This is a genomic window from Stenotrophobium rhamnosiphilum, assembly GCF_003052265.1.
Taxonomy (GTDB): Bacteria; Pseudomonadota; Gammaproteobacteria; order Nevskiales; family Nevskiaceae; genus Stenotrophobium; species Stenotrophobium rhamnosiphilum.
On sequence record NZ_QANS01000004.1, the window covers coordinates 346029 to 402538 of the forward strand.

Consider the following 56510-nt stretch of genomic DNA (forward strand, 5'->3'; position numbering starts at 1 on the left):
GCAGATGAACCGCGTACCGCCTCTGGACTATCCGAAATGGACCGCGTGCTAGGCGGCGGTATTGTCCCTGGTGCAGTAATCCTTATTGGCGGCGATCCCGGTATAGGAAAATCCACATTGTTGCTGCAGGTGCTTGCCGCAGTGGAGGGCAAGCTCAAGACGCTCTACATCACGGGTGAAGAGTCGCTGCAACAGGTTCATATGCGCGCCAAGCGCTTGGATCTGCCGCGGATGGACCTGCCCGTGGTCACGGAAACCAGCGTGGAGCAGATTATTGCGCTGATGGCCGCAGAGAAACCCGGCTTTGTCGTGGTCGACTCCATCCAAACGCTGAACACTGACACGCTGGATTCTGCCCCCGGATCTGTCTCACAGCTGCGTGAATGCGCGGCGCAGCTTGTTCGTTACGCCAAAAGCAGCCAGACCGCGATTGTGCTGGTCGGCCATGTGACCAAAGAAGGCGCCATTGCCGGGCCACGCGTGCTTGAGCACATGGTCGATACGGTTCTGTATTTCGAGCACGACGCAGGCAGCCGTTATCGCATTGTGCGTGCCGTTAAAAACCGCTTTGGCGCGGTCAACGAGCTGGGCGTGTTTGCGATGACGGATGGCGGCCTAAAGGAAGTCAGCAATCCTTCTGCGCTGTTTCTGTCGCGACATGAGCAACCGGTGCCGGGCAGTGTGATCACGGTGACGCGTCAGGGCAGTCGACCACTATTGGTTGAAGTGCAGGCGCTCGTTGATCAGTCTCAACTTGGCAATCCACGTCGCGTGACGCTGGGGTTGGAAGGCAATCGCATGAACATGCTGTTGGCAGTGCTGCATCGCCACGGCGGCATTACCTTTGGAGATCAGGACGTTTTTGCCAACGTGGTCGGCGGCATGCGCATTCAAGAAACCGCTGCGGATCTGCCGCTATTGATGGCAGCGCTGTCCAGCTTGCGTGGACGACCGGTGCCGAACGACATGGTGGTCTTCGGTGAAGTTGGCTTGGCTGGAGAAATCAGGCCGGTGCAGGGCGGGGAAGAGCGCTTAATCGAAGCGGCAAAACACGGCTTTAAGCGCGCCATCATCCCTGAAGGCAATCGCCTACGGAAAAACGTGAAACTAGATATTGAAGTGACGCCAGTCGCGCGTCTGGAACAGGCGCTGCAATTCGTTTAGTACGCTGCTTAGTGAATCGCTCGAACCTTTTTGGCTTTGGGCGCAGAAGCTATTAAGGTCGGCGGACGAATGCGTGCTGACTTCACCGCGTTGGCGCGAGTTTCCGTGATCTCAATGTCATAGCCAGCGATATCCAAGCGTCGTCCCGGCTGCGGGATGTTCTCAAGCTTTTCGAGCACCAATCCATTGAGCGTTTTCGGGCCGTCGACAGGCAGCTTCCAACCCAGCCTGCGATTGAGACTGCGAATGGTGGCAAAGCCAGTGACGCGGAAGCTGCCGTCGGGATCCGCGTAGACATTCTTCATGCTCGTTGCGGGATCAGACGTGAACTCGCCAACCACTTCTTCAAGAATGTCCTCAAGCGTGACCAAGCCCTGGATGTCGCCGTATTCGTCGACGACAAAGCCAATGCGGCGCTTCTGGTTTTGGAAATTCAGCAGCTGTTGATTCAGTGGCGTGCCTTCTGGAATGAAGTAAGGCTCGCGAACCAGCGTCAGTAGTGATTCGGTATCCAGCTTATCTTCAGCAGCGAGGCGAACCACGCGACGCAGATGAACGACGCCTTTAAGGTCGTCAATCGATCCATCAAACACCGGCAAACGCGTGTGCTGGCTGCTGATGATCTCTTCGCGGACAACGTCCCAAGGCTCTGAAATGTCGATGCCAATGATTTCATTGCGCGGCACCATGATGTCTTCGACGGTGGCTTTTTCGAGATCCAGAATCGAAAGCAACATGCGTTGGTGGCGCTGCGGGATCAAGGCGCCAGCTTCGGCAACGACCGAGCGCAACTCCTCTACGCTAAGACTGTGTTCGGCCGCATCTTCTGGCGACACGCCCAGTAGGCGCAGTACGCCATTGCTCATGAGGTTAGTCATCCATACCAGCGGGAACAGAATCCACTGCAGGACGATATAAATGTAAGACGAGGGGATGGCTACGCGCTCAGGATAAAGAGCGCTAAGCGTTTTTGGCGCGATTTCACCGAAGATAAGGATAAATAGCGTCAGAACACCAGTTGTTGCCGCAATCCAGCTCTCGCCCCAAAGGCGCAGAGTGATAAAGGTAGTGATCGCGGAAGACGCTGAGTGAACTGCGATATTGCCCAGCAGGATCATGCCGATCAGGCGATCCGGGCGCTTGAGCAGCTTTTCAGCAAATTGCGCGCCGCGGTGACCATGCTTGGCCAGATGGCGCAAACGGTAGCGGTTGATCGACATCAACGCTGTCTCTGACCCAGCGAAAAACGCCGAGAGCAGAATCAGGACAACCAGTAGGGCTATGAAAAAATTTAGAGGTATTTCGTTCAAGAGAGCGCGGTCTCGCAAGGCCGTGTCGACACATAACTACGGAAAGCAAAGCGGCTCTGTCAAGCCGTCCTACTTTAAGAATGTTTCCTAAGTCCAGTGTTTTCCTAAGAATTCTTCAAGAATTATCTTGGATCCGAAGTAGGCCAAGATCAGCACACCATAACCCGATAGCGCCCAGCGGATTGCTGTGCGGCCGCGCCAGCCATAGCGCCAGCGACCCCAAAGCAGGGTGCCAAAAATCATCCAGGCGGTTAGCGACAGAATCGTTTTGTGTGCGAGATGCTGAGCGAGCCAGTCGCGAATAAACGAAAGTCCGGAGAGCAGCGTAAGGCTCAGCAGGAAGAAGCCCACGCCAATCAGCTGGAACAGTAAGCGTTCCATGGTCTGCAGCGGCGGCAACCCCAGCATGATGCGACCGCGTTTGGGGTCATGTAGCAGTTGATCCTGCAAGGCCAGCGCACCGGCCTGAACTGCTGCCAACGTTAATACGCCAGCACTGAACAAAGACAACACAATATGAGTGCGGATCGTCCAGTCGCTAATCACGACGCCAGTGACATCGGTGGGCCATATCGCAGCCCAAACGGCCCAGAAGCCAGCGAACGGATAAATCACCAAGCCGAGACCACGTAGGGGTTCTTTCCAGCAGAAGGCCCACAGCAAAATGGCGGACTGCCAGGTAAACAGCGAGACCGCCTCGTTGATGCCGATCGTGATCGACCCACCGTGGAAGATCTGATGGGCCAAGGCTGCTGCATGCAGAGTGATGGCGCCGGCGGCAAGCCAGCGGTCTGCACGTGAGTTATCGCTACGCCAGATAACGGCGGCGGCCAAAACGGCCAGAATCGCGGCTAGAACAGCAAGTATTAAGGGCATACGGAATTATGTTGGTTAGCCCCCCGAGCATAGCGTGAAAATAGTTCGGAGAGGGCCTTTGCCGCAGGTTCTCACGGCTATAATGCTTCAATGACTCCTGATCTTGTCTCGCTAGTCCAGAAAATTGCCATCTGGGCTATACCGGTATTGTTCGCCATTACTCTGCACGAAGTCGCTCACGGCTGGGCCGCGCGCGCCTTGGGCGATCGCACGGCAGAAATGCTGGGACGTATGAGCCTCAATCCGATCAAGCATATTGATCCGATGGGCACGCTGCTTGTTCCCGCAATTATGTTGATGCTGGGTGGATTTCTATTTGGATGGGCAAAGCCTGTGCCGATTGGCATTCGCAATCTGCGTAATCCACGCCGAGATTTTGCGCTGGTGGCGCTTGCTGGGCCGATGTCGAATTTGGTCATGGCAATTGGCTGGGGAATACTCGCAAAGATTGCGATCAGCATGAATCCGCAAGAAGGTGTGTGGCTGGGCGTGCTGCTGATGGCCCGCGCAGGCATCATCATTAATCTGGTGTTGATGGTTCTGAACCTGCTGCCTTTCCCGCCGTTGGACGGCGGGCGCGTTCTTGCAGGTTTGCTGCCGGAGCCGCAGGCGCGTGTATTGGATCGCATCGAGCCTTACGGTCTTGTCATTCTGATCGTGCTGATGGTGACCGGAATACTGAGCAAAATCATGATCTGGCCGCTGATGTTGAGCGGCGATGCGCTGTCGACCGTTTTGGGTCTGCAGGGATTACCTCTTTTTAATTAACGAATGACTCTCTCCAATAACAAACCCGTTGTGCTCTCAGGCATTCAGCCGTCTGGTCGTCTTACGATCGGCAACTATCTGGGTGCGCTGAAGAACTGGGTCACGCTCAACGAGCAGTTCGACTGCTACTACATGCTGGTTGATTTGCACGCGATCACTGTGCGTCAAGATCCTGCGGTGTTGCGCGAGCGTTGCTACGAATTTTTGTCGCTCTACATTGCTTGCGGACTTGATCCGCGCAAGAACGTTCTCTTCGTGCAATCACATGTGCCAGCGCACGCGCGTCTGTCGTGGATCCTCAACTGCTACACGCAGATGGGCGAGCTCAATCGCATGACACAGTTCAAGGACAAGAGCGCCAAGCACGTCGATAACATCAACGCAGGCTTGTACGGATACCCCGTGTTGATGGCTGCAGATATCCTGCTTTATCAGGCCAAGAAAGTGCCGGTGGGCGACGACCAGAAACAACATCTGGAACTGACGCGCGATGTCGCGCAGCGCTTCAACAATGTCTACGGCCCAATCTTCACCGTGCCTGAGCCGATGATTCCGCCCGTTGGCGCGCGCATCATGGGTTTGCAGACACCGGAATCGAAGATGAGCAAGTCTGACGATGCCGAAACCAATGCCATCTATCTGCTCGATGATCCTGATGTCATCACGCGCAAAGTTAAACGAGCCGTAACCGACCTCGGCAATGAAGTACGTTTTGATATTGCCGAAAAACCTGGCGTGTCCAACTTGATGTCGATTCTGTCCGCCACTACTGGCGATAGCTTTGACAAGATTGTTGAGCAATACAACGGTCAGGGTTACGGCAAGTTCAAAGGCGCTGTTGCTGAGGCCGTGGTTGAATGTCTCAAGCCTGTACAAGCCAAGTACCGCGATGTGCGTGATGATCGCTCAGGTCTTCAAAGCATTCTTCGCGAAGGTGCACGTAAAGCCGCAGCGCGCGCAGATGCCACGCTGGCGCGCGTGCATGAAGCATTAGGCTTCATCCCCGAGTAAGCCATGACTGAAATCGTCGAAGCAACCGAAAGCAGTGCCGAAGTTGTAGATGCATCGCGTCTGCCGAAAGTGCACGGGCAAACGCTCGATAAAATGCCGGAAGATCTCTATATCCCACCCGATGCCTTGGAAGTTTTCCTCGATGCATTTGAAGGGCCGTTGGATCTTTTGTTGTATTTAATCCGTCGCCAGAATCTCAACATTCTCGACATCCCAGTACTCAAAATTACGCAACAGTACATTCAGTACATTGGCCTGATGCATGAACTGCGTTTGGAGCTGGCCGCTGAATATTTAGTGATGGCTGCGCTGCTAGCAGAAATCAAATCGCGCATGTTGTTGCCGCGTCCGCCGCCAGATGAAGAAGATCAAGGCGATCCGCGCATGGAACTGGTGCGTCGTCTGCAGGAATACGAGCGCTTCAAGACTGCATCAGAATCGATCGAAGTGATGCCACGCGTTGGCCGCGATTTGTTTATTGCGCAAGCGCGACCAGAAGTCATTCCCGTTTCTGCGCAGCTGCCACAGCCTTCGTTGCGCGAACTGGTGATGGCCTTCCGCGATGTGATGCAACGCGCGGAATTGTTTACTCGACACCAAGTGAGTCGCGAGCCCTTGTCGGTGCGCGAACGTATGTCGCACATTCTTTCGAAGCTGAATGGCGGCGCAAAGCAGTTCATGGATCTGATCGATCCTGAAGAAGGCAAGGCAGGCGTGGTGGTTTGCTTGCTCGCAATCTTGGAACTGGCGCGCTCAGCTTTGATTCATATCAAACCGCAAGAAAACGCCTTTGAGCCGCTGTTCATCGAAGTCGGCAAGGCTAAGGCAGAAGAAGTGGAGAACAGCAGTGACTGGGACTGAAATAGAAATGATGGAAGCCGTTGCTGAGTCAGCGCCGGACGAAAGCCGTTACGACAAGCTGATTAAAATCTTGGAAGCACTGCTGCTCGCTTCAGAACAGCCACTGTCGATTGAACAGCTGCATCGCTTGCTGGCCGCTGATCTTGGCGTCGGCAAAAAAGATATCCGTGAAGCGCTCGATAAATTGGGCACATCACTTGAGTCGCGCGCTGCAGAACTGCAGGAAGTTGCCAGCGGTTTCCGCATTCAAGTTCGCCGCGAATACGCCGAGTGGGTCAGCCGTCTGTGGCAGGAAAAACCACCGAAGCTTTCACGCGCATTACTCGAAACGCTGGCGCTGGTTTGCTATCGCCAGCCGATTACGCGTGGCGAGATTGAAGAAGTGCGTGGCGTTGCCATGTCGCCGAACATTATCCGTACATTGTTGGAGCGTGGCTGGATTCGCGAAGTCGGTCAGAAAGAAGTACCGGGGCGTCCGTCGCTCTTTGGCACCACCTCGCAGTTTCTGGATGATTTCAATCTGACAACTTTGGACGACATGCCGTCCTTGCCAGAGATTAAAGACGTTGCTGCTCTGGACGCTGCACTCGTGAAGCTTGGCGAAATTCCAGCGCCCACCGAAGTCGCTGAAGGTTCTGAGTCTGAGCTTGAATCTGAACTGGTCGTCGAAGCCGAAGCAACAGAAGCAGAAGCTGTCACTGAATCAGAAGTTGAAGCAGACGAAGTTGCATCAGAAGTAGAACCTGAAGCCGCCGTTGAAACAGAAGCAACCGAGCCAGCAGCGCCTGCTGATGAATCCAACGAAGTGAAAGTAAATTGAGCGAGCGTATACAAAAAGTATTGGCTACTGCAGGTGTCGCGTCGCGACGCCATATTGAGCAGTGGATTCAGGAAGGCCGCATTACGGTGAATGGCCAGCCTGCAACGGTGGGTCAAAAGATTGACCACACTGATCGCGTTAAAGTCGATGGCAAGCCCGTTCGTCTGGCGAAAAAAGAAGAATCCGTTCGTGTGCTGCTGTATCGCAAGCGAGTGGGCGAGTTGGTTACGCGTGATGATCCAGATGGTCGTCGCACGGTGTTTCGCAAATTGCCAGAACTCGAAAGCGGTCGTTGGATTGCCGTGGGTCGTCTCGATATCAATACCTCTGGCTTGTTGCTGCTCACCAATCATGGTGAGTTGGCGCGTCGCCTGACGCATCCCAGCTTCGAAATCACTCGCGAATATGCGGTGCGCGTTCTGGGCGAAATGAACGAAGAAATTGCTGAACGTCTCGTCAACGGCGTTGAGCTGGAAGATGGCCCTGCGCATTTCGATTCACTCGAAGCGGGCGCTAACGAAGACGGCGAGGGTGCCAATCAGTGGTACCGCGTCGTTCTGCGCGAAGGTCGTAATCGCGAAGTTCGTCGCTTGTTTGAATCGCAAGGTTTGCAAGTGAGCCGTCTGATTCGCGTGAGCTACGGCCCGATTGAATTGGGTCGCGGCATCAAGACTGGTGGCTGTCGCGAAGCTGAGCCGCTTGAGCTCAAAGCATTGCTGGCTGCCGTGGGATTGGAAGAACTATTGCCGAAAAAACCTCAGCGCCGCAGAGAACGCGACGACGACGATTATTAGTCGAAGATAAAAAAGAGCCCGCAAAATGCGGGCTCTTTTTTTAGAACGCGTGGCCTGATTTACCGCGACTATCTGGCCCAAGTAGCCAAAGCAGCGCTGGCACGGCAGTTTCCGGCGCAGGAATTTTATCCATCAGTTCGCCGGGATAACCCTTAACGCGAATCTGCGTGCGGAGTGCGCCAGGATCATAGGTGTTGATACGCAGGCCTGGTTCCAACTCGGTTTCTTGCGCCCACGTTTTCGCCATGGCTTCGACTGCTGTCTTGGCGATGCCATAAATGCCGTGGAAAGCCTTGGCGTTGCGGCCAGAAGAATCTGAAACAAAAACCACCGATGCATCGCTGCTCTTACGCATCAGCGGCAAGCACAAGCGTGTCAGCGTATACGCGGCGGTGAGATTGACCTGCAAGCCTTCAACCCACTCGCGCGGATCCATATCTTCCAGCGCGGCAAATGCTTTGAAGTGAGCAGCGCTATGAACGATGCCATCGAGCTTGCCGAATTCACGCTCAAGCGTCTCAGCCAATTCTTCGTAGTTGGCCCAAGTGGCGCCGACAAGATTCATCGGATAAATGGCTGGTGTCGCGCCACCACCTTTCAAAATCTCGTCATAAACTTTTTCAAGCTTAGGAACCGTGCGGCCTAGCAAAATGACGGTTGCACCCAAGCCAGCGCAAGCCAATGCAGTAGCGCGGCCGAGACCGTCGCCAGCGCCTGTAACGAGGATGATGCGATCTTTCAGCAGGCCAAATTTTGGGGTGTAATCGTGGGGCAGGGCAGCAGACATTTTTAAATAGTTCGTGACAGGTAATTGAGCGCCAGCATGACTGCTCACGTTCGTGTTTAGAGAAAGATGGCGATCAGTATGCCGCGTTGCAGCTGCTATGCCAACGCAGGATGCAACTCATAGACATTGCTTACGGACTCGATTTCATTGCCGCGTGTTGCCAGACCTTCCGCATAGTCCGCGCCAGCGCTGCGGGCCAAATTCAGTAAATCAGGACTATCTACGCCGCAGGCGGTGACTTTGATATTAAGTCCTTCAAACATTTTGACTGTGGAAATCAGAACATGGTGTGCGGTGTCTTGATTGCTCGCTAGCTTGAGTAGAGCGGGGACTAACTGCACTTCATTGACTGGGAAATAAAGCACGCAAGCAGGTGAAGCGCCCGGCCCACCAATGCCGACCAAACAAATTCGTACGCCGTTATTACGCAAAATCTGTAATTGCTCGATGGCAGCAGCATCGGTTTGCAAAGCAGATTCCCGCAGTTCCAACGTCAGCGCTCCGTCGGGAAGGTCGTGCGCGCGCAGGAGTCCGGTGACCGTCTTGGCCAGCGGAAAATCTTTATAAGCCGCATCACCCAAGCGCAGGCTCATCATCATTGATGGACTCACGCTTTGTCGCTCTGCTGCTAGGCGTTCGAAAGCTTCTCGTAATTGCCAGAGCGTCAACGAATGAATCAGGCTCGGGCGACCCGGTAAATTTAAAAATTCATCTTGCTCAATCGAACCACGTCGAGGATGTGTCCAGCGGCAAATCATGCGGAGTCGCGGTGACTCGCCATCACGCAGTGATTTCTGCAAAACATAATCTGCAGATAAGCCATCGCAATCCAAGGCCGCATGTAGTTCAGCAATGAGTCGCGGTATTTCGCTGCGCGCGTTTTCCAGCTCTGGTCTGTAAGCGAGACACTCCAAGCCAGCGGCGCTCGCTGCGTACTTGGCAGTTTCAGCATGACGGATCAGGCTTGCGGAATCGCTGCCATGCTCAGGATAAACGGCGATGCCAATGCTGCTGCGCAGACTCATCGGCTGGCGTCGAATCTGTAAGGGCATATCCAGCGATGATTGGACCCGCGCTGCAATCGCCAAAGCTTCTGCCTCGCTCTCAACGCTACGAATCAATAGCGCAAAATCGTCATAACCGAAATGACCAATTACGCTGCCTTCCGCCAATGTTGTGCTCAAGCGTTGCGCGACTTGATCAATAAACTCGCGTGCTGCGTCGTCACCATGTGCAAGCGCTACTTCGTGATATTGCTGTGTATCAATAACGAGTACTGCGCAACGACCTTGATGTGCGGCGCGTCGTGAAATCACGCGTGACAGCTTTGCGGCAAAGCTCCACTGGTTGGGTAGATCGGTCAGCTGCTTGTGATGACCTTTACGTTCCAGTTCGTATTCGAGTTTGGTGTTCTGTTCGCGCAGCTCGCGAGTTTCATCAGCGAGCATCGCGCCGGCTTGGTAGGACATCACCGTACCGATGTATTGCCCCCAAGCTAAGAATAGAAAAGGCATCACATCCAACAACCAGATTGCAGGGTTGTTTAATTGGATCGCCTGCAAAGTTTCGAGACTGAGCGTCCCGAACTGCATATAGCTGCTGAACACCATGGCAAGACATAAGGCGGCAAGTGCAATGCTCAATCCAGTCCAGGCATGACGATTGGCACGTGCGCGCAAAAATATCGCCGTCTTATTGAGCTGGTTAAAGCTGGTGAATTGCGCTGCCTGATCCATGGCGGAATGACTCGGAAATCGTAGGGCGACTATAGCGCCATGCCGAGTAAGTGAGCGAGTTCAGCCGGCTTACGGGCAATCGCGTCGGCCTGCCAGCCTTCAATGGGGCCGTTCTCGCCCAGATAGCCCCAGTCCGCCGCCACGCTGCGCATGCCTGCCGCTTTGGCCGCATCGATATCGCGCTTATCGTCGCCCACATAAATGCAATCTGAAACGCTCAAGCCCACTTGCGCGCAGGCCAGCAGAATGGAATCCGGTGCTGGCTTGGCCTTAGGTACATCGTCACCGCTGACGGCGCAGGCGGCGCGCGCAGCAAGATTCATTTCAACCATCAAAGGCTGGGTGAGCCAAGCTGGCTTGTTCGTGACCACGCCCCAACGAATGCCATTGCGTTCAAATCCTGCGAGCAGTTCTGCCATGCCATCAAACAGCACAGATAATTTGCTCAGGTTTGCGCGGTAGTACTCGAGAAAATAATCGCGACGAGCAGGAAAGTCTGCATGATCAGGCGCAATGCCCAATGCAACCTTGAGCAAACCACGAGCGCCTGCAGATGCAACGGGACGATAGATCAACAGAGGAAGCGGTTCGAGACCTTGCTGAATACGGACTGCATTGGCGGCGGCACCCAGATCAGGCGCGGTATCTACCAGCGTGCCGTCGAGATCGAACAGCACGCATTTAACTTTTAAGCTCATGCCGGCTTCCGGCAATGCATCAAGTAATTCACATCGACGTCGTCAGCGAGTGATGCAGTTTTTAGTAATGGGTTGTAGCGAATGCCTTTCATGGCGACGACTTCAAGGCCTGCTTCGCGAGCCCATTGCGCGAGCTCTGATGGACGAATGAATTTGGCGTAGTCATGCGTGCCGCGAGGAATTAGATTCATCACATATTCCGCGCCGAGAATTGTCAGTGCGTAGGCTTTCGGATTGCGATTGATCGTCGAGAACACCACGGTGCCGCCGGGCACGGTGAGTTGTGCGCAGGCTTTGATGGTTTGCGCGGGAGCAGGGACGTGCTCGAGCATTTCGAGACAGCACACCAGATCAAAACTTTCAGGCTGCTGACGTGCGAGTTCTTCTGCGGGAATATTTTGGTAATTGGCTTTGATGCCAGATTCCAAGCCATGCAGCTTGGCCACTTCTAGCGACGCTTCAGCCAAGTCGATGCCCGTGGCATCAGCGCCTTTGGCAACGAGTGCTTCGGTGAGAATGCCGCCACCGCAGCCGACGTCCAAAGCCTTTTTGCCTTTGAGTCCACCAGCGCACTGTTCGATGTAGCGAACGCGAGGAGGGTTGATGCTATGCAGCGGGCCCATCTCGCCGCGCGGGTCCCACCAGGTCGCAGCCATTTTTTCGAAGCGAGAAATCTCTCCGGGGTCAACATTCACATTGCTGCTCATTTCTTAATCCTTTGTTGCCACTCACGTGCTTTTTGCACAGCGGCTTTTTCATCAACAGTCAGCAAGAGGCCATCGCGCATCAGTGCTCGGCCTGCGACATAAACATCGGTGACTTGATCGCGATTCGCGGCGTAGACCAAATGCGACAACACGTTGTAAACCGGCTGTGTGCCAGCGCGATCCAGATTTACGGCGATGAAATCTGCCGACTTACCTTTTGCCAGTGAGCCGAATTCCTGTTCCCAGCCGAGCGCCTTGGCGCCTGCGAGCGTTGCCATGTGCAAAGCTTGTGGCGCGGACAAAGCCAGTGGATCGCCTGACACGCCTTTAGCTAGCAACGCGCCGGTACGTAATTCGCCAAACAAATCGAGATCGTTATTGCTGGCCGCGCCGTCGGTGCCGATCGCAACGTTGACGCCAGCCTTCAACAATTTATCGACAGGGCAAAAGCCGCTGGCGAGTTTGAGATTGGATTCTGGGCAGTGTGCAATCGACACGCCGAACTGTGCGGCTTCAGCAATTTCTTCATCGTTCAGCTGCGTCATATGCACAGCGATAAAATCAGGGCCGAGCAGATCCAATTCTTTCAGTCGTTGCCATGGGCGTTTGCCGTTGGCTTCAACCGCGCTAGCAACTTCGAATGCAGTCTCGTGCACATGCATATGAATGCCGATGCCAAGCTCGTTCGCATATTTACGAACGGTGCGCAGCGGCGCATCCGATACGGTGTAAGGCGCGTGCGGTGCGAAGACTGCGCGTAGCAGCGGATTGCCCTTAAATGAATCGTGTACTTCCAGGCCTTTGTGAATGTACTCGTCTGAGTTCTGCGCCCAAGCGGAAGGAAAGTCCAACACCACCATGCCGATGGCCGCGCGTAAGCCAACGCTGTCGGCTACCGCGGCGGAAGCATCGGGGAAGAAATACATATCGTTGACGCAGGTTGTGCCGCCGCGAATCATTTCCGCCGCAGCGAGACGCAGACCGTCTTCGCAAAACTGGCGGCTCATGTGCGCGCCTTCAGTAGGCCAGATGTGGTTCTGCAACCAATCCATCAGCGGCAGATCGTCGGCAATGCCGCGCATCAGCGTCATCGCGCTATGCGCATGCGCATTGACGAGGCCAGGCATCACGGCGTGATCCGCGAGCGTCAGCGTTTCGCGCGCTTCAAAGCTGCGGCGCGCTTCGTCGGCAGGCAGTACGGCAACAATGCGGCCAGCGTCGATCGCCAGCGCGTGCTCTTCGAGCACGACACCTGCGGGTTCAACCGGAACGAGCCAGCGCGGGAAGACAAGCAGATCAATCTGCATAGATTCACAATCGGGAGGTTAGAATTAGCGGAACGATTTTACCTGAGCCTTGAGCCCGACATGAGCAACGCTGTTAATCCGATTATTTGGGATCGCAACCGTCTACGACTTCTAGACCAGCGCCTGCTGCCAGCAGAAGTGGTCTATCTCGATTGCCTGACGGCTAAAGACGTTGCTGAAGCAATTCATGGCATGGCGGTGCGTGGCGCGCCGGCAATCGGCATTGCGGCGGCTTATGGCTTGGTGCTGTCCGTACAGAAAGAGCATGACTCTTTTGCCCGCGCCTCCGAAGTTCTGGCCGCCTCGCGTCCCACGGCCGTCAATCTGCGTTGGGCGCTGGAGCGCATGCGCGGCATTTGGCTGCGTACGCCAACCGTTGAGGCTTTGGAAAAGGAAGCCATCGCCATTCACGACGAAGATCTCGCGCAGAATCTGAAGATGGGTGAACTGGGCGCTGACCTGCTGCCATCGAACGCTTCTGTCATCACCCATTGCAACACTGGCGCGCTGGCTACAGGCGGCCACGGCACCGCGTTGGGCGTGATCCGCAGCGGCTATGCGCGCAATCGCATCACCCGCGTTTACAACACAGAAACCCGTCCCTGGCTGCAAGGGGCGCGTCTGACGGCTTGGGAACTACAGCAGGAGGGCATCCCTGCGCAACTGCTCGCCGACGGCGCTGCCGCGCATTTGATGAGCCGCGAGAAGATCGACTGGGTCATTGTCGGCGCCGACCGTATCGCCGCCAATGGCGACACCGCCAACAAGATCGGCACCTACATGCTGGCTGTAGCCGCCAAGCGTCACGGCGTGAAGTTCATGGTGGTGGCACCGAGTGGCACCTTCGATCTGCGTTGCCGCACGGGCGCTGAAATTCCTATCGAAGAGCGCACAGCCAAGGAGCTCACCGAGTTCCGTGGGCAGATGATTGCGCCTGTTGGCTACGACGCTTTCAATCCGGTTTTTGACGTCACGCCCGCTGAGTTGATTGACGCCATCGTCTGCGAGCGTGGCGTCATCCTCAATCCGGATGCGGACAAGCTCAACGCGCTGTTGGGTTAAGCGCCCAGATTGTCATTCCGAACGCTGTGAGGAATCTTGCTGTTTTGCGCCAGTGCAATAGCAGCAAGATTCCTCGGTTCCCTCGGAATGACAGGTTCTATTTTGGGGCATCAATTTCCCGCCCTTAAAAAACGGTCAAACGTCAAGCTTTTGGCCCTATAAATCGCCCTTGAATCAGGCCCTATTTTTAGGGCTCGATATGTTACAATTTCGCTAATAAAAACAGCCCCATTTCAGACGATGTTCTGAGCTGCTTTTTTGATCGTTTTTCTAACTAGAAATTGGGCGCATAAAATAGGCGCCCTTGGCCGAGCACATGACCGAATTCGCTAAAGAAATTCTCTCCGTCAATCTCGAAGATGAGATGAAGCGTTCATACCTCGATTACGCCATGAGCGTCATCGTCGGTCGTGCACTTCCAGACGCACGCGACGGCTTAAAGCCTGTTCATCGCCGCTCTTTGTTCGCGATGAAAGAGCAGAACAACGATTACAACAAGCCTTACAAAAAATCAGCGCGTATCGTCGGTGACGTGATGGGTAAATACCATCCGCACGGTGACACCGCTATTTACGACACCATCGTTCGTATGGCGCAGCCGTTTTCGCTGCGTTATCTGTTGGTGGATGGTCAAGGTAACTTCGGTTCGGTGGACGGCGATAACCCAGCCGCCATGCGTTACACCGAAATCCGCATGACTCGCATCGCGCATGAATTGATGGCCGATATCGACAAAGAAACCGTCGACTTCATTCCCAACTACGACGGCTCTGAACAAGAACCGTCAGTGCTGCCCACCAAAATTCCGAACCTGCTCGTCAATGGCAGTTCCGGTATCGCCGTCGGTATGGCCACCAACATTCCGCCGCACAATCTTTCTGAAGTGATTGATGGTTGCGTTGCGGTCATCGACAACCCAGAGATTGATCTGGCTGCGTTGATGAAACTGATTCCGGCACCAGATTTCCCAACCGCTGGCTTGATTCTCGACGCGCACGGCATGGTGGATGCCTACGCTACGGGCCGTGGTCGTATCGTGCTGCGCGCACGCACGCACTTCGAAGATGTGGCTGGCTCGCAAGACAAGCAGGCGATCATCGTTACCGAATTGCCTTACCAGGTGAACAAGGCACGCTTGCTTGAAAAGATCGCTGATCTGGTCAAGGAAAAACGCGTTGAAGGCATCACCGAACTGCGCGATGAGTCCGACAAAGACGGCATGCGCATGGTCATCGAAACGCGCCGCGGCGAGAACGTCGATGTCGTGCTGAACAACCTGTTCCAGCAGACGCAGTTGCAGACCGTATTCAGTCTCAATATGGTCGCTATCGATAACGGCCAGCCACGCACCTTGGCGCTGAAAGAACTGCTCGAAATTTTTGTTCGTCACCGTCGCGAAGTCGTTACGCGTCGCACGCGTTACCTGCTGCGCAAAGCACGCGAGCGCGCGCACGTGTTGGAAGGCTTGTCGATTGCACTGGCCAACATTGACGAAGTGATTGCACTGATCAAAGCCAGCCCGAACGCTGCCGAAGCCAAGAAAGGCTTGATGGCGCAGTTGTGGGTTGCTGGCCCGGTTGTCGCAATGCTGGAACGCACAGGCGCGGGTTCATCGCGCCCTGCGGATCTCGGCATTGAGTATGGACTGGTCGAAGGCGGCTACCGTCTCTCGGAAGCTCAAGCTCAAGCCATTCTCGAACTGCGTCTGCATCGCCTCACCGGCCTTGAGCAGGACAAGATTCACGAAGAGTTCAAGGAACTGCTCGAAGCGATTGCCGACTACCTCGACATTCTTGGTTCCGAAGCGCGTTTGCTCTCAGTCATTCGTGGCGAACTGCTCGAAATCAAAGAACAGTACGGCGATGCGCGCCGCACCGAAATCACCGGCGCTGCACTGAACATCGCACGCGAAGATCTGATCCCACCGCAGGATATGGTGGTGACGCTCTCGCACGAAGGTTATGTAAAAGCCGTTGCACTCGACGAATACCAGGCGCAGAAGCGCGGTGGCCGCGGCAAGCTCGCTGCTGCAACCAAGGAAGAAGATTTCGTCGATCGCCTGTGGGTCACGCACTCGCATGACACGCTGCTGTGCTTCTCCAGCCAGGGCAAGGCTTACAAGCTGCGCGTGTTTGAACTGCCGTCCGGTTCACGCGGCTCGCGCGGTCGTCCCTTCGTTAACTTGCTGCCACTCGAAGCCAACGAAAAGATCAACGCGGTATTGCCGATCAAGGGCTTTGCAGAAGCCGACTTTGCTGGCCAGTTCATCTTCATGGCCACGCGCCGCGGTACGGTCAAGAAGACGCCGCTGGAAGCCTTCGCCAATATTCGCAGCAACGGTTTGATTGCGGTTGATCTGCGTATCGATGACGAACTCGTCGACGTCGCGCTGACCAATGGCAGCAACGACATCATCCTGCTCTCCGACGCAGGTCGCGCCATGCGCTTCCCTGAAACCGCCGTTCGCTCGATGGGTCGCGGCGCCACCGGTGTTCGCGGTATGCGTCTGATCAAAACCTTCGCCGCAAGCGAAGAAGAAGGTGCCGAAGAAGTCGTCGAAGTGGTGGACGATGCAGATGATGCAGTCGACACCGCAGGCGAGGGCGCTCGCGTCATCGCGCTGATCATCCCGAGCAAGGGCGATATCCTCACCGTCTCCGAATATGGCTTCGGCAAACGTACGCCAGTCGATCAGTTCCCACGCAAAGGCCGCGGTGGCCAGGGCGTGATTGGTCAGCAGCTCAACGACAAGACCGGCCGCTTGATTGGCGCGCTGGTGGTCGACGACAGCCACGACATCATGCTGATCTCCGAATCCGGCAACCTGATCCGCACCCGTGCTTCAGAAGTCCGCGTTGCCGGCCGTAACACGCAGGGCGTTCGCATCATGCGTCCGATTGATGGTGACCGTTTGGTTGGTCTGGACCGCATTGAGTCTGAAGATGACCCGGTTGTGGTTGGTGATGCTCCGGCGGTAGACGCTGCTGACGCTGGCTCAGAACCCACTGCAGAGTAAGCTTTAAACCAAGGCGCAAGGGCTAAAACCTTGCGCCTTTTGTTTGGATCATGCAAACTAACATAACCTGTTATGTTGTGACTTAAGCCATGAATTTCTCAGTGCATTTTGATGACGCAACGGTGGAGCGCCTGAACAAGGCAGTCGATCGCGTGGATCTGACGCGCAACCGAATCATTGTTAAAGCTGTGCAGGAATGGCTGGAACGCAACGAAGAGAAGGATTGGCCGGAAGCGCTTAAAAACCATTTCCGCAATCCTGCGCCGGATCAGTCGGCGAATGACTCGCTGGAAGCCAAAGCCTGGCGTTCCGAGTCGGCTACTGAAGGCGTTCGCTGGTGAAGTATTTGCTGGACAGCAATATCGTCGTCGCCGCTATTAAAGGACGGCTGCCGGTTGCGGTTCGTTTGTCATCCATGCGGCCGGGCGATATCGCAGTGCCGATCATCGCGAAGATGGAAGCCGAAATGGCTTTGCGCGCTGACACGAGAGCGCAAAATCGTTACGGCAAGCTGTTGAGAGAATTTTTTGCCAATGTCCGAGTTCTGGACTTTGGTGCGGCAGAAGCGCAGCACGCCATCACGCTGGGCGGTTATCAGCGTCAGGGTGGCGGCGCGCCGATGGATAACTACAACCTGCTGGTAGCGGCTACGGCCTTGGCTCATCAACTGGTTTTGGTCACCGACGACACCTTGGCGTTTGCCGATGTGCCGGGTTTGGATGTTGAGAATTGGCTGCGAGCAGCAGTCTGATTATTTACTTTAAGTTAGTCATATAAGGAACTGAAATGTCGAGACTATTCAACTTCAGCGCTGGCCCAGCTACTTTGCCAGAAGCCGTCCTCAAACAGGTTCAAGCCGAGATGCTGGACTGGAACGGCACCGGCATGTCGGTGATGGAAATGTCGCATCGCGACAAGCCATTCATGTCGATTGCTCAGGCAGCTGAGAAGGATCTTCGCGAGCTGTTGAATATCCCAGCGAACTACAAAGTTCTGTTCCTGCAGGGCGGCGCTACCGCGCAGTTCACCTACATTCCGATGAACCTGCTCGGCAGCAAAACCGGCGCGGATTACATCGTGACTGGCGACTGGGGCAAGAAGGCTGCGAAAGAAGCGGCCAAGTACCTCAAGGTCAACATCGCTGCCACCAGCGAAGCAGACAAGTTCACCAAGGTTCCTGATCGCGCGACCTGGAAGCTGGACCCTAACGCCGCTTACGTTCACTACACGCCGAACGAAACCATCCATGGCGTTGAGTTTGCTGACATCCCAGAAACCAACGGCGTTCCGCTGGTTGCCGACTTCTCGTCGACGATCCTGTCGCGCCCAATCGACGTCAGCAAGTTCGGCCTGATTTACGCTGGCGCGCAGAAGAACATTGGTCCTTCGGGCCTCACCATCGTCATCGTTCGCGAAGACCTGATCGGCCACGCTCAGGCGCTGACGCCGGGCATCTTTGATTACAAGCAAATGGCTGAAAACGAGTCGATGCTCAACACGCCGCCATGCTTCGGCTGGTACGTGGCAGGCCTCGTGTTCAAGTATTTGCTCGCTCAGGGCGGCCTCAAGGCTGTTGCCGAGCGCAACGAGCGCAAAGCAAAAGCACTGTACGACTACATCGACAGCGAGCCGTTCTACAGCAACCCAGTCGCCAAGGCTGATCGTTCATGGATGAACGTGCCGTTCGTGCTCAAGAACGCTGAGTTGGATGCTGACTTCCTCAAGGGCGCAGTTGCAGCCAAGCTCTCTGGCCTCAAAGGTCACCGCGCCGTCGGCGGCATGCGCGCCAGCATTTACAACGCGATGTCGGAAGAAGGCGTGCAGGCGCTGATCACCTACATGAAGGAATTCGCCAAAGCACACGGTTAATCCGCGGCTAAGCCCCATCAAAAACGCCACTGCACATGCGGTGGCGGATTTTTAAAAGTTCAGGAGTTTTAAGCATGTTCAAGATTCAGACCCTCAACAATATTTCAGTGTTCGGCCTCGAACGCCTGCCACGTGAGCGCTACGAAGTCGCTACCGAAATCCAGAATCCAGACGCCGTGCTGGTTCGTTCGGCTGACATGCACAAGATCGAAATCAATCCTTCGATCAAGGCCATTGGCCGTGCAGGCGCAGGCACCAACAACATCCCGGTTGCCAAGATGTCGCAGCGCGGCGTGCCGGTTTTCAATGCTCCGGGCGCTAACGCTAACGCCGTGAAGGAACTGGTGCTGTCCGGCATGCTGCTGGCCGCACGTAACATTCCGCAGGCGCTGGATTTCGTGAAGAAGCTGGACGGCGACGACCATGCCATGCATAAGGCGGTTGAAGACGGCAAAAAGAAATTCGTTGGTTTTGAACTGCCACGCCGTTCGTTGGGCGTGATTGGTCTGGGCGCCATCGGCGTCAAGGTTGCCAACGCTGCGGTTGAACTCGGCATGGACGTCCACGGCTTTGATCCGGCGATGACCGTGAACAACGCTTGGCAGTTGGACTCACGCGTGAAGCAGGCGCTGTCGGTTGACGATCTCGTCTCCAAGTCGCAGTTCATCTCGGTTCACGTGCCTTTGCTCGATGCGACCCGCGGCCTTATCAATGCTGACCGCCTCAAGCTGATGAAGAAGCAGGGCGTGATCCTGAACTTTGCCCGCGCTGAAATCGTCGACGAAGCCGCTGTGGTTGAAGCGCTCAACGCTGGCACGCTGCACGCTTACGCCTGCGACTTCCCAAGCAACGCGCTCAAGGGCAACCCGCGCGTCATCGCCACGCCGCATCTCGGCGCGTCGACTGGCGAAGCTGAAGATAACTGCGCTGTGATGGTCGCTGACCAGATTCGTGACTTCCTTGAGGTTGGCAACGTCCGCAACTCGGTCAACTTCCCAGAAGCCGTTCTGGCACTCGCACCAGGCGCAACCCGTCTGTGTATCGTCAACGCCAACGTGCCAAACATGGTCGGTCAGATCACGACCGCTCTGGCCAAGAACAACCTCAACATCTCCGACCTGCTCAACAAGTCACGTGGCGACATCGCTTACACCTTGGTGGACGTCGATGCCGCAATTCCAGAGTCTGTGGCTCAGGAAATTGCTGCGATTCAGGGTGTGTTGGCGGTACGTGTGATCCCAGCCAAGTAAGGCTTTAGACACAGAGGGGCAGGGAGTGCGTAAAATGCGCGCCCTTGCCCCTTTTTTATTGAATCGCCCGGCATGACACCAAACGAACTTGCCAAAGCACGTGAGCAGATCGACGGACTGGATGAACAAATCCAGTCCCTGATCTCGCAGCGCGCGCGCGTCGCGCAGAATGTTGCGCACATCAAACAACGCATGGGCGATACAGGCGATCACTATCGTCCGTCCCGCGAAGTGGAAGTGCTGCGTCGCGCGATGGAGCGCAACAGCGGCCCGCTGACCGACGAATCGATTGCGCGCCTGATGCGCGAAATCATGTCGGCCTGCTTGTCGTTGGAATCGCCGCTGACGATTTCTTATCTCGGCCCCGAAGGCACTTACACGCAAGCTGCTGTGCTCAAGCACTTTGGCGATTCCGTTAAAGCGCGCCCGACGGCAGCCATTGATGAAATTTTCCGTGACGTTGAAAGCGGCGCGGCGGACTACGGCGTTGTGCCGGTCGAGAATTCGATTGGCGGCGTGGTCAGTCACACACTCGATGCGCTGGCTCATACCAAGCTGCGTATTTGCGGTGAAGTGACGCTGCCGATTCATCATCACTTGTTATCGAAAGATGCAGATCTTTCGAAGATCACCAAGGTTTATTCGCATGCGCAGTCATTCGCGCAGTGCCGCAAGTGGCTGGATGCACGTTTGCCAAAGGCTGATCGCGAAACCGTTGCGAGTAACGCGGCCGCCGCACAGCTCGCACAGGATCAAGGTGCAGGCGTTGCTGCAATTGCGAGTCTGCAAGCGGGTCAGTTGTATGAACTGAATATTCTCGCCAGTAACATCGAAGACGATCCAAGCAACACCACACGCTTCCTCGTGATTGGCAAACAGGATCCGACGCCCACGGGCGAAGACATTACTTCGATAGTGCTATCGGCACATCGCAACCAACCGGGTGCGCTGTTCAAACTGCTGCAACCGTTTGCCGATGCCAAGCTCGATCTGACGCGTATTGAATCGCGTCCGATGAAAGGCTCGCCGGTAAATGACTACTTCTTCTTCGTCGATTTTGTTGGACATACCAGCAACGAACTGGTGAAAAAAGCGCTCGATGACGTGCGCTCCAACGCGGCGTTTTTCAAAATTCTGGGTTCATACCCGCTGGCGGTAATGTAATGACTCAAGCAATTCACAAGAAGGCGATTTCTGGCGTCCTCAGCCTCGAGGCCTATACGCCGGGCATGCCGATTGAAGAGCTGCAACGCAAACTCGGCGTTGCGGAAGCAGTGAAACTTTCGTCCAACGAAAACCCGTTGGGCATGAGCCCGATTGCGCGTAAGGCTGTTGCTGACGCGATCATGGGCACTGATCTGGCGCGTTATCCGGATGGCAGCGGTTTTCGCCTGAAGAAAAAACTCGCTGAGATGCACAAGATCGCCGCCGATTGCATCACGCTGGGCAACGGCTCCAACGACATCATTGAACTGCTCGGCCGCGTTTATCTTGGTCCGGGTCGCAAGGCGATGTTCTCGGCGCATGCGTTTGCGGTGTACTCAATCATTGCGCAGTCACAAGACGCAGAAATGATTGTTGTGCCTGCACGTCCGATGACCGATGCGATGCCACTCGGTCACGATCTGAATGCGTTCGCTGCAAAGCTGGCGCCTGATGTCTCATTGATCTTCATCGCTAATCCGAACAACCCGACAGGCACTTGGCTGGAGCCAGGCGAGATCGAAGCGTTCCTGAACAAGGTTCCGGCTGATGTGATCGTTGCGCTTGATGAAGCGTATTACGAGTACATGGATCCGAAGCTGAGCGGTAACTCGCGCGCGCTGTTGGACAAGTTTCCGAATCTCGTTGTGTTCCGCACCTTCTCCAAGGCTTATGGCCTTGCGGGTCTGCGTGCGGGTTATGCGCTGTCCAGTCCAGAAATGGCGGACCTGCTGAATCGTGTGCGTCAGCCTTTCAACAACAACAGCCTTGCATTGCTTGCGGCTGAAGTTGCGATTGAAGATCAGGCGCACGTTGCAAAGTCGGTTGAACTGAACACGCGTGAAGTGGCACGCCTCAGCAAAGAACTGAAAGCGCTTGGTCTGACCGTGCTGCCAACACAAGCCAACTTCATTGCGATTGGTTTTGGCCGCGATGCCAAGCCTGTGCATCAGGGTTTGCTGGAGCGCGGCGTGATTGTTCGTCCAGTGGCTTCATACGAGATGCCAGAGTTTCTGCGCGTGAGCATTGGCACTGAGCGCGAAAATGATCGCTTCCTCGACGCACTGAAAGACATCCTAAAAGCGTGATTCAACAACTCGCCATCGTAGGTCTCGGTTTAATTGGCGGCTCGCTCGCTCGTTCACTGCGCGCGGCTGGTTTTGTTGGAAAGATCAGTGCTTATGATCCAGATCCTGTTCAAGGCGAGACCGCGCTTAAGTTAGGCGTGATTGACCGCGTTGCGACTTCTGCTGTCGATGCCGTGTCGAATGCTGACCTCGTTGTTTTGTCGGTGCCTGTATTGCATACCGAAGAAGCAATGCGCTCGCTGGTACCGGGTTTGAAGCCAGGCACGATTGTTACGGATGTCGGCAGCACCAAGCAGTCTGTATTGCGTGACGTCGCTAATGCTTGCGGGGGAGAAGTGCCTGCATGGTTTGTTGCAGGTCACCCAATTGCAGGCACCGAAAAAAGCGGTGTGGCGAATTCTCAGCCGGCATTGTTTAAAGGACATCGCGTCATTCTGACGCCGCACACCAAGCAAGACCTTGCTGCCAAAGCGCAGGTTCTGGCGATGTGGGAAGCCTGTGGCGCGCGCGTTGTTGAGATGGAGCCTGCGCGTCACGACGCGATCTTCGCAGCGACTTCGCATCTGCCGCACCTCTTGGCATTCAGCTTTGTCGACATGCTGGATCGTCTCGACCACAAGCACGAAATTTTCCCGAACGCTGGCGGCGGCTTCCGTGATTTCACGCGCATCGCTTCCAGCTCGCCACGCATGTGGCACGACATTATTAAAGCCAACAAGGAATGCGTCAGCGAATTGTTGGGCAAGCAAATTGAAGATTTGCAGCAGCTACAGACTTTGATCGCGGCAGATCGCTGGGATGAAGTCAGCCACATTTTTGAACGTGCACGCGCAGCTCGCGAGCACTACCTGACGCAGATTGAATGACAGAGTTTCTTGACCTTGCGCCAATTCGCGCAGCGCGCGGTGAAATGCGTCTGCCGGGTTCAAAGAGCGTATCAATTCGCGCACTCTTGTTGGCCGCGCTTTCTGACGGCGAAACACATCTAACCGGCCTGCTTGATTCCGACGACACGCGTGTAATGCGCGAAGCGCTCAAGGCTTGCGGCGTGTCGCTGGTTGATGAGGGTTCAAACAGTTGGCGAGTGCAGGGTGCGCTGCAGTTTCCGCGTACCGACGCCGAGATTTATGTCGGCAATTCCGGACTGTCCATTCGCACACTAGTCGCTGTGCTGGCGTTTATGAATGGTCGCTATCGTCTATCTGGCGTGCCGCGCATGCATGAGCGGCCGATTGGTGATCTGGTCGATGCACTACGTCCTCTCGGCGCGTCTATTTCTTATGAAGCGCACGAAGGTTTTCCACCGCTATTAGTTGAGCCTGCAAAGTCGCGCTCGCTGCAGCCGGTGCGTGTGCGCGGTGATGCTTCGAGTCAGTTTCTCACCGGCATCCTGCAGTCCGCGCCGCTGCTCGCACGCGAGCGCGAGTTGGTGATTGAGGTTGAAGGCGAGCTGATCTCCAAGCCTTATATCGAATTGAGTCTGACGCTGATGAAGCGCTTTGGCGTTGACGTTCAGCGCTCGACCACTGCAGCAGGTTCGCCGCGTTACACGATTGCTGCAGGTGCGCGTTATCGCGCGCCTGGCAGCTTTGCAGTCGAAGGTGATGCCTCGTCGGCTTCGTATTTCCTTGCGCTGGGCGCGCTAGCAGGCGGACCTATTCGCGTGCATGGCATGGGTAGCAGCAGCCTTCAAGGTGACGTGCGCTTTGCAGAAGTGATGAGCGCAATGGGCGCAACCGTCACGCAGGGTGAGGATTGGACCGAAGTGCAGTCGTCGGGTTTGGCTGCAGGCTTCAAGCCAAAAGCTATTGACGCTGATTTCAATCACATCCCCGATGCAGCGATGACCATTGCAGTCGTCGCTCTGTTCGCTGATGGCCCCAGCGTGCTGCGCAATATCGGCAGCTGGCGCGTGAAAGAAACCGATCGCATCGCTGCGATGGCTGCAGAATTGACTAAGCTCGGCGCGACTGTCGAAGCGGGCGCAGATTTCCTGCGCATCGAGCCGCCAAAAGTATTGCGCTCAGCCGCCATCGATACCTATGACGATCACCGCATGGCGATGAGCTTCTCTCTCGCCAGCTGCGGCAGCGTGCCGGTGCGGATTAACGATCCAGGCTGTGTCGCCAAGACTTTCCCTGACTATTTCACGCAGCTGGCTGCGCTGAGTTCAAATTGAGGGTGTGTTGGCGCTTATTTCACGTCAGCGCTGCCCCCTCAAAAATTGCCAGGCTAGGCGCGACGGAGGAAGTTTAGTGAGCCTAAATGACGGAGGAGCAACGACGCATGGCAATTTTTGAGGCGGCAGCCCGAAGGGGCGGGAGCCATTGGACGCATGGCGGCGTCATCGGTCGCTTACATAGAGTCACTATGCAGCGCTCCCTCTTTCTTGCCCTGCACCCAATGGCTCTCCGCCGCTGGCGCGAAATAAGCGCCAACACACCCTTACCCAAGGTGATGATGTGACTTCTCTGGCCCATGTCGTTGCCGTCGACGGCCCCAGCGGCGTTGGAAAAGGCATGGTCACGCGCGCGCTGACCGCGCGTTTGCCGGGCTGGCATTTGCTGGATAGCGGCGCGCTGTACCGTTTGCTGGCTTTGGCCGCTCACCAAACTGGGATTGAGTTGACCGATGCCAAAGCTTTGGCCGCATTAGCACCTAATCTAGATATTAAGTTCTCAGAAACAGAAGAAAAACAGGAACTTATTATTCTCAATAATCAGGACGTCACCCGTTTGGTGCGCACTGAAACCACCGGCGGTATGGCTTCAAAAATCGCTTCAATTCCAGAGGTGAGGGTGGCTTTGCTGGAACGCCAGCACGCGTTTCGCCAAAACCCGGGATTGATTGCAGATGGCCGTGATATCGGTACCGTGATCTTTCCGGACGCCGTTTTAAAGATATTTCTCGACGCCAGCCCAGATGAGCGAGCACGGCGTCGTCTCAATCAGTTGAGGGAAGCAGGCATCAGTGCTACCCTAGACGACCTTCGTACTGAAATTTTTCAGCGCGATGAGAGGGATCGGAGTCGTGCTGTTGCGCCTCTGGTACCCGCAAGTGACGCTGTGACGATAGATACAACCTCAATGCCGCCGGCTGAAGTATTGGCCAAGGTAGATGAACTGTTGAAATCCCGCGGTTTGATCTGAAGGACTGAAAAGGATTTCGGTCTCTAATTTACTAAACAGGCCCGCCAAAAAGGATTAGGCGGATGTTCAACTTAACGAGTATCAAAATGAGCGAGAGTTTTGCAGAACTATTTGAGGCCAGCCTTAAAGGTGGTCAATCAATGCAGTCGGGCACCATCGTCAACGCGATCGTGCTGGCAGTTAACACCGACGTAGTCATCGTCGATGCTGGCCTGAAGTCAGAAGGCGTCATCGATATTAAAGAATTCATGGTTGACGGCGAACTGAAAATTGCCGTTGGCGACCAGGTTGAAGTGGCTCTCGAAACCGTTGAAGACGGCTTCGGCGAAACCAAATTCAGCAAGGAAAAAGCAGAGCGCATCAAAACTTGGGAACGTCTGGCCAAAGCCACCGAACTCAAAGAAACCGTCATCGGTATCATCACCGGCAAGGTCAAGGGCGGCTTCACCGTCGACATTGGCACCGTGCGTGCGTTCCTCCCCGGTTCGCTGGTCGATGTCCGTCCGGTTCGCGACACCTCATACCTCGAAGGCAAGCCTCTCGAGTTCAAGGTCATCAAGCTCGACAAGCTGCGTAACAACGTCGTTGTTTCGCGTCGCGAAGTGCTCGAAGCCGAATACAGCGCAGAGCGTGACAGCCTCCTCCAGAACCTGCAGGAAGGCGTTGTTCTCCGCGGCGTGGTCAAGAACCTCGTCGAATACGGCGCGTTCGTGGACCTCGGCGGTATCGACGGTCTCTTGCACATCACCGACATGACTTGGAAGCGCGTCAAGGATCCAGCAGAAGTCGTGCAGGTTGGCGCTGAAATCGAAGTTAAAGTTCTCAAGTACGACCGCGAACGCCGCCGCGTTTCGCTCGGCTTGAAGCAGCTCGGTGCCGATCCTTGGATGGACATCGAACGTCGTTACCCTGAGAAGACCCGCCTGTTCGGCAAGGTCACCAACATCACCGACTACGGCTCGTTTGTTGAAATCGAACCAGGCGTTGAAGGTCTGGTGCACGTTTCCGAAATGGATTGGACCAACAAGAACGTTAACCCGGCGAAGGTTGTTTCCGTCGGTGACGAAGTTGAAGTCATGATCCTCGACATCGACGGCGAACGCCGCCGTATCTCGCTGGGCATGAAACAGTGCCGTCCTAATCCGTGGGAAGAGTTCGCTCAGAACCACCAGAAGGGCGACAAGGTTCACGGCGCCATCAAGTCGATCACCGACTTCGGCATCTTCATCGGCCTGGACGGCGGTATCGACGGCCTCGTGCATTTGTCCGACCTCGACTGGAACGACGATGGCAGCAACGCCGTTCGCAAGTACCAGAAGGGCATGGAACTCGATGCAGTAGTTCTCGCTATCGACGGCGCACGCGAGCGCATTTCGCTCGGCGTGAAGCAGGTTCAGCAGGATCCGCTGTCGCAGTTCATCGCTGACAACACCAAGGGCAATATCGTTAAGGGCATCGTCAAGACGGTTGACGTCAAGGGCGCTCAGATCGACCTCGGTAACGGCGTTGAAGGCTACATCAAGGCTAACGACCTCTCACGCGATCGCGTGGAAGACGCTACCAAGGTGTTGAGCGTTGGCGGCGAGCTGGAAGCGCGCTTCATCGGCGTGGACCGCAAGAACCGCATCGTTACCCTCTCGGTACGTGAGAAGGAAATCCAGGAAGAGCAGGAAGTCGTCACGGAATACAGCAACCGTAACGCCTCAACCGGCAAGACCAGCTTGGGTGACATTCTCAAGGATCAGCTCGGAAACTAAGTTTTCCGTCTATCCTCCTGCAAACATTGGGGAAATTAAGAAGGCCGCGCTTGCGCGGCCTTCTTTTTTTCTCTATTGTCTACAGACACCAAGAAGAATGATTTTCCTAGCGTTTTGGAAACCACATGACCAAGTCCGAACTGATTGAACGCCTCGCCAGCAAACAAACCCATCTGATGCAGAAAGATGTCGAGCTCGCGGTAAAGCTCGTGCTGGATCAAATCAGCAACGCATTGGCACGCAAGGATCGCGTCGAAATTCGTGGCTTTGGCAGCTTTGCGCTGCATCACCGTCCGGCACGTGTTGGGCGCAATCCCAAGACCGGTGAACCGGTACATATTCCACCCAAGAGCGTGCCGCACTTTAAGCCTGGCAAAGAGATGCGTGAACGCGTCAATGCCAACGCTCAGGCCCGCGCTGCTGAAGGAAAGGTACTTTAACAAAGTAACCTATGTATAAGACTTTATTGCTTATTGTTCTTGTTGTTGTGCTGTGTCTTGGCGCAACTGTGGGCTTTTTCAATGCCCAAACTGTCGAGTTTTATTATCTATTCGGCTCAGCGCATTTGCCGCTGATCGCACTCGTTATTTTTGTCTTTGGCTTTGCTGTCGTGATAACGCTAGCGCTGACCATGACACGCATTTTTGGACTCAAGCGTGAGATTCGTCGCCTACATCGCCAGCTGCGTGATTCGCAGACTGAGCTGAGAAACCTGCGCGATCTTCCACTCAATCAAGAGCAGAAGTGATCGCTATTTATGGTTGATAGCCTGCTCGCATGGCTGTTACTCCCTTTGGGCGTTGTGCTGGGTTGGGCGCTGGCCAAGCGCATGCCGCAGCCAGAACAGCAGTCTCTGAGCACGGAACAACTGGGCGGTCTGCTTTCACATCTTGCTGGCGATGATCCTGATCAAGCAATTGCAGCGCTGACACAGGCTGTTGAGATTGATCAGTCGACCGCAGAACTCCATCTGACGCTAGGCAATCTGTTCCGCAAACGTGGCGAAATGGATCGCGCGATGCGCGTGCACGAAACGCTACTTGCGCGTCCGGCGCTGAATCCACAACTGCAAAACCAAGTGCGTTTTGAGTTGGCGCAGGATTATCTGAAAGCCGGATTGATGGATCGCGCTGAGCAGATGTTTCAAGATTTAGCAGCGCAAGGTTTATTTGTTACTGCTGCGCTGGAACAGCTTGTTGCCGTCTACGAACAAGGTCGCGACTGGAAACAAGCGATGCAAGCGGCGCGTCAGCTTGAAGCGGCGAAAGGCGAATCCAAACGTGCTGTGATTGCGCAGTACTACTGCGAAATGGCCGATGAAGCACGTCGCGCCAAGAACAATGCAGAAGCGCTGAAGCTGGTTCGTAAAGCTTTGGACACTGATAAAGACTGCGTACGTGGCAGCCTCTTGCTCGGCACGCTGAGCGAAGCAGAAGGCGATTTTGATCTCGCTGCAAAATCTTATCGTCGTGCGTTTGATCAAGATGCGCGCTATTTGCCTGAGATGCTGATCCCGCTACAACGCGTCAGTGAAAAATTAGGCGCAATGGATGATTTCGTTACCTTCCTCGCCGACGCCAAGCAGGTCAGCACGAGCAGTCTGCCGCTGGTGGTGGAAGCGAAGATGATGCGTCAGGAAGGCATCGATTCGATGAGTCATCTATCGACGAGCCTCGAAACCCGTCCGACGCGTGCCGTGCTGGTGGAGTTTCTTGATGTGCTCGAAAAGCGCCCGGAAGTCATCGCCGCAGGCCTCGACAAACCCGCTGCGAGCCTTCGTCAGGCCTTACTAAAACTCATCGAAACCAGCTCACGCTATCAGTGCAGCAACTGCGGCTTTAACCCGCGTCAGCTGTTCTGGCACTGCCCAAGCTGCAAACAATGGGGCCAGATTGCCCCCGTCGACGATGGTTTAGGCCCCAAAGCCTAGGTACCACGCGGGCGCTCATTGCCCACAAGACTTTGCCTTATAGCGACTTTGTGGCACTTTGAGTGCTCCAAGGAGACCTGTCTTGCCAAAGACTGCATTCGTCACCGGCGCAACTGGCTGTGTTGGCCTCAACCTGATCGAGGAACTCCTCGCGCAAGGTTGGCGGGTCACGGCGATGCATCGCGCGGGCTCAGATCTCTCTCAACTGCAACGCCATTCGGTACGCGGCGTTAGGGGAGATGTCACGGATGCCAGCAGCCTGGAAAAGATTATTCCTCGCAATGTTGATTGCGTTTTCCACGTTGCCGGCAATACCAGTCTGTGGTCGCGCTCGCATGCAGAGCAGTTGAGCGTCAATGTTGAAGGCACACGCAACGTTGTGAACGCTTCAGTCGAGGCAGGTGCGCGTCGGTTTGTATTGACCTCCAGCATCGTCGCGTATGGATCGCATGGCGGCACGATTAGTGAAGACACGCCAACGCGCGGCACAGCTGCACGCATCAATTACATTCGTAGCAAAGCATTAGCAGAGCGCGAAGTGCGACACGCGCTGCATAAAGGGTTGCCTGCGGTCATCATCAATCCTTCAAACATTCTCGGTGCCTACGACACTAAGAACTGGGGACGTATGTTCCGTCTCGTTAAAGAAAGACGATTACCGGTTGTGCCTTCAGGTGGTGGTAGTTTTTGTCATGTGCGCGAAGTGGCACGCGCACATATCGCGGCAGCAGAACGAGGACGCATTGGCGCTAACTATCTGCTCGGCGGCGCGGAGACGAGTTATCTCGGACTCGTGAAGGAAATTTCACGCATGCTAGGGGTTAAGCGTTACCCGAAGGTGTTGCCGAAGAGCATGTTGCACAGCTATGCGTTTCTCGAAGAAATGCTGGCGCCGGTTTTTGGCAGAGAGCCCGACGTGACACGCGATGCGGTTGAGTTGCTCTCGCAAAATATTTATTGCGATACGCGTCGCGCAGTACGCGAGCTCGGCTACAAACCGCAGCCGATGGAAACCATGTTGAAAGACAGTATGAACTGGATGCTAGAGCAGGGATTGCTCACGCGAGCATCGCTCAACTAGTTAGTGGAACGCCAAGGTCTTGGCGGGTCTCCACGTTGCAGGCAATGAGTTGCGAATTTCCTGACGCTTCGCCACTAGTCGTGCGCGGTCTTGTGGGTTCAACTTTTCCCAACGCAGTCCTGCATCAATCTGCGCGATGGCATTGCCTGCGTCGCCACGCAGGAACATATACGTCGCCATCTGATACGACGCTTCCGCAATGTTTCCATTCTCACGCGCAGCCTGCGAAAGCAGGTTATAGGTCATCATGCGTTTGCCCAGAGTCTGATCGCGCGAGATCAACAACTGTCTGGCTTGTTCAGGACGCCCGGCAGTAATTAGCGCATCGGCGTAAGCAAAAATTGCAGGCGCGTAATGCGGATACATGCTCAAGGTGTTGGAGAGAGTCGCTAGACCCGTGTCCTGCTTATTCAAGGCCAACTCGAGTCGACCTTTGAGCAAATTAATATTTACCTGCTTAGGTAATTGCTCCAGCGCAGGCTTGAGCGCTGTCAGTGCGTCGGCATTACGGCCGAGCCCAGACAACGACATCGCATAGCCATAGTTGTTAGCAGGCGTATTGCGGCCAGCAGCAAGCTCGCCGGAAAAATAATCCACGGCATCGCTAGGCAAGTCGGCAGCAAATACGCGTGTGCGTGCTTGGATAATCGGAAAGTCTGGAGAATCTTTGTAATTTGATTTGGGCAACGCCGCTGCACGCGAACGCGCTTCGGCCATACGCGAAGTGTTGAGCGGATGTGTCAACAAAAGTTCTGGCACCTGACTGCCGTACAAACGCGTTTGCTGTTCAAGACGACCGAAGAAAGTCGCCATGCCATTCGGATCAAAACCTGCAGCCGCCATGGTTTGAATGCCGACGCGATCAGCTTCTTGCTCGTGTGCGCGGGTGTAGTTGACCGAACGTTGCTGGTTGATGGCCTGTCCTGCGCCAATGCCCGCAATAATCAAATCAGGATTGGCAACCGAACCTGCAAGAATCGCAGCCAGCACGGCGGCCCACGTCAGAATATTCGCGGCCTTGGTGTCTTCTTCTGCGCGAGCGATGTGGCGCTGCGTAACGTGCGCCATTTCGTGGCCCAACACGCCAGCAATTTCGCTCTCGTTCGCAGCAGCCAACAAGATGCCTGCGTTAAAACCAATGAATCCACCAGGCAGCGCAAATGCGTTGATGCGGTCATCCGCAACAATGAAAAACGTTAGCGGTGGCGGTTGTGTCGCGCTATACGCAGCGAGTTTGAAACCAATCGTGTTGACGTAGTCATCCAGCTCAGGATCGTCGACCGTGTAGTTGTAGCTGTACAACTCGGCCATGACTTCTTTGCCGAGAATTCTTTCCTGCGCCGGTGACATTGAGTTGTCAGCAGGCTCGCCCATCTGCGGCAGATCAATATCCCTGATCTGCGCATAAAGCGGCGTCACCGCTAGGGAGACGCAGAGGAAAAGGCAGGTCAGGATTCGAGTCATGGTTCGTGTCGTTAGCTGTCGTTTAGAACGCAAAGACAGCACTAAGTTCTAGCGGCCGATGGCTTGACCCATGCGAACGGTCGCGCCAGGTTGCGCGATGCCGTCCCACTGCACGGCGCCTGGCGCGGTGAGCAGAATCACCGTAGAACCCATATTGAAACGACCCATTTCTTCGCCACGTTCCAGCGAAATCGGCAGATCCGTCATGAAGTTGCCGCCTTCCGTTTCGCGCTTATGCGGTGGGCTGATTTGTCCGGCCCAGACGGTTTCCATGCTACCGACAAACAGAGCGCCGACCAGCACCATGGCCACAGGGCCGATGTCGGTATCAAAGATCGCAACAACACGCTCATTGCGTGCAAACACGCCAGGTAGGGCGCGAGCCGTCGCTGGGTTCACGCTAAACAAACGGCCCGGCACATAACGCCAATGACGCAGACGACCATTCACCGGCATGTGAATGCGGTGATAGTTGTTAGGGGCCAGATAAATCGTATTGAACTGGCCGCCCATGAATTCACGTGCAGTAAGGGCATCGCCGCCCAGCAGTTCCACCACCGAGTAGTCGTGACCCTTGGCTTGGAAGATGCGGCCTTCCTTGATCGTGCCGAGCTGGCTGATGGTGCCATCTACCGGACTCAGAAATGCGGGAGCTTCTGCGAGAGGGCGTGCGCCCGGCTTGAGTGAACGAGTGAAGAAATCATTGAACGAGCGATAGTCTTCCGGACGTCCACGTTCAGCCTCGGTAAGGCTGATGTTGTAGCTGCGCATCAAAATACGGATGAATAAATTCTTGAACCAACGCACCTCGAGGCGCGTCAGCAAAAACATCAGCCATGACAAAAAGCGCGTCGGCAGACGCAACTGCACGGCAGCAAACAGAAGATCGCCACGGCTGGCGTCGGTGTTATTTTCAGGATTCATTTAGATCACTGCACCCATTGCTGCTTCCCCATAAACATTTGAAATCATTGTCATAATCGTTTTTATCAGCTTAATGTGAAAAATCTGTAGCTCAGCAGACGCGCGGCTCGGCGTTTACGGCGCATCTTGGACTAAAAAATCGGCCTTCAGGCGTTTCTTGCCACCGCAGGAGAAGGACAGCTGGAGTGTATCGCCAGCTTTGAGCAAACGCTTTGGCTCAAATAACATCAGGTGCATGCCGCCACGCTCAAAGCGCGCTTCGCCTTTCGGGACCACATCAACCGTCTCAACTAGCTGCATTTTGGAAATGCCGCCTTCGAGCAAGGTCTTGTGAATCTCGATAGCCGCAAAATCCTTGCTGGCTACATCGCGGATGGTGCGTTTCTGCGTGCCGACATTTTTAACCGTGGCGTAGCCGGCCATGACAGTCGCGCCCGGCGGCGCGGTGCGCACCCAAGCGTCACTGATCTGCAAACCGCTACAAGTCGCCCATGCCGGGGTGACGGTCAGCGCCGCGAGAATCAGTAGGAGTCGCTTCATTGCTTACCCTTCATCACCGCAACAAGATCGGCGCTCATCACATCCAACTGATGTGGCGGCGTGAAGTAAGCCGCGATGCGGCCTTGCGGGTCCACCAGAATCAAAGCGGCCGTGTGATCCATCGTGTAGGTCTTGCCATCCTTGCTCGGCACTTTGCTGTAAGCGATGCCTAAAAGCTGCGCAAAACGAGCCAATTCAGGTTCCTTCGCAGTCACGCCGATGAACTCTGGATTGAAATAATGCACGTAGCTGGCAAGGCGCTCAGGCGTGTCGCGCTCGGGGTCGACTGAGACAAACGCCACGTCCAGCTTTTGGCCTTCAGCGCTGAGTTTGGTCGTCAGCGTTTTGAGGAAAGCGAGCGTCGTTGGGCAAACGTCGGGGCAGGTGATAAAGCCAGGGAAGAACAGCGTCCAGTGTCCATGCAGCGAAGCCAGCGTGTAAGGCTGGCCGTTATCGCGAGTCAAAGCGAATTCGGGCAATTGGCGAGGCTGTTGCAGCAAAGTGCCAGATTTAATCTCGATCGTAGGTGGGCGCAGCAAAAAGCTGGCTGCAGCCAGACCCAGAACAGCGGCTGCCACGGCGACCGCGACAGTAAGAATTCTTGAGGACACAGGCACTCCGAAGGTTCGCGTTGCTGCTGGGCTGCGTATAATTGCTGCCCAACGATTATCCCATACTGCATCTGCCCCATGGCCACCCAAAACGATACTTCGGTGCTAAGCACTGTGCGAGATTTTGTTCGTTGGGGCGCCAGCGAGTTCAAGCGTGCTGACCTGCACTTTGGGCACGGTACTGACAACGCCCTAGACGAGGCGTTCCATCTCGTATTGCAGGCACTGCATCTGCCTAACGACGTCCCAGCGATTTATCTGGAAACCACCATCACCGCCTCAGAACGTGCGGCGGTGCTGAAGTTGCTGCGCGCTCGTGTAAAGACGCGTAAACCGGCGGCTTATCTGATTGGCGAGATCGACTTCTGCGGCCTCAGCTTTGAGGTGAACGAAGACGTGTTGATTCCGCGTTCGCCCATTGGCGAGCTGATCGACAAGCAGTTTCAGCCTTGGCTGCAAGGCGAGCCTTCACGCATTTTGGATTTGTGCGCTGGCAGCGGCTGCATTGGCATTGCCTGCGCGTTTGCGTTTCCAGACGCTACGGTCGATCTCGGCGAGATCTCGCCTGGCGCAATGGCGGTCAGCAAACGCAATATTGCGCGCCATCACATCGGCGAGCGCGTCACTGCGATCAAGAGCGATTTGTTCAAGTCGCTCAACGGGCCTTACGACTTGATCGTGAGCAACCCGCCGTACGTGCCGACCAAGGAATGGAAAGCACTGGCTGCAGAGTTCCAGCACGAACCAAAGATGGCTTTAGAAGCGGGCGCCGATGGCATGAACATCGTTGCGCGTATCCTCAAAGAAGCGGCGGCACAACTCATGCCCGGCGGCTTGCTGGTTTGCGAAGTGGGCGGCAGTGTCGAAGAATTTGAAAGTCGCTGGCCTCATTTGCCGGTCACTTGGGTTGATTTCGAACGCGGTGGTGACGGCGTGTTTGTAATCACTCGCGAAGAATTAATTAAGAGTCTCTGAAATGTCAGGTAATACATTCGGAAAATTATTTTGCGTCACCAGCTTCGGCGAAAGCCACGGCGCGGCCATCGGCTGCGTGGTTGATGGCTGTCCGCCAGGTTTAACGCTGAGCGAAGCAGATATTCAGCCTGAGCTGGATCGTCGCAAGCCGGGTACATCGAAGTACGTGACGCAGCGTAAGGAAGCCGATCAGGTTGAGATTCTGTCGGGTGTGTTTGAAGGAAAAACCACCGGCACGCCGATTGCGCTGTTGATTCGCAACACCGATCAACGTTCTTACGACTACGAAAAGATCAAACAAGTGTTTCGCCCCAATCACGCGGATTACGCTTATGTGCAGAAGTACGGCGTGCGCGACCATCGTGGTGGCGGACGCTCCAGCGCACGCGAGACTGCAGTACGTGTTGCAGCTGGCGCGATTGCACGCAAGTTTTTGCATGAGCGTTTAGGCATCGAGATTCGCGGCTGCGTTGAGCAGATCGGCGAGATTCACTGCGAGCGTAAAGATTGGAGCGCGGTGAATAGCAATCCGTTTTTCTGTGCAGATCCAGCCAAGGTTCCAGCGCTTGAAGAAATGATCGACACACTGCGCAGCGACGGCGATTCGGTCGGCGCACTGCTGTACGTCGAAGCACGCAATGTTCCGCCGGGTTTGGGCGAACCAGTATTTGATCGCCTCGATGCGGATCTCGCACACGCACTGATGTCGATCAACGCTGTGAAAGGCGTTGAGATCGGCGACGGTATGGCCGTAGCGAAGATGAAAGGCACAGCGCATCGTGACGAGATGACGCCGCAGGGTTTCCTCGGCAATCACTCAGGTGGTATCGCAGGTGGCATCACCACTGGCCAAACGGTTTATGCGCGTTATGCAATCAAGCCAACGTCCAGCATCACCACACCGGGCAAGAGCATCGACGAAACTGGCGCTGCAACTGACATGCGCACCACAGGTCGTCATGATCCTTGCGTAGGTTTACGCGCAACGCCGATTGGCGAAGCGATGATGGCGCTGGTGTTGATGGATCACTTTCTCCGACAGCGTGCTCAGAACGCTGACGTGAATCCCGCCACTCCGAAAATTCCGGGCGAGCTCCCGTAATGTCCGCGCTGACTGCAGGCGCGATGCGCTTGCAGCCGCGCCTCGCTAGCTTCTACCTCTTCTATTACGCGACTGTCGGCGCGTTCATGCCGTATTGGTCGCCGTATTTGGCTGCGCGTGGCTTTAGTCCAGTGCAGATGGGTATCGCCTACGCACTGATGGGTTTGATGCGCACCGTAGTGCCGCTCGCTTGGGGCTGGTACACCGATCATTACGGCGGCCGCATGAAGCTGATTCGCATCGCAAGCCTTGCTGCGCTGACGCTGTTCCTCATTATTCCGTTCATGCCCAGCGTGCTTTGGATTGGCGCAGTGATGATGGGCTACACCGTTTTCTGGCACGCCTTATTGCCGCAGTTTGAAGCGGTGACGCTCAGCCATTTGTCTGCACGTGGCGGCGATTACAGTCGTGTGCGTTTGTGGGGATCGGTTGGGTTCATCATCACAGTGCTGGGCTTGGGCGTGCTGCTGGATCGCACCGGCATTCTTTGGTTGCCGTGGCTGGTTGGCATCTTCTGGCTAGGCATGGCGCTATCGACGTGGACGGTGCCTGAGCCGCCACCGATTCATCTCGACCAAACTGAGCGTCCATCCATTTGGACAGCGCTAAAAAATCCTGTGGCACTCGCCTTGTTGTTCGCGTGCTTCTGCTCGCAACTCAGCTATGCGCCTTACTACAACTTCTTCACCTTGTTTCTAGAACGGCACAACTACGCACACAGCTACATCGGCTTGCTGTGGGCATTGGGCGTTGTTGCTGAGATCGGTATGTTCATGGTCGCCGCTCGCTTCATCGGTAATTTGGGCGCACGCAAAGTGATGTTGATTGCATTGGCTGCAACGGTGCTGCGTTGGGCGGCAACCGCAGGTGCAGTTGATTCAATCGGGGTATTGCTAATTGCACAGATGGCGCACGCGCTGAGTTTTGGCGCGTATCACGCGGTGGCGATGCATTACGTGCAGCGTCTGTTTCCGGGTGCGCTACAAGGGCGAGGGCAGGCCGTCTACAACGCAGTGGCCTACGGCGCGGGTGGTTCTATCGGCAGCATCGCCTCGGGATATTTGTGGGAAGGCTTGTCGCCAGAAGCTGTGTTCTATTCAGCCGCAGTGGTTGCGCTGTTTGGTTTCTGGGTGGCTTACCGAAAACTGCCTGATCTCTAAAGGTCGATGATGTCGACTTTCGGCATCGCAATCCCGCAGGCGTTCTGCTCAAACCAATGCTCGTAGTTGAGCACTTGGCCGGACTGACGCACGCGCTCAATCTGATCCAGATCGATATCGGCATAGATCCACTGCGCTTGATTCATCGTGCCTTGCGCGATGACGCCGTCATCCGGAAATCCATAATCCGGTGGGCCGTAAAGCGCAGCGCTACCGACATTGATATCTACCGCCGCAGACCAAGGCGCTGTGCCCACCAATGGCGATTGCAGCACGACGCACTGATTCTCTAATGCACGCGCCTGAGCGCCAACACGCACGCGGTGATAACCGGCGTTGGTATCTGTGCAGCTCGGCACCAGCAATAGTTGTGCGCCAGCTTCACATTGCGCGCGAGCGAGCAGCGGGAACTCGCAGTCGTAGCAAATGTTGATCGCAATCACGCCGAGCTTGGTTCGAAAAATGCGTAAGCCATCGCCGCTTGTCACGTTCCAGCTTTCACGCTCGAAGCGCGTCATGATCTGCTTGTCTTGATAGCTGCTGCGACCATCGGGTGCGCAGAACCAAGCGCGATTGACGACGCGACCATCCTCGCACTGCCAAGGAAAACTGCCCGCAACAATGTAAACACCATATTGCTGAGCTAGCGCAACGTGCAGCGCCAAATAATCATCACGCAGCGATTGCATCGCCTGCACTTGCTTGTTCAGATCAGCGCGCGTTTCTGTATCGAATAACGCGGCGAGAGACATTGCAGCGTATTCGGGAAACAGTAAGAGCTGCGCGCCGTTCTTGGCAGCATCTGCAACCCATGCACGAATTTGATCGGCGTAGACATTCCAGTTCTGAGGTTCAGAAACAGGGAATTGCGCAGAGGCGAGACGGATGCTGCTCATGCTAATTCTCGCGTCCAAAAGATCATCGGCTTTTCGCTGGAGCTTGTCTCGCCAATATCAGGCCAGCTTAGCGTCGTACGCAAATTGGTTTGCTTTTGATAAGCACGCTTGAGCCAGAACGCATCGTTGGGCACGTAATCGCTGGGGCGTCGCGAGTCATCATCGCTGCGCTGCACCGCGCAGAACGCACAGGTCGATAAACCCAAGGTGCGCGCATGCGCTTCACGCAGCTCAAAAAACTTTAGGCCGATGCCTTGTCCGCGATATGCACGTAGCAGGACCGACTCACCAAAATAATCGATACGCGATAAATCCATGCAGGCATCCAAAAATGGTTGCTGCATATCGAGCGGCGCATCAGCCAGCGGTTGAACGGTTGAAGCGCCTACACACTGGTCGCCATCCCAAACCAGAATCGCCAAGCTGCGGGGACATTGCAGATAGGTCTGCAAATAGCGCGTCTCATACTCTCGCGTGCCTTCGTAGAGATAAGGCCAGTCGCGGAACACGGTTATGCGCAGCGCGGCTAGCGCGTCGATATGACGTTCAATCTCGGCGCCGTGTAGCTGTTCAAAACGCAGCGTCACTTTGCTGAACCTTGCGGTGTAAACGCGTAAGGAAATTGCGGCAGATCATCGTTGATCGGCCACCAGCTGCATTGGGAAGCGACGTGAAAATGCGCAGCGAGTTCGACTGTCACTTGCTCATCAATCAAACCTGCGCGAATGCGCAAAACGCCGGGAACAAGAACATTCTTGCTGTAAATCGGCGAGCCACAGCCAATGCAAAACACGCGCTGCTTGCCGGGTGAGGATTCAAATTCCTTCAGCAACTCAGCGCCACTCAACAACACGAAATCTGTTTCATTGACCGGTGTGTTGGTCACAAACGGCGTGCCCTGCGCTTTGCGGCATTTGCTGCAGTGACAGATTTGAATCGGCTGCAAAGGCGCATCAATGCGATACGTCACGCCACCGCATAGACAGCTGCCCGTATGCGCTGAACTGCTCATAGACCCTCAGGCGCCAACTTGGCGCAGCCAATCTTGCAAGTTGTAGTAGTTGCTGACGCGCGCAACCTTGCCATCGCGAATATCAAAGAACGCGCCGCCGGGCAGGCGGTAGGTTTGGCCGGTCGCTTCTGGCAGACCTTCATCGGTCTTCAGATAAGTGCCGAGCACCACATATTCGGCAGCGGCGCGGCGGCCATCTTCCGAAACTGAGATCACGATATCGACGATTTGTTCGCGATAACTGGCGTTCATGCGATCAATAAATGCGCGAAATGCGGTAATGCTGGTTTCGCGGCCGCCCTGATTAATGTCGTGCGCAACGTCATCCGTTAGCAGTCCAAAAAAGGTATTCCAATCGCCTGCATTAAAGGCGTTGTAGTAGCGTCGAATCAGGTCAAAAGTGGCTGCGGGCATTTTTCCGATCTCAAAATTTTGTCTATGTAAAGTTTACTTTGTTGCGGCTTGGTATCGCATGTACACCGCATCTGAGGTTATCTTTATAGGGATGCAATTACTCGAAAAACTTATCAGCGTCTTTACCGAGCACGACTATCTCGCCGTGTTTTTGGTCTTATTGATCTGCGGAATGGGTGTCCCGATCCCTGAGGACATCACGCTCGTGGCCGGCGGCGTGACCTCTGGTTTGGGCTATTCCAATGTCCATGTCATGGTCGGCGTCGGCATGGCGGGCGTTCTGCTGGGCGACATGATGATGTTTATGATCGGCCGTCATTACGGCGAAAGTGCGCTGCGCTGGCGCTGGGTCGCGTTTCTGGTGACCCCACAGCGGCAGGAGTTGGTTCAGATCAAGTTCGAACGTTATGGCAATTGGCTGTTGTTTATTGCGCGCTTTTTGCCGGGTCTGCGTTCGCCAATCTTCATCATTGCTGGCTGGAGCCGCCGAGTTTCGCTATTTAAGTTCTTGCTGCTGGACGGCAGTGCAGCACTATTGAGCGTGCCATTTTGGGTTTATCTCGGTTACTACGGCGCAAATAATCACGACAAACTGCTGGCCTGGGTCCATCGCGGCCAATCAGGTTTGTGGGTCGGCCTCGTGTTGCTGATCGTCGTTGTGCTGTTCTGGATTTGGCGCAATCGTCGTGATGCACAGCTTTTAGCCGCAAGACAAGCTAATGCCACGGCAAAAAATCCTGAGTCGCGCGGCTAATCTTGTAACTGTTTTAGCAAGGCTCGCGCGCCGCCAGAAAGCGTGCGGCGCTCATGCCACACCACGCCCAGATCTCGTTGCATCGACAGGTCTGTGACGTTCACCGCGCAGATCGTGCTATCGAGCATTGAGCGCGGCAGTACGCTCCAGCCCAAGCCGATATTCACCAGCATCTTCAGCGTTTCGAGATAGTTGGTGGCCAAGCGGATGCGCGGCTCAACGCCGTGCTTTTGCAGCGCGGCTTTAACGATGCGATGGGTGTAAGTCGCCTCGTCGGGCAGCACGGCGGGATGATCTGCAAGTTCGGTCAAAGCAACATGCTTTTTCTTCGCGAGAGGATGTTCCGGTGCCACCACGACGGTGAGCGGATCCGGCCAGATCAGGCGCATCTCCAAGCTGGGTAGTGACTGCGTTGGCAGCGTCACGATGCCAATCTCCAACTTTCCGGCCAATACCGATTGGCAGGCGACCTCTGAATCCATGAAGTGAATGTCGAGATCCACACTCGGGTACAGGCGTGTGAACTCGCGCAGCACAGGCGGCAGACGGTGCAGGCCGATGTGGTGACTGGTGCCAATCGACAAGCGTCCGCTGACTTGATCGGACAAATGCGATAAAGCGCGGCGGCCGTCCTCAACGTCGTGCAGAACCCGGCGGGCATAGGGCAGGAGCGTCCGACCCGCGTCGGTGAGGGTAATGCTGCGACCGACGCGGTCGAACAGGGACTTATCGAGCTGCTCCTCCAGAACCGCAATGCGTTTGCTGATCGCAGGTTGCGACAGGTGCAAGGTCTCGCCAGCGCGAGAAAATGATCCAGATTCAGCCACTTCCACGAAAGCAGCCAGTGCTTGGGTATCCATTCATCACCTCTGAAGCTATCCATTCCCAAACTATTCTAATTTGGAATGAAGTATATAAAAACGATTCATTGGAGTTATGGATTGTACAGGCCTAAGATGCGCGCCGTACTGAAGCCCTTGGCTACACGGCCTCGAGATAGGAAAGAGACAAATGAACGCTAAAACGCTCTACGACAAATTGTGGGATGCCCATATCGTCCGTGATAACGGCGACGGCTCCGCGCTGATTTATATCGACCGCCATTTGGTGCACGAAGTCACCAGCCCGCAGGCTTTTGATGGCTTGCGCATCAACAACCGCAAGCCCTGGCGCATCGACGCCAACCTCGCGGTGGCTGATCACAACGTGCCGACCACGGATCGCTCGCAGGGCATCGCAGATCCGATCTCGCGCACGCAGGTCGACGCACTCGACAGCAACTGCGCCGAGTTTGGCATTACCGAATTCCGCATGAATGACTTGCGTCAGGGCATCGTCCACGTCATCGGTCCTGAGCAGGGCGCAACCTTGCCGGGCATGACCGTGGTTTGCGGCGACTCGCACACCTCCACGCATGGCGCGTTCGGCGCTTTGGCGTTCGGCATCGGCACCTCCGAAGTTGAGCATGCATTGGCCACACAGACTTTGGTCTTGAAGAAGTCCAAGAACATGCGCATTACCGTGCGTGGCAATGTGGGTCCGGGCATCACAGCTAAGGACATCGTGCTCGCCATCATTGGTGAAATCGGCACCGCAGGCGGCACCGGTTACACCGTTGAGTTCGCAGGTGAAGCGATTGCTGCTTTGTCGATGGAAGGCCGCATGACGGTCTGCAATATGGCAATCGAAGGCGGCGCTCGCGCTGGCATCGTTGCTGTGGATCAGACCACGATCGATTACGTACAGGGTCGTCCGTTCTCGCCTACAGGCGAGAATCTCGACAAGGCGATTGCTTGGTGGAAAACCTTGCACACCGATGCAGGCGCAAAATTTGATCGCGAAGTTGTGATCGAAGCATCCGGCATTCAGCCGCAAGTAACCTGGGGCACGTCGCCTGAGATGGTGTTGCCAATTGACGCTCGCGTGCCAGACCCTTCGAAAGAAGGCGATGCAGTGAAGCGCTCCGGCATGGAAAAGGCTTTGGCGTATATGGGCCTCACCGCGAACACGCCAATCGAGCAAATCAAGATCGACAAGGTCTTCATCGGTTCTTGCACCAACTCGCGCATTGAAGATTTGCGTGCAGCAGCAAGCGTGGTCAAAGGCAAAAAGCGCGCAGCGAATGTCACCTTGGCTTTGGTTGTACCGGGCTCAGGCTTGGTGAAGAGACAAGCAGAAGCCGAAGGCTTGGACAAGATTTTTCTCGACGCAGGTTTTGAGTGGCGCGAACCCGGTTGCTCGATGTGCTTGGCGATGAACGCCGATCGCTTGGAGCCAGGTGAGCGTTGCGCTTCAACCAGTAATCGTAATTTTGAAGGCCGACAGGGTTCGGGTGGTCGTACGCATTTGGTGTCGCCAGCAATGGCAGCCGCTGCGGGCGTTGCCGGTCACTTTGTCGATATCCGGAGTTTCCAATGAGAGCTTTTACCACCGTCACCGCAACGGTCGCGCCTTTGGATCGTCCCAATGTGGACACCGACGCGATCATTCCTAAGCAATATTTGAAGTCGATCAAGCGCACGGGCTTCGGCCAGTATTTGTTTGATGATTGGCGCTACTTGGATCAGGGCGATCTGGATATTCCGGTGGCCTCACGCCGTCCCAATCCTGAGTTCGTGCTCAACCAAGATGCTTATCGTGGTGCACAGGTTCTGGTGTCGCGTGAAAACTTTGGCTGCGGCTCATCACGTGAACATGCGGTGTGGGCCTTGGAAGACTACGGCTTCCGTGCCGTTATCGCGCCGAGCTACGCCGACATCTTCTTCAATAACAGTTTCAAGAATGGCTTTTTGCCGATCATTCTCAAAGCAGATGAAGTACAGAAGATTTTCGAAGTCGTAGCTAAAGACGCTGCAAGTGAAGTCACCGTTGATTTGCCTGCTCAGCAAGTAAAATTGCCGAGTGGCGAAGTGTTCAATTTTGAGATCGACGAATTCCGTAAGGATTGCTTGGTGCGTGGTCTCGATGAAATTGGCCTCACCCTTCAGAACGCTGATTCAATTCGCGCCTATGAAGCACAGCGCAAAGCTTCTGCACCTTGGTTGTTCAATTAACTCTTATCTAAAAAAATACAAAGGTCTTTGTAATGTCGATCAAGAAAATTTTGATTCTGCCGGGTGACGGCATTGGCCCTGAGATCATGGCGGAAGCCGTGAAGGTGCTTGAGTTGCTCAAGTCCGAAGGCGAACAGCTGGAGTGGTCGTTCGGCCATCTAGGCGGCGCTGCGTATGACGCTGAAGGCCATCCGTATCCGGAATCAACGCAGAAAGCTGCACGCGCCGCTGATGCGATTCTGATGGGTGCTGTTGGCGGCCCCAAGTACGATGCACTGCCACGTGCTGTTCGTCCTGAGCAAGGCATTCTCGGCATCCGCAAGGATCTCGGCCTGTTCGCAAATCTGCGTCCGGCACTGGCATATGAAGAACTCGCTGCGGCGTCTTCGTTCAAACCAGAAATTATTGCTGGCCTCGACATTCTGATTCTGCGCGAACTGACCGGCGATATTTATTTCGGTGCACCACGCGGCCGTCGCACCAATGCAGAAGGTCATGCCGAAGGCTTCGACACCATGCATTACAGCGCGCCAGAAGTTGAGCGCATTGCACGCGTCGCATTTGAAGCGGCACGCAAGCGCAGCAAGCGCGTGTGCAGCGTCGATAAAGAAAACGTTCTGGAAACTTCACGTCTCTGGCGTGAAGTGATGATCAATGTCTCCAAGGATTATCCGGATGTTGAGCTGACGCATATGTACGTCGACAACGCCGCGATGCAGTTGGTGAAATATCCAAAGCAGTTCGACGTGATGGTCACTGGCAACATCTTCGGCGACATCCTGTCGGATGAAGCGTCGATGCTGGCGGGTTCGATTGGCATGTTGCCTTCGGCTTCGCTCGACGTGAACAACAAAGGTTTGTACGAGCCGAGCCACGGCAGTGCGCCAGACATCATGGGTCAGAACAAGGCCAATCCACTCGCGACGATTCTGTCGATGGCGATGATGTTCAAGTACACCTTCAATCACAATGACCTGTCTGATCGTATTGATGCAGCAGTCAAGAAAGTATTGAAGCAGGGACATCGCACCGGTGATATCGCACAGAAAGGCGAGAAGATCATTGGCACGAAAGAAATGGGCGACGCTTTGGTTGCTGCGCTCAAGAAATAACAACGCTGTCATTCCCGCGAAGGCGGGAATCTAGTTTTGCTTTCTCTTGATGAGAGCGCAGAAAACTGGGTCCCGTCGGAGACATGCTCCGACATGCGGGGACGACGAGTCCATTACTTATAAATGGACCTCTTTGATTAACAGTTGTAGCTGTGGAGATTTTTGATATGTCTAAGAAGTTAGGACTCGTCGGTTGGCGCGGCATGGTCGGTTCGGTCCTCATGCAGCGCATGCAAGAAGAAAATGATTTCGCCTTGGTGGAATCGCATTTCTTCACCACTTCAAACGTTGGTGGCAACGGCCCGAAGATTGGCGGCAAGGACACGCCTGCGCTCAAAGATGCGAGCAGTATTGAAGCGCTTGCTGCGATGGACATCATCATCACCTGCCAAGGCGGCGACTACACCAACGACGTTTTCCCGAAGCTGCGCGCTGCGGGTTGGAACGGTTATTGGATCGACGCTGCTAGCGCACTGCGCATGAAGGACGACGCTGTGATTATTCTCGATCCGGTCAACATGCCTGTGATTAAGGATGCACTCGCTAAGGGCGTGAAGAATTACGTCGGCGGCAACTGCACCGTCTCCTTGATGCTGCTCGCCGTTGGCGCGCTCTACAAGGCAGATTTGGTTGAGTGGATGTCGGCCATGACCTATCAGGCTGCATCGGGCGCAGGCGCGCAGAACATGCGCGAGCTGCTGTCGCAGATGGGTGTACTTGAGCGTGCGGTTGCGAGCGAACTCGCAAATCCGTCTTCAGCAATTCTCGACATTGACCGCAAGGTTGCTGAGAGCCAGCGCTCGGGTGATTTCCCAGTCGCTAACTTTGGCGTGCCTCTCGCAGGCTCGCTGATTCCGTACATCGATAAGCAGCTTGAGAACGGCCAGTCGAAGGAAGAATGGAAGGGCCAGGCTGAGACCAACAAGATTCTCGGTCGCGAAGCAGATCCGATTCCTGTGGATGGTCTGTGCGTGCGTATCGGCGCAATGCGCTGCCACTCGCAAGCACTCACCATCAAGCTCAAGCGCGATGTGCCGCTGGCTGAGATCGAAGAGTTGATCCGCAACGATAACGAGTGGGTACGTCTGGTGCCGAACACTCGCGAAGATTCGATGAAGAGCCTGACGCCAGTAGCTGTGACCGGCACGCTCAACGTTGCCGTCGGTCGTCTGCGCAAACTCAATATGGGTCCGCAGTACCTCGGCGCGTTCACGGTTGGTGATCAACTGTTGTGGGGCGCTGCTGAGCCTTTACGTCGTATGTTGCGCATCTTGTTACAAGGCTAATTAGTGACCCAAATCTTTGATGTCGCTGTAATCGGTGCCACCAGCCTTGTTGGCGAAGCGGTTCTGGAAATTCTTGATGAACGAGAATTTCCTGTTGGTAATTTTTTTGCTGTGGGCGAGGGATCGCAAGTCGGCAAAACCGTTTCACTGGGCGCACAGGATGCCGATGTTGAAGACTTGGCCAGCTTTGATTTCAGCAAAGTTCGTTTAGCGTTTTTTGCATCAACTGCTGCAGCCGCCACGGCCCATGTGCCGCGTGCGGTTGCAGCGGGCTGTATCGTAATTGATGGAAGTTCTGAATTCCGTCGCGATGCTGATGTGCCGCTTGTAGTGCCTGAGATCAATCCCGAAGCCATCGCTCAGCACAAAGGCATCATTGCCAGCCCGAGCTGCGCGACGATTCAATTGACGTTGGCCCTCAAACCAATCCGCGATATCGCAGGCATCGAGCGCATCAATGTCGTGTCTTGCCAGTCGGTTTCTGGAACGGGCAGGGAAGGTGTAGAGGAACTGGCCAAGCAAACGGCTGATCTTCTGAACTTCCGCGAAGCACAGACCAAGGTCTATCCCAAGCAGATCGCGTTCAATCTGATTCCTCAGATCGGCGGGTTTCTTGATGATGGTCAGACACAAGAAGAAGCCAATATCGTCTTTGAGACTCAGAAGATCTTTGCTGATCCCTCAATTCAGGTGAACGCCACGGCGATTCGAGTGCCTGTTTTGTACGGCCACTCGGCCACGATGAATCTGCAAACCAAGCAAAAAATCAGCGCGGACAAAGCGCGCGAATGTTTGGCTGAGGCAGCTGGCATAACTGTCATAGACGATCAGCAAAATGGCGGTTATCCGACACCTGCCAGCGATATCAGCGGAAAAGACGATGTTTTTGTCGGCCGAATACGCGAAGATATCTCTAGTTCACTGGGCCTGAATCTGTGGGTAGTTACGGACAACATTCGTAAGGGATCTGCGCTGAACATTGTTCAGATTGCGGAACTCTTGGTTCGTAACTATTTATAGTGTATAAAAGGGCTTACGAGCGTTAATTAACGCAATAAGTGAATATAAAACTAGGGGGCGTCGACAATGCGCTCAGTGTCTGGAGATAACATGCTGCGTAAGCTTGCTCTGATTGTGGCAATCAGCCCTGCCATTTGGCTTTCGGCAGCACATGCCTTGGGTCTTGGTGAAATTGATGTAAATTCTCATTTGAATCAGCGCTTTAGCGCTGTTATTCCACTGACCTCTGTGACCTCCGAGGAAGCAGAGAACCTGCTGGTCCGACTTGCAGATAGCGACGATTTCAGCAAAGCAGGCATCGAACGCGCTGATTATCTGAGTACGTTGACCTTTCAAGTTGTAGCCGACGCGAAGAATCCACGCATCGTCATAAACAGCAAGCAGCTGGCCCGCGAACCATTTTTGAGCTTCTTGCTCGATGTTCGCAGCAGCACCGGCCGTGTACTGCGCGAATACACCGTTTTGTTGGATCCGCCAGCCTATGGCGAAGCCGCACCCGTTGCAGCGCCTGCGCCAAAAACCAGCGATTTCTATCAAACCGCTGAAGAGTCTGCTCAAACAAAACCACAAGCTGTCGCACCCGCTGCGCCAACACCAGCAGCTGCTCCGCATGTGGCACCACCTAAAGCAGCGCCAGCGCCCGCGGTAGTTGCTCCGGCTGCGCCAATTGCAGAAGCGGCCCCAGCTGCCAACGCACCTACGAGCTACGGCCCAGTAAAACCTCAAGAAACGTTCTGGAGCATCGCTACCAAGCTGCGTCCAAATGCTTCGGTCAGCATGGATCAAATGCTGTGGGCTCTGTACAGCAACAACAAACAAGCTTTCGAAGGCAAAGGCATCAGTGGCCTGCGTAAAGGCTCGATTCTGAAAGTGCCTTCACTCAGTGCAATCACGGCAGTGAGCTCGACGGTTGCCAAAGGACATCTGCAAGATTTGCAGGCTCCTCGCGTTGTAGTGCCGGCCAAGCCGAAGGTTACTGCTGAGCCAGCTGCCACAGTCGTCGAGCCCACAGTTACCGCGCCTGTCGCGCCTGCGCCGAAGCCTGTTGTAAAAGCCCCTGCAGCGGCCGAAAAAAAAACTCCTGAAGTTGTAACTCCGCCACCGGCACCCGTTGCCAAGGTCACGCCGCCGCCAGCACCTGTAGTTGTTGCGCCGCCAGCTGTTGCAACGCCGCCACCAGCGCCAGCTGCTGTAGCACCTGCAGCTCCTGAAGCCCCTGCTACGCCTGCAGCAGATGCCGCAACGCAAGTAGAACCCACATCCGAAACCACGCCTGCAGCGGTTCCCGTAGAGCAACAGCCTGTACCGGTTGAAAAGCCTGCTGCGCCAGCTAAACCAGTTGAAGCTTCAGATGATTGGATGGTGCCCGCGCTTGCTGGCATGTTCGTTCTGATTCTGGGCTTGCTCGGCTTCCGTCATTGGCAGAAGAAGCAGGGCGAGAAATCCGCTCCAGCGCCAGTGCTCACATCGAAAGCTTCAACCAATCTGCAATTCTGGAAAAAAGCTGCAGAAGGCGGCTCATCAGCACCAGCGCCAACAAAAGCGCTACTGGTTCCTCCGCCATTGCCATCATCCAAGCCTGCTGAGAAAAAAGCCGAAGCTGCTTTCAATAAGCCTGCTCCAGCGCCGCAGCCCGCTGCGAAGAACCCGCTGTGGGACGATGAAATCCCGACTGCGACGACTGAACAACCCAGCTTTGACGCTACGGAAACTTTCGGCCGAACCATTCAGGCGACAGGCTCTGTAGAAGAGTACAACGCGACCAACAAGTTTGAATCGGAAACCGTCAAGATTGATTTAGACGCCAACGATCCAGTCTCCGAAGCTGAGTTCCATCTGGCTTACGGCCTCTATGACGAAGCTGCGCTGCTGCTTGAAAATGCGGCCGAGAAAAATCCTGGCCGCTCTGATATTCGTATCAAGCTCGCCGAGACTTATTTCCGCGCCAGCAAGCCGCATGAGTTTGATGACATCGCACAGTCGCTTAAGCCGCAGCTTGATTCGGTTGAGTGGCAGAAAATTGCAATCATGGGTAGCCAGTTGCTGCCGGATAGCCCGCTGTACAGAGGCGCTGTCGGCGAAGCTGCGTTGGATAATGACGTTGATCTGACTTTTGATGAGCCAGCTGATTTCTCTGACCCCTCAGCAACGAAAGTGTTCTCGTCGACGATGTCTTCCAGCGCTGCCAGCTCCAACTCCCGCGCAAATTCCACCGTTCTGGATTTCAAGCTCGAAGATCTCGAAGCGCCAGTCACGCCTGCAGCCAAGCCGACAGTCGCATCTGCATCTGCCGCAGCGTCCACCGGCAACACGCTCGAATTCAGCTTGTCTGATTTTGATCTGAGCAAACCAGAACCTAAGGCCGCTGCAACTGCGCCAGCAGCAGAACCAGCGTCACACGCCGATGAAGCGCTGGAGTTTGATCTGGGTAGCTTTGATTCCGCACCTGCCAAGCACGAAGCTGAAGCTTCTGCCGCCATATCAGAAGACATCAATCTTGATGACTTTGATCTTGGCGAATTGGCTGACGATAGCCATGCGATTTCTGCTGGTGACGAAGCGGGCACCAAGCTCGATCTCGCGCGCGCTTATGTCGACATGGGCGACAACGAGATGGCACGCAGCTTGTTGAATGAAGTATTGGCGCAAGGAAGCGACGAACAAAAAGCGGATGCACAGGCGCTCATTCAGCGTCTGGCTTAATTCGTGTTTCTAGCGGTCTGACGGTGGAGTTGCGATGAGCCGTTGGGCCGCTGGCGTTGAATATATCGGTACTGCTTATAGCGGCTGGCAGGCGCAGAAGCGCGTACACGGTGTGCAAGCAGAGATCGAAAAATCGCTCTCAAAAATCGCTAATCATCCGCTGCGCGTAGTGTGCGCAGGGCGTACTGATACTGGCGTTCACGCCTACCAGCAAGTCATTCACTTTGATACCGACTCCGTGCGTACGCCTTACGCTTGGTTGCTCGGCACCAACTCAACACTCCCAAATGATGTCAGCCTGCGTTGGGTTCAACCCGTCGCCGATCATTTCGATGCGCGCTACTCGGCGCTCGTTCGCCACTATCGCTATGTGATTCACACGCATAGCGCACGTTCGGCACTGCTACACAATCGCGTCGCATGGTGGCCGCAACAGCTGGATGCAGAAGCCATGCACGAAGCGGCTCAAGCCTTGGTTGGCCGACATGATTTTTCAGCATTTCGTGGCTCTCAATGCCAAGCCAATACGCCGACCCGCACGATTCGCCACATCCGGGTTCACCGCAGTGGCGAATTTGTGATCATCGATATCTGCGCCAACGCCTTTTTGCACCATATGGTCCGCAATATCGCAGGCACCTTGAGCCATGTGGGGCTGGGCAAACAGCCTGTGGTGTGGGTTGCGGAGGTTCTGGCCGGCCGCGATCGTAAGAAAGCAGCGGTTAATGCACCCCCGGGCGGTTTATACTTCGTAGGTCCCGAATATCCAGCGGAATTCGCGCTACCTGAGCCACCGAGGCCCTGGTTTCCGGGCTAAAGCCCGTCAATGAAATCAAATACTCTTAAATTACGTACACGAATCAAATTCTGCGGTTTTACGCGCGCTCAGGATGCTGAGCTTGCCGTATCACTGGGAGTTGATGCCCTAGGCTTTGTTCTGGTTCCCGGAACCCCTCGATTCATTAAGCCTGAAGCCGCATATTCGATTCGTCGCAACTTGCCGCCGCTGGTAAGCACCGTAGCGCTATTTCGCAATGCAGAACCTGCCTTTGTCCGTGAAGCGCTAGACGCCCTGAAGCCAAGCATTGCGCAGTTTCATGGCGATGAAGATGTGGCTTATTGCGAAAGCTTCGGCATCCCATATTTCAAGGCTGTCCCAATGGCAGATCCACAGGATCTGACCAAGCTCGCGACGATCTATGCCAGCGCTACGGCGCTGCTGCTGGATGGTCATGACGCCAAAACCATGGGCGGCAGCGGCTTAACCTTCGATTGGGGTTTGGTACGCGCTTTCGACAAGCCTCTGATCCTCGCTGGCGGACTCAAGCACGCAAACGTTGCTGATGGTATTGCTCAGTTGCATCCCTATGCCGTGGACGTTTCCAGTGGAATCGAAGCCAGCCCAGGCATCAAAGATTTTGAGAAAATGCGCGCCTTCGCAAGAGCTGTTCGGCACGCCGACCAAGAGCTGAATAAATGATGAGTTACGAGTATCCCGATGCAGGCGGCCATTACGGCCCTTATGGCGGACAGTTTGTCGCCGAGACTTTGATGGAACCGCTGCGCGAATTAGAAGCGGCTTACACCAAGCTCAAAAACGATCCAGCATTTCTTGCTGAACTGGATCGCGATCTGACGCATTACGTCGGTCGTCCGTCGCCGCTGTATCACGCTGAGCGTCTCACCAAGGCTTGGGGCGGAGCGCAGGTCTGGCTCAAACGCGAAGACTTGAACCACACCGGCGCGCATAAGGTGAACAACACCATCGGCCAAGCGCTGTTGGCAAAACACCTAGGCAAAACTCGCATTATTGCGGAAACCGGCGCAGGCCAGCATGGCGTTGCGTCTGCAACGATTGCTGCGCGTCTCGGTTTGGAATGCGTGGTGTACATGGGCGCAGAAGATGTGCAGCGTCAGTCACCAAACGTCTATCGCATGAAATTGCTTGGCGCAAAAGTGGTGCCTGTGCACAGTGGCACCAAGACGCTGAAAGATGCGATGAACGAAGCGCTGCGTGACTGGGTCACCAACGTCGACAACACTTTCTATGTGATCGGCACCGTTGCAGGTCCGCATCCGTATCCAATGCTCGTGCGCGATTTCCAATCGATCATCGGTCGCGAAGTGATTGAGCAAGCGCCGAAGCAAATTGGTCGTCAGCCTGATGCATTAGTTGCTTGCGTTGGCGGCGGTTCCAACGCGATTGGCTTGTTCTATCCCTACATCGGCGAACCCGCCGTGAAAATGTACGGAGTTGAAGCAGCGGGGCGTGGTCTCAACACGCCAGATCATGCCGCACCACTCACCGCGGGCAAACCAGGCGTATTGCACGGCAATCGCACTTACATCATGGCTGATGAAAACGGCCAGATTCTGCCGACGCATTCGATTTCTGCAGGTCTCGATTATCCGGGCGTTGGCCCTGAGCATTCATGGCTCAAAGACAGCGGCCGCGTGACTTATGTTGCGGCTGATGACGACGAAGCGCTGGCCTCGTTCCACGAACTCACGCGACTGGAAGGCATCATTCCTGCGCTTGAGTCTTCGCATGCACTCGCTTACGCCAAGAAGCTCGCGGCAACGATGGGCAAAGAGCAAAGCATCGTTGTGAACCTCTCGGGTCGTGGCGATAAAGATATTTTCACGATTGCCAAGTTGGAAGGAATCTCGTTGCTATGAGCCGCCTGTTAGAAACTTTTAACGCGCTCAAAACGCAAAATCGCAAAGCGCTGATCCCGTTCATCACCGCAGGCGATCCGCATCCTCAGTACACCGTTGGCTTTATGCATGCCTTGGTAAAAGCGGGCGCAGACGTTCTTGAACTCGGCATTCCGTTCTCAGATCCAATGGCTGACGGCCCAACGATTCAGCTCGCTTGCGAACGCGCACTCGTGCACAACACCAGCCTCTGGCAGGTGATGGACATGGTCGCTGAGTTCCGCAAAACCGACGCTAAAACGCCGGTCGTGCTGATGGGCTATCTCAATCCGATTGAAATGCGCGGCGTTGAAGCTTTTGCCAAGAAAGCGCAGGCAACAGGTGTGGACGGCGTGCTGATCGTGGATCTCGCGGTTGAAGAGTCATCGGCGTATCTACCGACGCTGCGTCAGCATGGTTTGGACTGCATCTTCTTGCTGGCCCCAACCAGCCCAGAGGCGCGCATTGCGGCGATTGCCAAGGAAGCCAGCGGTTATCTGTACTACGTCTCGCTCAAGGGCGTGACCGGCGCTGCGACGCTGGATATCGACAGCGTGACCGCCAAATTGGCCGAAATCCGTAAGCACACCCAGTTGCCCGTGGCCGTAGGCTTCGGCATTCGCGATGCCGCCAGCGCTGCCGCAGTCGGCAAGGTCGCCGATGGCGTCGTTGTGGGTAGTGCCTTGGTCTCAGAAATCGAAAAAAACCAGGCCAATCCGGGCGTTCTGGCGGGATTATTGGCTGATAAGCTGGCTCCGATGCGCGCAGCGCTCGATCAGTTAAAATAAATTCATAAAACTTGCGACTTTCTCTAAGTAGATTTGAAGGGGTAGGGGATTGGAAGAAGAGATGAGTTGGCTAGAAAAAATATCAGGTTCAAAACTCCTGAGCGCCGGTGCTCGTAAACGCAACGTGCCAGAAGGATTGTGGACCAAGTGCGAGAGCTGTCAGTCGGTGCTGTATCGCGCCGAATTGGAACGCACGCTAGAGGTTTGCCCTAAATGCGGCGCACATCGCACGATCAGTGCACGTCAGCGTCTTGATCATTTCCTCGATGCAGAACCACGCATCGAACTCGGCAATGAACTGGGCCCGACCGATCCACTGAAATTCCGCGATAGCCGTAAGTACACCGAGCGAATCAAGGAAGCACAGGCCGACACCGACGAGCGCGATGCGCTGGTTGTGATGCGCGGCCAGTTGAATGGCCTGCCATTGGTCGTTACCGCTTTCGAGTTCAGCTTCATGGGCGGCTCGATGGGTAGCGTTGTCGGCGAAAAATTCGTGCGTGGCGTTAACGCTGCGCTTGAGCACGGCACGCCGTTAGTGCTGTTCGCAGCCAGCGGCGGTGCACGTATGCAAGAGTCGTTGTTCTCGCTGTTGCAGATGGCGAAGACCAGCGCAGCTTTGGCGAAACTTGCTGAGCGTGGCTTGCCGTTTATCTCGGTGATGACGCATCCAACGATGGGTGGCGTGTCGGCTTCGCTTGCGATGTTGGGCGACATCAACATCGCTGAGCCCAAGGCCCTGATCGGCTTTGCGGGTCCACGCGTGATCGAACAAACCGTGCGTCAGAAATTGCCAGAAGGTTTTCAGCGCGCTGAATTCCTGTTGGAGCACGGCCACATCGACATGATCATCGATCGTCGTGAGATGCGTGAAAAGCTGTATCGCATCTTGTCGATGATGACGCACTTCGCGCCGACGATTACGGCACAGAATTGATTTCGATAGCACCCGCGCTAAAACGTATTGGCGCGGGTGTTTTGAAATTTCTGGACGCGTCTTAACTCTCATGCGCCCTCAAACAAACTGGACACTTGCCGACTGGCTACAGTGGCAGGAAAGCCTCAATCCACGTTCTATTGAACTCGGTCTTGATCGTGTGCGTCTAGTTGCGCAGCGACTTGATCTGCCCAGCCAAAAGATTCGCACGCTGACGATTGCGGGTACTAACGGTAAAGGCTCCAGCGCAACATTGGCTGCGTTGATTCTTAGCGAAGCTGGATATCGCACAGGTCTCTACACCTCACCACATTTGCTGCGTTACAACGAGCGCATCGCCATCAATGGCGTGCCCGTTAGTGACGACGCACTCTGTCGCGCTTTCATGGCGATTGATGAGGTGAGAGGCGAGACGCTGCTCACCTATTTTGAATTCGGCACACTCGCGGCGTTGTGGTTATTTCGTGAAGCGAATGTTGATGTGCAGGTTCTAGAAATTGGCTTGGGCGGTCGTTTGGATGCGGCCAATCTGGTTGATGCCGATGTCGCGCTCATCACTAATATTGGTCTTGATCACACCGACTGGCTCGGCCCTGATCGTGAAAGCATTGCACGCGAAAAAGCAGGGGTCATGCGGGCAGGGCGCCCAGTCATTTGCGTAGATAGTGACGCACCTGCCGCAATTGCCGAAATCGCGCAGACACTCAAATCTCCCTTGCTGCAGATCGATCGCGACTTTGATTTTTCTGTAGGCGAACAGGGCTGGAATTGGCACGGACCGAGTGGCGAATTGCAGCAGCTGCCATTCCCGGCACTGCGCGGTGCCATGCAGCTGCGTAACGCCAGCGGCACCATCGCGGCTCTCAAAAGCCTGCCCTTGGATATTCCCGAAGACGCAATCCGTCGCGCCCTGCCTAAGCTACAGCTGGCCGGGCGTTATCAACGCATCGGCAATGTCATACTGGATGTGGGGCACAACGCAGAAGCGGCAACGGTTTTGGCTGATAATCTGCTCCGCGACAAAGCAGACGGACGCATTCTGCTGGTCTTGGGCATGTTGTCTGACAAGCCTATTGAAGCCGTTGGCAATGCATTAGCCCGGTGCACGCAAAAAGTTTTTCTTGGCACCTTGCCTAGCCCGCGTGGTCTTAGCGCGACAGAACTCGCGCAACGTTTGCAGGGTAGTGGCCTGGAGTGTCAGATTTGCGCAGATATTCCCGCAGCCTATGCGCAGGCACAGCAAGCAGCACAAGCAGGAGATTGGGTGGTGGTAACTGGTTCGTTCTTAAGTGTGGCCGCAGTGGCAGAGATGCTCCATGGATGAGGCACTCAAGCGCCGTTTAATTGGTGCGCTGATCTTGATCTTGGCTGTCTTCGTCATCAGCCTGCTGTTGCCGCGTCCGGGTGTTGTTCACACCGATGAGAACAACCAACGCGTCACTTTGGATCTGACCGGCAATACGCCTGAGCCTGTTGCGGCTGCGCCCACACCCGTTCCACCTGTTATTGCTGCCACGCCAACACCAGTTGATAGCGGCACTGACAACAACGCAGACAACGCCAACACCGCACCAGAAATTGAAGAGCCGCCATTGCCTGCAGCTACACCTTCAGCACCGGCCGTAACTCAGAATGCACCGACGGTTGAACCTGCCAAACCTGCAGCGATTAAACCCGTAACAACGCCTGAGAAGACAGAAGTCGCGGTGGTCGAGAGCCCACGCGAACTCAAGCTTGAAGAAAGCCTGAAAACGAAACCGACGCCAACACCGGAAAAGCCTAAAGCGAAGCCTGTTGAGAAAGCGCCAGTAAAAGTTGTCGTCAAAGCGCCTGAGCCCGTAACACCCAAGGTTGTTCCTAAGCCAGCGGCGACGGTTGCAGCTAAGCCTGAAACGGCAGCAGCAGCCAAATCACGTTGGTACGTGCAGCTCGGCGCATTCAGCGATATCGAAAAGGCGCATCAGTTGCTCGACAAACTCAAGACCAAAGGCCTTAAAGGCATCATTTCGCCGCTGGATTCTGAGAAAGGCACGCTCTATCGCGCTCGCCTTGGTGCCTATCCCACGCAGGACCAAGCCAAGCAGGCGCAAGCTAGTGCCGCCAAACTGGGCTATACCGGCTCAGTGATCGGAGATTAGGCTCAAATTCCGTTGCTGCGAACGCATCGAAATGGAACTGATCACGTCGCACGCATGCTAAAATCCGCGTCGTCATTGACTACGGTAGAGCCAAATGATCTGGGTGGATTGGTGCATTGTTGCTGTTTTCCTGATTTCCATTCTGATTGGCCTCCTTCGCGGCTTCGCGCGTGAGATTCTCAACGTTCTAACTTGGGTGCTGGCCTTTGGTCTGGCCTGGCTGTTTGGCGACATGATGGCCGGTCTCTTAACCGGACATATCTCCAGCCCCGAAATCCGCGCCGTCTGTGCTTATGCCGTGCTGTTTATCGCGGGCTTGCTGATTGGCGCCATCCTCACGTATCTGCTCACCGAATGGATTCGCGGCAGCTTTCTCGATGGTATTGATCGCACCTTGGGCGCCACCATCGGTTTCCTGCGCGCCTTGTTCCTCACCTGCGTATTCCTCGTCATTGCCGGCACCATGGGTGCCAAGCAGGATCGCTGGTGGACGCAATCCGCATTCATTCCGCATATTGAATGGCTGGCGGAAGACCTCAAATTAATCATCCCTGAGCGCTGGCTGGAGCGGATCAAACCGACTCCCGAAAGCGCACCGACTATTCAGAAGCACTAGAGAACGCATCATGTGTGGAATTGCAGGCATCGTTTCCCAGAGCGCAAACGTCAATCAGGAATTG

At 55.2% G+C, this 56510-nt stretch carries 57 protein-coding genes (2 of these 57 cut by a window edge); 41 read left to right on the forward strand and 16 right to left on the reverse strand.

Annotated elements, in window-relative coordinates; genetic code table 11:
- Positions 1–1164, forward strand: partial view of a DNA repair protein RadA gene (gene radA, locus CJD38_RS12345; protein ID WP_107940657.1) — the 3' portion only. It extends 183 nt beyond the left edge of the window; the window shows 1164 of its 1347 coding nt (coding positions 184–1347); the start codon falls outside the window, past its left edge; its stop codon occupies positions 1162–1164.
- A gap of 8 nt (positions 1165–1172) precedes the next feature.
- On the opposite strand, the gene CJD38_RS12350 is transcribed toward radA, so the two are convergent.
- Together CJD38_RS12350 and CJD38_RS12355 are read right to left on the reverse strand one after the other, a co-directional pair.
- A complete protein-coding gene (locus CJD38_RS12350) occupies positions 1173–2492 on the reverse strand; it encodes an HlyC/CorC family transporter (RefSeq protein WP_366511335.1) in 1320 nt (439 codons plus the stop codon).
- 69 nt (positions 2493–2561) lie between these two features.
- Entirely contained in the window at positions 2562–3350 is a 789-nt protein-coding gene (locus tag CJD38_RS12355; RefSeq protein ID WP_107940658.1) for a cytochrome C assembly family protein, read from the reverse strand.
- Between the two features lie 90 nt (positions 3351–3440).
- Between CJD38_RS12355 and CJD38_RS12360 the strand changes: the two genes are divergently transcribed.
- Genes CJD38_RS12360 through CJD38_RS12380 form a run of 5 tightly spaced genes read left to right on the forward strand, consistent with a single transcriptional unit; the run spans position 3441 to position 7604 of the window.
- Positions 3441–4118: a site-2 protease family protein gene (locus CJD38_RS12360; protein ID WP_107940659.1), complete on the forward strand. Its 678-nt coding sequence runs from the start codon at positions 3441–3443 to the stop codon at positions 4116–4118.
- Between the two features lie 3 nt (positions 4119–4121).
- The gene (gene trpS, locus CJD38_RS12365) at positions 4122–5129 is read left to right on the forward strand and encodes a tryptophan--tRNA ligase (protein WP_107940660.1); all 1008 of its coding nucleotides are present in this window, start codon (positions 4122–4124) and stop codon (positions 5127–5129) included.
- Positions 5130–5132: 3 nt separating this feature from the next.
- A complete protein-coding gene (locus tag CJD38_RS12370; RefSeq protein WP_107940661.1) occupies positions 5133–5990 on the forward strand; it encodes a segregation and condensation protein A in 858 nt (285 codons plus the stop codon).
- Between the two features lie 10 nt (positions 5991–6000).
- Positions 6001–6810, forward strand: coding sequence for an SMC-Scp complex subunit ScpB (gene scpB, locus CJD38_RS12375; protein ID WP_107940662.1), 810 nt, complete (start codon positions 6001–6003; stop codon positions 6808–6810).
- Positions 6807–7604 carry a pseudouridine synthase gene (locus CJD38_RS12380; RefSeq protein WP_206362984.1) on the forward strand — a complete coding sequence of 266 codons (798 nt, stop codon included), beginning with the start codon at positions 6807–6809 and terminating at the stop codon, positions 7602–7604. Before scpB ends, CJD38_RS12380 begins: the two co-directional genes overlap by 4 nt.
- 40 nt (positions 7605–7644) lie before the next feature.
- Here CJD38_RS12380 and CJD38_RS12385 read toward each other — a convergent pair whose 3' ends face one another.
- The 5 genes from CJD38_RS12385 to CJD38_RS12405 form a co-directional block, all read right to left on the reverse strand.
- Complete coding sequence (locus CJD38_RS12385; protein WP_107940664.1) at positions 7645–8391, reverse strand: SDR family NAD(P)-dependent oxidoreductase; 747 nt, start codon at positions 8389–8391, stop codon at positions 7645–7647.
- Between the two features lie 95 nt (positions 8392–8486).
- Positions 8487–10127, reverse strand: coding sequence for an EAL domain-containing protein (locus tag CJD38_RS12390; protein ID WP_107940665.1), 1641 nt, complete (start codon positions 10125–10127; stop codon positions 8487–8489).
- A 29-nt stretch (positions 10128–10156) separates the two neighbouring features.
- A complete protein-coding gene (locus CJD38_RS12395) occupies positions 10157–10825 on the reverse strand; it encodes an HAD family hydrolase (RefSeq protein ID WP_107940666.1) in 669 nt (222 codons plus the stop codon).
- The gene (gene ubiG / locus CJD38_RS12400; RefSeq protein ID WP_107940667.1) at positions 10822–11532 is read right to left on the reverse strand and encodes a bifunctional 2-polyprenyl-6-hydroxyphenol methylase/3-demethylubiquinol 3-O-methyltransferase UbiG; all 711 of its coding nucleotides are present in this window, start codon (positions 11530–11532) and stop codon (positions 10822–10824) included. Before ubiG ends, CJD38_RS12395 begins: the two co-directional genes overlap by 4 nt.
- The gene (locus CJD38_RS12405; RefSeq protein ID WP_107940668.1) at positions 11529–12839 is read right to left on the reverse strand and encodes a TRZ/ATZ family hydrolase; all 1311 of its coding nucleotides are present in this window, start codon (positions 12837–12839) and stop codon (positions 11529–11531) included. The genes ubiG and CJD38_RS12405 overlap by 4 nt, the downstream gene beginning before the upstream one ends.
- Positions 12840–12899: 60 nt before the next feature.
- Here CJD38_RS12405 and mtnA point away from each other — a divergent pair, with 60 nt between their 5' ends.
- The 16 genes from mtnA (at position 12900) to CJD38_RS12490 (ending at position 30244) form a co-directional block, all read left to right on the forward strand.
- Positions 12900–13901 (forward strand): S-methyl-5-thioribose-1-phosphate isomerase, encoded by a 1002-nt coding sequence (gene mtnA, locus CJD38_RS12410; protein WP_107940669.1) that lies wholly within the window; start codon positions 12900–12902, stop codon positions 13899–13901.
- A 316-nt stretch (positions 13902–14217) separates the two neighbouring features.
- Positions 14218–16917 (forward strand): DNA gyrase subunit A, encoded by a 2700-nt coding sequence (gene gyrA, locus CJD38_RS12415; RefSeq protein WP_107940670.1) that lies wholly within the window; start codon positions 14218–14220, stop codon positions 16915–16917.
- An 89-nt stretch (positions 16918–17006) separates the two neighbouring features.
- Positions 17007–17258 (forward strand): ribbon-helix-helix domain-containing protein, encoded by a 252-nt coding sequence (locus CJD38_RS12420; protein ID WP_107940671.1) that lies wholly within the window; start codon positions 17007–17009, stop codon positions 17256–17258.
- Complete coding sequence (locus CJD38_RS12425) at positions 17255–17668, forward strand: PIN domain-containing protein (protein ID WP_107940672.1); 414 nt, start codon at positions 17255–17257, stop codon at positions 17666–17668. Before CJD38_RS12420 ends, CJD38_RS12425 begins: the two co-directional genes overlap by 4 nt.
- 35 nt (positions 17669–17703) lie before the next feature.
- A complete protein-coding gene (gene serC / locus CJD38_RS12430; protein WP_107940673.1) occupies positions 17704–18786 on the forward strand; it encodes a 3-phosphoserine/phosphohydroxythreonine transaminase in 1083 nt (360 codons plus the stop codon).
- A 74-nt stretch (positions 18787–18860) separates the two neighbouring features.
- Positions 18861–20036: a phosphoglycerate dehydrogenase gene (locus tag CJD38_RS12435; protein ID WP_107940674.1), complete on the forward strand. Its 1176-nt coding sequence runs from the start codon at positions 18861–18863 to the stop codon at positions 20034–20036.
- 72 nt (positions 20037–20108) lie between these two features.
- Positions 20109–21200: a prephenate dehydratase gene (gene pheA, locus CJD38_RS12440; RefSeq protein ID WP_107940675.1), complete on the forward strand. Its 1092-nt coding sequence runs from the start codon at positions 20109–20111 to the stop codon at positions 21198–21200.
- Complete coding sequence (gene hisC / locus CJD38_RS12445; RefSeq protein WP_107940676.1) at positions 21200–22327, forward strand: histidinol-phosphate transaminase; 1128 nt, start codon at positions 21200–21202, stop codon at positions 22325–22327. The genes pheA and hisC overlap by 1 nt, the downstream gene beginning before the upstream one ends.
- Positions 22324–23193 (forward strand): prephenate dehydrogenase, encoded by an 870-nt coding sequence (locus CJD38_RS12450; protein ID WP_107940677.1) that lies wholly within the window; start codon positions 22324–22326, stop codon positions 23191–23193. The genes hisC and CJD38_RS12450 overlap by 4 nt, the downstream gene beginning before the upstream one ends.
- On the forward strand, positions 23190–24506 hold the full coding sequence (gene aroA, locus CJD38_RS12455) for a 3-phosphoshikimate 1-carboxyvinyltransferase (RefSeq protein ID WP_107940678.1): 1317 nt from the start codon (positions 23190–23192) through the stop codon (positions 24504–24506). The genes CJD38_RS12450 and aroA overlap by 4 nt, the downstream gene beginning before the upstream one ends.
- Before the next feature lie 283 nt (positions 24507–24789).
- Positions 24790–25476: a (d)CMP kinase gene (gene cmk / locus CJD38_RS12465; RefSeq protein WP_107940680.1), complete on the forward strand. Its 687-nt coding sequence runs from the start codon at positions 24790–24792 to the stop codon at positions 25474–25476.
- 86 nt (positions 25477–25562) lie between these two features.
- On the forward strand, positions 25563–27233 hold the full coding sequence (gene rpsA / locus CJD38_RS12470) for a 30S ribosomal protein S1 (RefSeq protein ID WP_107940779.1): 1671 nt from the start codon (positions 25563–25565) through the stop codon (positions 27231–27233).
- 125 nt (positions 27234–27358) lie between these two features.
- A complete protein-coding gene (locus CJD38_RS12475; RefSeq protein ID WP_107940681.1) occupies positions 27359–27673 on the forward strand; it encodes an integration host factor subunit beta in 315 nt (104 codons plus the stop codon).
- Positions 27674–27684: 11 nt separating this feature from the next.
- A complete protein-coding gene (locus CJD38_RS12480) occupies positions 27685–27981 on the forward strand; it encodes a LapA family protein (protein ID WP_107940682.1) in 297 nt (98 codons plus the stop codon).
- A gap of 9 nt (positions 27982–27990) precedes the next feature.
- On the forward strand, positions 27991–29163 hold the full coding sequence (locus tag CJD38_RS12485; protein ID WP_107940683.1) for a tetratricopeptide repeat protein: 1173 nt from the start codon (positions 27991–27993) through the stop codon (positions 29161–29163).
- Between the two features lie 82 nt (positions 29164–29245).
- Complete coding sequence (locus CJD38_RS12490; protein ID WP_161554229.1) at positions 29246–30244, forward strand: SDR family NAD(P)-dependent oxidoreductase; 999 nt, start codon at positions 29246–29248, stop codon at positions 30242–30244.
- On the opposite strand, the gene CJD38_RS12495 is transcribed toward CJD38_RS12490, so the two are convergent.
- The 4 genes from CJD38_RS12495 to CJD38_RS12510 all read right to left on the reverse strand — a co-directional run bounded on the left by CJD38_RS12495 (position 30245) and on the right by CJD38_RS12510 (position 33783).
- A complete protein-coding gene (locus CJD38_RS12495; RefSeq protein WP_107940685.1) occupies positions 30245–31708 on the reverse strand; it encodes a M48 family metalloprotease in 1464 nt (487 codons plus the stop codon).
- Positions 31709–31756: 48 nt separating this feature from the next.
- Positions 31757–32632: an archaetidylserine decarboxylase gene (asd, locus tag CJD38_RS12500; RefSeq protein ID WP_107940686.1), complete on the reverse strand. Its 876-nt coding sequence runs from the start codon at positions 32630–32632 to the stop codon at positions 31757–31759.
- 114 nt (positions 32633–32746) lie between these two features.
- Positions 32747–33172: a copper chaperone PCu(A)C gene (locus tag CJD38_RS12505; protein WP_107940687.1), complete on the reverse strand. Its 426-nt coding sequence runs from the start codon at positions 33170–33172 to the stop codon at positions 32747–32749.
- Complete coding sequence (locus CJD38_RS12510; RefSeq protein ID WP_240783613.1) at positions 33169–33783, reverse strand: SCO family protein; 615 nt, start codon at positions 33781–33783, stop codon at positions 33169–33171. The genes CJD38_RS12505 and CJD38_RS12510 overlap by 4 nt, the downstream gene beginning before the upstream one ends.
- A gap of 78 nt (positions 33784–33861) precedes the next feature.
- Here CJD38_RS12510 and prmB point away from each other — a divergent pair, with 78 nt between their 5' ends.
- The 3 genes from prmB to CJD38_RS12525 are packed head-to-tail and all read left to right on the forward strand — an operon-like array spanning position 33862 to position 37020.
- Positions 33862–34758: a 50S ribosomal protein L3 N(5)-glutamine methyltransferase gene (gene prmB, locus CJD38_RS12515; protein WP_107940689.1), complete on the forward strand. Its 897-nt coding sequence runs from the start codon at positions 33862–33864 to the stop codon at positions 34756–34758.
- 1 nt (position 34759) lies between these two features.
- Positions 34760–35860, forward strand: a complete 1101-nt coding sequence (gene aroC / locus CJD38_RS12520; RefSeq protein ID WP_107940690.1) for a chorismate synthase — start codon at positions 34760–34762, stop codon at positions 35858–35860.
- Positions 35860–37020: an MFS transporter gene (locus tag CJD38_RS12525; RefSeq protein WP_107940691.1), complete on the forward strand. Its 1161-nt coding sequence runs from the start codon at positions 35860–35862 to the stop codon at positions 37018–37020. The genes aroC and CJD38_RS12525 overlap by 1 nt, the downstream gene beginning before the upstream one ends.
- Here CJD38_RS12525 and CJD38_RS12530 read toward each other — a convergent pair.
- Genes CJD38_RS12530 through CJD38_RS12545 form a run of 4 tightly spaced genes read right to left on the reverse strand, consistent with a single transcriptional unit; the run spans position 37017 to position 39342 of the window.
- Complete coding sequence (locus tag CJD38_RS12530) at positions 37017–37916, reverse strand: carbon-nitrogen hydrolase family protein (RefSeq protein WP_107940692.1); 900 nt, start codon at positions 37914–37916, stop codon at positions 37017–37019. The genes CJD38_RS12525 and CJD38_RS12530 overlap by 4 nt on opposite strands.
- Complete coding sequence (locus tag CJD38_RS12535) at positions 37913–38503, reverse strand: GNAT family N-acetyltransferase (RefSeq protein ID WP_107940693.1); 591 nt, start codon at positions 38501–38503, stop codon at positions 37913–37915. The genes CJD38_RS12530 and CJD38_RS12535 overlap by 4 nt, the downstream gene beginning before the upstream one ends.
- Positions 38500–38928 (reverse strand): GFA family protein, encoded by a 429-nt coding sequence (locus CJD38_RS12540; protein ID WP_107940694.1) that lies wholly within the window; start codon positions 38926–38928, stop codon positions 38500–38502. The genes CJD38_RS12535 and CJD38_RS12540 overlap by 4 nt, the downstream gene beginning before the upstream one ends.
- 6 nt (positions 38929–38934) lie before the next feature.
- Positions 38935–39342, reverse strand: a complete 408-nt coding sequence (locus CJD38_RS12545; protein ID WP_107940695.1) for a ketosteroid isomerase-related protein — start codon at positions 39340–39342, stop codon at positions 38935–38937.
- Positions 39343–39433: 91 nt separating this feature from the next.
- Between CJD38_RS12545 and CJD38_RS12550 the strand changes: the two genes are divergently transcribed.
- A complete protein-coding gene (locus CJD38_RS12550) occupies positions 39434–40096 on the forward strand; it encodes a DedA family protein (RefSeq protein ID WP_107940696.1) in 663 nt (220 codons plus the stop codon).
- Here CJD38_RS12550 and CJD38_RS12555 read toward each other — a convergent pair.
- Positions 40093–40956 (reverse strand): LysR family transcriptional regulator, encoded by an 864-nt coding sequence (locus CJD38_RS12555; RefSeq protein ID WP_107940697.1) that lies wholly within the window; start codon positions 40954–40956, stop codon positions 40093–40095. The two genes, CJD38_RS12550 and CJD38_RS12555, sit on opposite strands and share 4 nt — an antisense overlap.
- A gap of 151 nt (positions 40957–41107) precedes the next feature.
- On the opposite strand from CJD38_RS12555, the gene leuC reads away from it, so the two are divergent.
- The 15 genes from leuC to purF all read left to right on the forward strand — a co-directional run.
- Positions 41108–42514 carry a 3-isopropylmalate dehydratase large subunit gene (gene leuC / locus CJD38_RS12560; protein ID WP_107940698.1) on the forward strand — a complete coding sequence of 469 codons (1407 nt, stop codon included), beginning with the start codon at positions 41108–41110 and terminating at the stop codon, positions 42512–42514.
- A complete protein-coding gene (leuD, locus tag CJD38_RS12565) occupies positions 42511–43149 on the forward strand; it encodes a 3-isopropylmalate dehydratase small subunit (protein ID WP_107940699.1) in 639 nt (212 codons plus the stop codon). Before leuC ends, leuD begins: the two co-directional genes overlap by 4 nt.
- Before the next feature lie 32 nt (positions 43150–43181).
- Entirely contained in the window at positions 43182–44261 is a 1080-nt protein-coding gene (gene leuB / locus CJD38_RS12570) for a 3-isopropylmalate dehydrogenase (protein WP_107940700.1), read from the forward strand.
- 167 nt (positions 44262–44428) lie between these two features.
- Entirely contained in the window at positions 44429–45547 is a 1119-nt protein-coding gene (asd, locus tag CJD38_RS12575; protein WP_107940701.1) for an aspartate-semialdehyde dehydrogenase, read from the forward strand.
- Positions 45548–45550: 3 nt separating this feature from the next.
- Positions 45551–46567, forward strand: a complete 1017-nt coding sequence (locus CJD38_RS12580; RefSeq protein WP_107940702.1) for an aspartate-semialdehyde dehydrogenase — start codon at positions 45551–45553, stop codon at positions 46565–46567.
- A 90-nt stretch (positions 46568–46657) separates the two neighbouring features.
- Positions 46658–49270: a motility hub landmark protein FimV gene (locus CJD38_RS12585; protein WP_107940703.1), complete on the forward strand. Its 2613-nt coding sequence runs from the start codon at positions 46658–46660 to the stop codon at positions 49268–49270.
- A 34-nt stretch (positions 49271–49304) separates the two neighbouring features.
- Entirely contained in the window at positions 49305–50087 is a 783-nt protein-coding gene (gene truA / locus CJD38_RS12590; protein ID WP_107940704.1) for a tRNA pseudouridine(38-40) synthase TruA, read from the forward strand.
- A gap of 9 nt (positions 50088–50096) precedes the next feature.
- On the forward strand, positions 50097–50750 hold the full coding sequence (locus CJD38_RS12595) for a phosphoribosylanthranilate isomerase (protein WP_107940705.1): 654 nt from the start codon (positions 50097–50099) through the stop codon (positions 50748–50750).
- Positions 50750–51949 carry a tryptophan synthase subunit beta gene (gene trpB, locus CJD38_RS12600; protein ID WP_107940780.1) on the forward strand — a complete coding sequence of 400 codons (1200 nt, stop codon included), beginning with the start codon at positions 50750–50752 and terminating at the stop codon, positions 51947–51949. Before CJD38_RS12595 ends, trpB begins: the two co-directional genes overlap by 1 nt.
- Positions 51946–52755, forward strand: coding sequence for a tryptophan synthase subunit alpha (trpA, locus tag CJD38_RS12605; RefSeq protein WP_107940706.1), 810 nt, complete (start codon positions 51946–51948; stop codon positions 52753–52755). The genes trpB and trpA overlap by 4 nt, the downstream gene beginning before the upstream one ends.
- Positions 52756–52816: 61 nt before the next feature.
- A complete protein-coding gene (gene accD / locus CJD38_RS12610) occupies positions 52817–53692 on the forward strand; it encodes an acetyl-CoA carboxylase, carboxyltransferase subunit beta (protein ID WP_107940781.1) in 876 nt (291 codons plus the stop codon).
- Positions 53693–53762: 70 nt separating this feature from the next.
- Positions 53763–55016 (forward strand): bifunctional tetrahydrofolate synthase/dihydrofolate synthase, encoded by a 1254-nt coding sequence (gene folC, locus CJD38_RS12615; RefSeq protein ID WP_107940707.1) that lies wholly within the window; start codon positions 53763–53765, stop codon positions 55014–55016.
- Entirely contained in the window at positions 55009–55830 is an 822-nt protein-coding gene (locus tag CJD38_RS12620; RefSeq protein ID WP_107940708.1) for an SPOR domain-containing protein, read from the forward strand. Before folC ends, CJD38_RS12620 begins: the two co-directional genes overlap by 8 nt.
- 94 nt (positions 55831–55924) lie before the next feature.
- Positions 55925–56446: a CvpA family protein gene (locus tag CJD38_RS12625; protein ID WP_107940709.1), complete on the forward strand. Its 522-nt coding sequence runs from the start codon at positions 55925–55927 to the stop codon at positions 56444–56446.
- A gap of 10 nt (positions 56447–56456) precedes the next feature.
- Positions 56457–56510 carry the 5' end (the start) of an amidophosphoribosyltransferase gene (gene purF / locus CJD38_RS12630; RefSeq protein WP_107940710.1) on the forward strand. The gene runs 1461 nt beyond the window's last position, so the window shows 54 of its 1515 coding nt (coding positions 1–54); the start codon lies at positions 56457–56459; its stop codon lies beyond the right edge, outside the window.

Excerpts from the sequence above, each read along its gene's own strand:
- CJD38_RS12405 (WP_107940668.1), bottom strand. The coding sequence starts at position 12,839 with ATGCAGATTGATCTGCTTGTCTTCCCGCGCTGGCTCGTTCCGGTTGAA.
- CJD38_RS12395 (WP_107940666.1), bottom strand. The coding sequence starts at position 10,825 with ATGAGCTTAAAAGTTAAATGCGTGCTGTTCGATCTCGACGGCACGCTG.
- accD (WP_107940781.1), top strand. The coding sequence starts at position 52,817 with ATGAGTTGGCTAGAAAAAATATCAGGTTCAAAACTCCTGAGCGCCGGT.
- rpsA (WP_107940779.1), top strand. The coding sequence starts at position 25,563 with ATGAGCGAGAGTTTTGCAGAACTATTTGAGGCCAGCCTTAAAGGTGGT.
- leuC (WP_107940698.1), top strand. The coding sequence starts at position 41,108 with ATGAACGCTAAAACGCTCTACGACAAATTGTGGGATGCCCATATCGTC.
- CJD38_RS12525 (WP_107940691.1), top strand. The coding sequence starts at position 35,860 with ATGTCCGCGCTGACTGCAGGCGCGATGCGCTTGCAGCCGCGCCTCGCT.
- CJD38_RS12545 (WP_107940695.1), bottom strand. The coding sequence starts at position 39,342 with ATGCCCGCAGCCACTTTTGACCTGATTCGACGCTACTACAACGCCTTT.
- CJD38_RS12530 (WP_107940692.1), bottom strand. The coding sequence starts at position 37,916 with ATGAGCAGCATCCGTCTCGCCTCTGCGCAATTCCCTGTTTCTGAACCT.
- CJD38_RS12595 (WP_107940705.1), top strand. The coding sequence starts at position 50,097 with ATGAAATCAAATACTCTTAAATTACGTACACGAATCAAATTCTGCGGT.
- pheA (WP_107940675.1), top strand. The coding sequence starts at position 20,109 with ATGACACCAAACGAACTTGCCAAAGCACGTGAGCAGATCGACGGACTG.
- CJD38_RS12495 (WP_107940685.1), bottom strand. The coding sequence starts at position 31,708 with ATGACTCGAATCCTGACCTGCCTTTTCCTCTGCGTCTCCCTAGCGGTG.
- leuB (WP_107940700.1), top strand. The coding sequence starts at position 43,182 with ATGTCGATCAAGAAAATTTTGATTCTGCCGGGTGACGGCATTGGCCCT.
- leuD (WP_107940699.1), top strand. The coding sequence starts at position 42,511 with ATGAGAGCTTTTACCACCGTCACCGCAACGGTCGCGCCTTTGGATCGT.
- prmB (WP_107940689.1), top strand. The coding sequence starts at position 33,862 with ATGGCCACCCAAAACGATACTTCGGTGCTAAGCACTGTGCGAGATTTT.
- CJD38_RS12355 (WP_107940658.1), bottom strand. The coding sequence starts at position 3,350 with ATGCCCTTAATACTTGCTGTTCTAGCCGCGATTCTGGCCGTTTTGGCC.
- truA (WP_107940704.1), top strand. The coding sequence starts at position 49,305 with ATGAGCCGTTGGGCCGCTGGCGTTGAATATATCGGTACTGCTTATAGC.
- mtnA (WP_107940669.1), top strand. The coding sequence starts at position 12,900 with ATGAGCAACGCTGTTAATCCGATTATTTGGGATCGCAACCGTCTACGA.
- hisC (WP_107940676.1), top strand. The coding sequence starts at position 21,200 with ATGACTCAAGCAATTCACAAGAAGGCGATTTCTGGCGTCCTCAGCCTC.
- trpB (WP_107940780.1), top strand. The coding sequence starts at position 50,750 with ATGAGTTACGAGTATCCCGATGCAGGCGGCCATTACGGCCCTTATGGC.
- CJD38_RS12390 (WP_107940665.1), bottom strand. The coding sequence starts at position 10,127 with ATGGATCAGGCAGCGCAATTCACCAGCTTTAACCAGCTCAATAAGACG.
- folC (WP_107940707.1), top strand. The coding sequence starts at position 53,763 with ATGCGCCCTCAAACAAACTGGACACTTGCCGACTGGCTACAGTGGCAG.
- aroA (WP_107940678.1), top strand. The coding sequence starts at position 23,190 with ATGACAGAGTTTCTTGACCTTGCGCCAATTCGCGCAGCGCGCGGTGAA.
- trpA (WP_107940706.1), top strand. The coding sequence starts at position 51,946 with ATGAGCCGCCTGTTAGAAACTTTTAACGCGCTCAAAACGCAAAATCGC.
- CJD38_RS12475 (WP_107940681.1), top strand. The coding sequence starts at position 27,359 with ATGACCAAGTCCGAACTGATTGAACGCCTCGCCAGCAAACAAACCCAT.
- CJD38_RS12550 (WP_107940696.1), top strand. The coding sequence starts at position 39,434 with ATGCAATTACTCGAAAAACTTATCAGCGTCTTTACCGAGCACGACTAT.
- CJD38_RS12625 (WP_107940709.1), top strand. The coding sequence starts at position 55,925 with ATGATCTGGGTGGATTGGTGCATTGTTGCTGTTTTCCTGATTTCCATT.
- CJD38_RS12385 (WP_107940664.1), bottom strand. The coding sequence starts at position 8,391 with ATGTCTGCTGCCCTGCCCCACGATTACACCCCAAAATTTGGCCTGCTG.
- ubiG (WP_107940667.1), bottom strand. The coding sequence starts at position 11,532 with ATGAGCAGCAATGTGAATGTTGACCCCGGAGAGATTTCTCGCTTCGAA.
- asd (WP_107940686.1), bottom strand. The coding sequence starts at position 32,632 with ATGAATCCTGAAAATAACACCGACGCCAGCCGTGGCGATCTTCTGTTT.
- CJD38_RS12480 (WP_107940682.1), top strand. The coding sequence starts at position 27,685 with ATGTATAAGACTTTATTGCTTATTGTTCTTGTTGTTGTGCTGTGTCTT.
- aroC (WP_107940690.1), top strand. The coding sequence starts at position 34,760 with ATGTCAGGTAATACATTCGGAAAATTATTTTGCGTCACCAGCTTCGGC.
- CJD38_RS12540 (WP_107940694.1), bottom strand. The coding sequence starts at position 38,928 with ATGAGCAGTTCAGCGCATACGGGCAGCTGTCTATGCGGTGGCGTGACG.
- gyrA (WP_107940670.1), top strand. The coding sequence starts at position 14,218 with ATGACCGAATTCGCTAAAGAAATTCTCTCCGTCAATCTCGAAGATGAG.
- serC (WP_107940673.1), top strand. The coding sequence starts at position 17,704 with ATGTCGAGACTATTCAACTTCAGCGCTGGCCCAGCTACTTTGCCAGAA.
- CJD38_RS12555 (WP_107940697.1), bottom strand. The coding sequence starts at position 40,956 with ATGGATACCCAAGCACTGGCTGCTTTCGTGGAAGTGGCTGAATCTGGA.
- CJD38_RS12370 (WP_107940661.1), top strand. The coding sequence starts at position 5,133 with ATGACTGAAATCGTCGAAGCAACCGAAAGCAGTGCCGAAGTTGTAGAT.
- CJD38_RS12505 (WP_107940687.1), bottom strand. The coding sequence starts at position 33,172 with ATGAAGCGACTCCTACTGATTCTCGCGGCGCTGACCGTCACCCCGGCA.
- CJD38_RS12485 (WP_107940683.1), top strand. The coding sequence starts at position 27,991 with ATGGTTGATAGCCTGCTCGCATGGCTGTTACTCCCTTTGGGCGTTGTG.
- CJD38_RS12420 (WP_107940671.1), top strand. The coding sequence starts at position 17,007 with ATGAATTTCTCAGTGCATTTTGATGACGCAACGGTGGAGCGCCTGAAC.
- scpB (WP_107940662.1), top strand. The coding sequence starts at position 6,001 with ATGGAAGCCGTTGCTGAGTCAGCGCCGGACGAAAGCCGTTACGACAAG.
- asd (WP_107940701.1), top strand. The coding sequence starts at position 44,429 with ATGTCTAAGAAGTTAGGACTCGTCGGTTGGCGCGGCATGGTCGGTTCG.
- CJD38_RS12585 (WP_107940703.1), top strand. The coding sequence starts at position 46,658 with ATGCTGCGTAAGCTTGCTCTGATTGTGGCAATCAGCCCTGCCATTTGG.
- trpS (WP_107940660.1), top strand. The coding sequence starts at position 4,122 with ATGACTCTCTCCAATAACAAACCCGTTGTGCTCTCAGGCATTCAGCCG.
- CJD38_RS12360 (WP_107940659.1), top strand. The coding sequence starts at position 3,441 with ATGACTCCTGATCTTGTCTCGCTAGTCCAGAAAATTGCCATCTGGGCT.
- CJD38_RS12435 (WP_107940674.1), top strand. The coding sequence starts at position 18,861 with ATGTTCAAGATTCAGACCCTCAACAATATTTCAGTGTTCGGCCTCGAA.
- CJD38_RS12620 (WP_107940708.1), top strand. The coding sequence starts at position 55,009 with ATGGATGAGGCACTCAAGCGCCGTTTAATTGGTGCGCTGATCTTGATC.